The 57,671-nt window shown below is 44.1% G+C and carries 46 protein-coding genes (1 of these 46 running past the window's edge); 21 read left to right on the top strand and 25 right to left on the bottom strand.

Annotated elements, in window-relative coordinates; translation table 11 throughout:
- Window positions 1-521: 521 nt before the first annotated feature.
- Entirely contained in the window at window positions 522-1,064 is a 543-nt protein-coding gene (locus ACVA58_RS03125) for a porin family protein (RefSeq protein WP_446508998.1), read from the bottom strand.
- A gap of 470 nt (window positions 1,065-1,534) precedes the next feature.
- Here ACVA58_RS03125 and ACVA58_RS03130 point away from each other — a divergent pair, with 470 nt between their 5' ends.
- From ACVA58_RS03130 to ACVA58_RS03155, 6 genes are all read left to right on the top strand, one after another.
- Window positions 1,535-2,209, top strand: a complete 675-nt coding sequence (locus ACVA58_RS03130) for an outer membrane beta-barrel protein (RefSeq protein ID WP_446508999.1) — start codon at window positions 1,535-1,537, stop codon at window positions 2,207-2,209.
- A gap of 792 nt (window positions 2,210-3,001) precedes the next feature.
- The gene (locus ACVA58_RS03135; RefSeq protein ID WP_446509000.1) at window positions 3,002-3,349 is read left to right on the top strand and encodes an antibiotic biosynthesis monooxygenase family protein; all 348 of its coding nucleotides are present in this window, start codon (window positions 3,002-3,004) and stop codon (window positions 3,347-3,349) included.
- Between the two features lie 12 nt (window positions 3,350-3,361).
- Window positions 3,362-4,024 carry a hypothetical protein gene (locus ACVA58_RS03140; RefSeq protein WP_446509001.1) on the top strand — a complete coding sequence of 221 codons (663 nt, stop codon included), beginning with the start codon at window positions 3,362-3,364 and terminating at the stop codon, window positions 4,022-4,024.
- A gap of 136 nt (window positions 4,025-4,160) precedes the next feature.
- Window positions 4,161-4,931 carry a winged helix-turn-helix domain-containing protein gene (locus ACVA58_RS03145; RefSeq protein ID WP_446509002.1) on the top strand — a complete coding sequence of 257 codons (771 nt, stop codon included), beginning with the start codon at window positions 4,161-4,163 and terminating at the stop codon, window positions 4,929-4,931.
- A complete protein-coding gene (locus ACVA58_RS03150) occupies window positions 4,924-5,370 on the top strand; it encodes a hypothetical protein (RefSeq protein ID WP_446509003.1) in 447 nt (148 codons plus the stop codon). The genes ACVA58_RS03145 and ACVA58_RS03150 overlap by 8 nt, the downstream gene beginning before the upstream one ends.
- Before the next feature lie 304 nt (window positions 5,371-5,674).
- On the top strand, window positions 5,675-6,061 hold the full coding sequence (locus ACVA58_RS03155; RefSeq protein WP_446509004.1) for a response regulator: 387 nt from the start codon (window positions 5,675-5,677) through the stop codon (window positions 6,059-6,061).
- Window positions 6,062-6,124: 63 nt separating this feature from the next.
- Here the strand turns inward: ACVA58_RS03155 and ACVA58_RS03160 are convergent, their stop codons facing one another.
- Window positions 6,125-6,850, bottom strand: coding sequence for a flagellar brake protein (locus ACVA58_RS03160; protein WP_446509005.1), 726 nt, complete (start codon window positions 6,848-6,850; stop codon window positions 6,125-6,127).
- A 301-nt stretch (window positions 6,851-7,151) separates the two neighbouring features.
- Here ACVA58_RS03160 and ACVA58_RS03165 point away from each other — a divergent pair, with 301 nt between their 5' ends.
- Window positions 7,152-7,385: a hypothetical protein gene (locus ACVA58_RS03165; RefSeq protein WP_446509006.1), complete on the top strand. Its 234-nt coding sequence runs from the start codon at window positions 7,152-7,154 to the stop codon at window positions 7,383-7,385.
- 69 nt (window positions 7,386-7,454) lie between these two features.
- Here the strand turns inward: ACVA58_RS03165 and ACVA58_RS03170 are convergent, their stop codons facing one another.
- The 5 genes from ACVA58_RS03170 to matP all read right to left on the bottom strand — a co-directional run bounded on the left by ACVA58_RS03170 (window position 7,455) and on the right by matP (window position 11,114).
- Window positions 7,455-8,924 (bottom strand): hypothetical protein, encoded by a 1,470-nt coding sequence (locus ACVA58_RS03170; RefSeq protein ID WP_446509007.1) that lies wholly within the window; start codon window positions 8,922-8,924, stop codon window positions 7,455-7,457.
- 180 nt (window positions 8,925-9,104) lie between these two features.
- Complete coding sequence (locus ACVA58_RS03175) at window positions 9,105-9,596, bottom strand: PaaI family thioesterase (protein WP_446509008.1); 492 nt, start codon at window positions 9,594-9,596, stop codon at window positions 9,105-9,107.
- 102 nt (window positions 9,597-9,698) lie between these two features.
- Window positions 9,699-10,091 carry a PPC domain-containing DNA-binding protein gene (locus ACVA58_RS03180; protein ID WP_446509009.1) on the bottom strand — a complete coding sequence of 131 codons (393 nt, stop codon included), beginning with the start codon at window positions 10,089-10,091 and terminating at the stop codon, window positions 9,699-9,701.
- Between the two features lie 130 nt (window positions 10,092-10,221).
- Complete coding sequence (locus ACVA58_RS03185) at window positions 10,222-10,527, bottom strand: DUF3634 family protein (RefSeq protein ID WP_446509428.1); 306 nt, start codon at window positions 10,525-10,527, stop codon at window positions 10,222-10,224.
- A 134-nt stretch (window positions 10,528-10,661) separates the two neighbouring features.
- The gene (gene matP, locus ACVA58_RS03190) at window positions 10,662-11,114 is read right to left on the bottom strand and encodes a macrodomain Ter protein MatP (protein ID WP_255043966.1); all 453 of its coding nucleotides are present in this window, start codon (window positions 11,112-11,114) and stop codon (window positions 10,662-10,664) included.
- A 219-nt stretch (window positions 11,115-11,333) separates the two neighbouring features.
- On the opposite strand from matP, the gene ACVA58_RS03195 reads away from it, so the two are divergent.
- Window positions 11,334-13,022 (top strand): AAA family ATPase, encoded by a 1,689-nt coding sequence (locus ACVA58_RS03195; RefSeq protein ID WP_446509010.1) that lies wholly within the window; start codon window positions 11,334-11,336, stop codon window positions 13,020-13,022.
- 68 nt (window positions 13,023-13,090) lie between these two features.
- Entirely contained in the window at window positions 13,091-13,606 is a 516-nt protein-coding gene (gene fabA, locus ACVA58_RS03200) for a 3-hydroxyacyl-[acyl-carrier-protein] dehydratase FabA (RefSeq protein WP_446509011.1), read from the top strand.
- 303 nt (window positions 13,607-13,909) lie between these two features.
- Here the strand turns inward: fabA and rmf are convergent, their stop codons facing one another.
- The 10 genes from rmf to pepN form a co-directional block, all read right to left on the bottom strand.
- Entirely contained in the window at window positions 13,910-14,083 is a 174-nt protein-coding gene (gene rmf / locus ACVA58_RS03205; RefSeq protein ID WP_255043963.1) for a ribosome modulation factor, read from the bottom strand.
- A gap of 170 nt (window positions 14,084-14,253) precedes the next feature.
- Window positions 14,254-16,305, bottom strand: a complete 2,052-nt coding sequence (locus ACVA58_RS03210) for a DUF3466 family protein (protein ID WP_446509012.1) — start codon at window positions 16,303-16,305, stop codon at window positions 14,254-14,256.
- On the bottom strand, window positions 16,305-18,227 hold the full coding sequence (uup, locus tag ACVA58_RS03215) for an ATP-binding cassette ATPase Uup (protein ID WP_446509013.1): 1,923 nt from the start codon (window positions 18,225-18,227) through the stop codon (window positions 16,305-16,307). Before uup ends, ACVA58_RS03210 begins: the two co-directional genes overlap by 1 nt.
- Complete coding sequence (locus tag ACVA58_RS03220; protein ID WP_255043960.1) at window positions 18,214-18,471, bottom strand: glutaredoxin family protein; 258 nt, start codon at window positions 18,469-18,471, stop codon at window positions 18,214-18,216. Before ACVA58_RS03220 ends, uup begins: the two co-directional genes overlap by 14 nt.
- The gene (gene rlmKL / locus ACVA58_RS03225) at window positions 18,472-20,610 is read right to left on the bottom strand and encodes a bifunctional 23S rRNA (guanine(2069)-N(7))-methyltransferase RlmK/23S rRNA (guanine(2445)-N(2))-methyltransferase RlmL (protein ID WP_446509014.1); all 2,139 of its coding nucleotides are present in this window, start codon (window positions 20,608-20,610) and stop codon (window positions 18,472-18,474) included. It abuts the gene before it with no gap.
- Window positions 20,611-21,820: 1,210 nt separating this feature from the next.
- On the bottom strand, window positions 21,821-22,366 hold the full coding sequence (locus ACVA58_RS03230; protein ID WP_446509015.1) for a cell division protein ZapC: 546 nt from the start codon (window positions 22,364-22,366) through the stop codon (window positions 21,821-21,823).
- Window positions 22,367-22,627: 261 nt separating this feature from the next.
- Window positions 22,628-23,638, bottom strand: coding sequence for a quinone-dependent dihydroorotate dehydrogenase (gene pyrD / locus ACVA58_RS03235; RefSeq protein ID WP_446509016.1), 1,011 nt, complete (start codon window positions 23,636-23,638; stop codon window positions 22,628-22,630).
- A 293-nt stretch (window positions 23,639-23,931) separates the two neighbouring features.
- Window positions 23,932-28,761, bottom strand: coding sequence for an NAD-glutamate dehydrogenase (locus tag ACVA58_RS03240; protein ID WP_446509017.1), 4,830 nt, complete (start codon window positions 28,759-28,761; stop codon window positions 23,932-23,934).
- A 417-nt stretch (window positions 28,762-29,178) separates the two neighbouring features.
- A complete protein-coding gene (locus tag ACVA58_RS03245) occupies window positions 29,179-29,400 on the bottom strand; it encodes a DUF2835 domain-containing protein (protein WP_446509018.1) in 222 nt (73 codons plus the stop codon).
- Window positions 29,401-29,463: 63 nt separating this feature from the next.
- Window positions 29,464-32,085 (bottom strand): aminopeptidase N, encoded by a 2,622-nt coding sequence (gene pepN, locus ACVA58_RS03250; RefSeq protein ID WP_446509019.1) that lies wholly within the window; start codon window positions 32,083-32,085, stop codon window positions 29,464-29,466.
- A 434-nt stretch (window positions 32,086-32,519) separates the two neighbouring features.
- Here pepN and pncB point away from each other — a divergent pair, with 434 nt between their 5' ends.
- Entirely contained in the window at window positions 32,520-33,719 is a 1,200-nt protein-coding gene (gene pncB / locus ACVA58_RS03255) for a nicotinate phosphoribosyltransferase (RefSeq protein WP_446509020.1), read from the top strand.
- A gap of 93 nt (window positions 33,720-33,812) precedes the next feature.
- Here pncB and ACVA58_RS03260 read toward each other — a convergent pair whose 3' ends face one another.
- From ACVA58_RS03260 to ACVA58_RS03275, 4 genes are all read right to left on the bottom strand, one after another.
- A complete protein-coding gene (locus tag ACVA58_RS03260) occupies window positions 33,813-34,475 on the bottom strand; it encodes a hypothetical protein (RefSeq protein ID WP_446509021.1) in 663 nt (220 codons plus the stop codon).
- A gap of 211 nt (window positions 34,476-34,686) precedes the next feature.
- Window positions 34,687-36,687: a carboxy terminal-processing peptidase gene (gene prc, locus ACVA58_RS03265; protein ID WP_446509022.1), complete on the bottom strand. Its 2,001-nt coding sequence runs from the start codon at window positions 36,685-36,687 to the stop codon at window positions 34,687-34,689.
- A gap of 17 nt (window positions 36,688-36,704) precedes the next feature.
- Window positions 36,705-37,349, bottom strand: coding sequence for an RNA chaperone ProQ (proQ, locus tag ACVA58_RS03270; protein ID WP_255044521.1), 645 nt, complete (start codon window positions 37,347-37,349; stop codon window positions 36,705-36,707).
- A gap of 108 nt (window positions 37,350-37,457) precedes the next feature.
- Window positions 37,458-37,916 (bottom strand): GAF domain-containing protein, encoded by a 459-nt coding sequence (locus ACVA58_RS03275; RefSeq protein WP_446509023.1) that lies wholly within the window; start codon window positions 37,914-37,916, stop codon window positions 37,458-37,460.
- A gap of 82 nt (window positions 37,917-37,998) precedes the next feature.
- On the opposite strand from ACVA58_RS03275, the gene ACVA58_RS03280 reads away from it, so the two are divergent.
- The 5 genes from ACVA58_RS03280 (at window position 37,999) to ACVA58_RS03300 (ending at window position 46,334) form a co-directional block, all read left to right on the top strand.
- A complete protein-coding gene (locus tag ACVA58_RS03280) occupies window positions 37,999-39,828 on the top strand; it encodes an ABC transporter ATP-binding protein (RefSeq protein WP_446509429.1) in 1,830 nt (609 codons plus the stop codon).
- A gap of 45 nt (window positions 39,829-39,873) precedes the next feature.
- A complete protein-coding gene (locus ACVA58_RS03285) occupies window positions 39,874-41,067 on the top strand; it encodes a PqiA/YebS family transporter subunit (RefSeq protein WP_446509024.1) in 1,194 nt (397 codons plus the stop codon).
- Entirely contained in the window at window positions 41,051-43,681 is a 2,631-nt protein-coding gene (locus ACVA58_RS03290) for an MlaD family protein (protein WP_446509025.1), read from the top strand. Before ACVA58_RS03285 ends, ACVA58_RS03290 begins: the two co-directional genes overlap by 17 nt.
- 140 nt (window positions 43,682-43,821) lie before the next feature.
- Window positions 43,822-45,252, top strand: a complete 1,431-nt coding sequence (gene rsmF / locus ACVA58_RS03295) for a 16S rRNA (cytosine(1407)-C(5))-methyltransferase RsmF (RefSeq protein ID WP_446509026.1) — start codon at window positions 43,822-43,824, stop codon at window positions 45,250-45,252.
- A 494-nt stretch (window positions 45,253-45,746) separates the two neighbouring features.
- Entirely contained in the window at window positions 45,747-46,334 is a 588-nt protein-coding gene (locus ACVA58_RS03300; RefSeq protein WP_446509027.1) for an FMN-dependent NADH-azoreductase, read from the top strand.
- Window positions 46,335-46,496: 162 nt separating this feature from the next.
- On the opposite strand, the gene ACVA58_RS03305 is transcribed toward ACVA58_RS03300, so the two are convergent.
- Together ACVA58_RS03305 and ACVA58_RS03310 are read right to left on the bottom strand one after the other, a co-directional pair.
- Window positions 46,497-47,861 carry a MipA/OmpV family protein gene (locus ACVA58_RS03305; RefSeq protein ID WP_446509028.1) on the bottom strand — a complete coding sequence of 455 codons (1,365 nt, stop codon included), beginning with the start codon at window positions 47,859-47,861 and terminating at the stop codon, window positions 46,497-46,499.
- 149 nt (window positions 47,862-48,010) lie between these two features.
- Window positions 48,011-48,319 (bottom strand): DUF496 family protein, encoded by a 309-nt coding sequence (locus tag ACVA58_RS03310; protein ID WP_428652455.1) that lies wholly within the window; start codon window positions 48,317-48,319, stop codon window positions 48,011-48,013.
- Between the two features lie 628 nt (window positions 48,320-48,947).
- Here ACVA58_RS03310 and cspE (ACVA58_RS03315) point away from each other — a divergent pair.
- The 3 genes from cspE (ACVA58_RS03315) to ACVA58_RS03325 all read left to right on the top strand — a co-directional run bounded on the left by cspE (ACVA58_RS03315) (window position 48,948) and on the right by ACVA58_RS03325 (window position 52,538).
- The gene (gene cspE, locus ACVA58_RS03315; protein ID WP_446509029.1) at window positions 48,948-49,157 is read left to right on the top strand and encodes a transcription antiterminator/RNA stability regulator CspE; all 210 of its coding nucleotides are present in this window, start codon (window positions 48,948-48,950) and stop codon (window positions 49,155-49,157) included.
- 458 nt (window positions 49,158-49,615) lie between these two features.
- Window positions 49,616-49,825, top strand: coding sequence for a transcription antiterminator/RNA stability regulator CspE (cspE, locus tag ACVA58_RS03320; protein WP_036830632.1), 210 nt, complete (start codon window positions 49,616-49,618; stop codon window positions 49,823-49,825).
- Window positions 49,826-50,036: 211 nt separating this feature from the next.
- Window positions 50,037-52,538 carry an ATP-binding protein gene (locus tag ACVA58_RS03325; protein ID WP_446509030.1) on the top strand — a complete coding sequence of 834 codons (2,502 nt, stop codon included), beginning with the start codon at window positions 50,037-50,039 and terminating at the stop codon, window positions 52,536-52,538.
- 41 nt (window positions 52,539-52,579) lie between these two features.
- On the opposite strand, the gene ACVA58_RS03330 is transcribed toward ACVA58_RS03325, so the two are convergent.
- Entirely contained in the window at window positions 52,580-53,485 is a 906-nt protein-coding gene (locus ACVA58_RS03330) for a LysR substrate-binding domain-containing protein (protein ID WP_446509031.1), read from the bottom strand.
- Window positions 53,486-53,576: 91 nt separating this feature from the next.
- On the opposite strand from ACVA58_RS03330, the gene ACVA58_RS03335 reads away from it, so the two are divergent.
- The 3 genes from ACVA58_RS03335 to ACVA58_RS03345 all read left to right on the top strand — a co-directional run bounded on the left by ACVA58_RS03335 (window position 53,577) and on the right by ACVA58_RS03345 (window position 57,400).
- Entirely contained in the window at window positions 53,577-54,506 is a 930-nt protein-coding gene (locus tag ACVA58_RS03335; RefSeq protein WP_446509032.1) for an NADP-dependent oxidoreductase, read from the top strand.
- A 225-nt stretch (window positions 54,507-54,731) separates the two neighbouring features.
- Entirely contained in the window at window positions 54,732-56,837 is a 2,106-nt protein-coding gene (locus tag ACVA58_RS03340; protein ID WP_446509033.1) for a metallophosphoesterase family protein, read from the top strand.
- 41 nt (window positions 56,838-56,878) lie between these two features.
- Entirely contained in the window at window positions 56,879-57,400 is a 522-nt protein-coding gene (locus ACVA58_RS03345) for a DUF3299 domain-containing protein (protein WP_446509034.1), read from the top strand.
- Between the two features lie 107 nt (window positions 57,401-57,507).
- On the opposite strand, the gene ACVA58_RS03350 is transcribed toward ACVA58_RS03345, so the two are convergent.
- On the bottom strand, window positions 57,508-57,671 hold the 3' portion of the coding sequence (locus ACVA58_RS03350; RefSeq protein WP_446509035.1) for a short-chain fatty acid transporter. The gene runs 1,222 nt beyond the window's last position; 164 of the gene's 1,386 nt are visible here — the last part of the coding sequence; the start codon falls outside the window, past its right edge; it ends in the stop codon at window positions 57,508-57,510.

Here is a 57,671-nt window from a genome sequence, read left to right on the forward strand (position 1 = left end):
AATCGCTGACGTTTCAATATGATAAGGTTCTCTATCTCATTGACCCCACAGAAGAAAACCAGCGGCTCGTCAATCAGGTGGTCAAAGTGCTCGACCGGCCCTGACGGCACCATCGTCATCTAGTATGGGCACCGGAAGCTGGGCTTTAAAACCTTCGATAAACTGGACGCCGTAGACCAAGGCCAGATAGTCGATAACAAACGCTTGGTTGCCCAAACCAAACAGCAAGAATTCGAGCAGCAGAAACGCGTCGCAGCAAGAACGACTCGAAACAGACGGTTCAACAACGGGCAATCCGCCAACTGGAAGCCATGAATCCGGAACTGGTTTATCCGGAGCAACTCAAGGCAATTAGAAGAAAAATTGTATTACTCCCTACTTATCAAATCCCCTTAAAATTTACAAGATAACTTGTGAGGTATAGCTATGAGCCTATCCACCACACAAAGCTATGGCTTTGGAGGTTTTGCCACTGCCAGACATACTCATATAAAAAAGCTCAGCATTGCTGAGCTTTAACTTTAGAATTTATAGCCAACGGTAAATGAAAGTTGGTCGGTATCGAACCCATCTAACTCAGCAAAATGGATATTTGCATCTAGATAGATGCTATTCATTTCACCTCGAACACCTACTCCATAATATAGGGATGTTTCTGAGCCCGATGTTCGAATACAACTAGAGCCAGAACAAATCTTTCCATCTTCAGAGTAAGACATTAAACCTAAAGCAAAGTAAGGCTTTATAAAACCACTTTCAACCGCAAAAGCCTTACCTAGATCTGCACCAAATTTTAGAGATGTACCATCCCAGACAACTGAGTTGTACCAATCAGATTCTTTACCATCATTAAACGCAACAGTTGCTGAAAAGCCAACAAACTTGTTTAGGTCATAGCCATACTCAAGTTTTAAACCACTTCCGTAGTCAAAGTTTTCAAAATCGAATTGTGACCAGCCAATACCAATTCGATGTCCGCTAAAATCATCAGAGTATTGTTCAGTTGCAAAAGATGGAGCTGTAAAAAATGCTGCAAACGCCACAGCTAATAGTGTTTTTTTCATTATATAAGCATATAAATTAGTTTAATAAAAATAACTTGAATGAAGCTACCTAAGGATCTAAACGGGAAAATACCCTTCTCCATTATCGCCGTCAAAATTGATGTGTTAGCGATTATTAATCACTGCTTTTACGCAATAGAAAGCATAGCTTTATCAAAACGGTGACATCGAAATTTGTGTTATTTCCGTACCCTACCCATTTTTTTGCTCTATCGCACTGATGAGAGCTTGTTTGGTGAATATTTATACCTACTGTATATATACTGAGTTTTTAACAAAAATAAGGAAATAATGATGTTTTTAACATGGTCAAATATAAAATTATAGTGCATTAGAGGCTAAGGTTAATTCCTTTATTAATCAAGAGGATAATGTTATTAATGAATTAATTAATATGAATATTCACCGCCAAATGTATCAATTTTCACAGTCGTCACTTAATCTCCGCACCGATTCAGGAGATTAAGTTAATGAAAAACGCTTTACCCCTTTTAGCCCTTGGCTGCGCCATTACAACATCTGCAATTGCTGGTCCTGTTGAGCTTCAGCAGAACTATTCTTATGTATCGGCTGGTTACCAGTATTCGCTATACAGTGAATACCTTCGTACCGATATTACGCATGACAGCAGCTACGACAATATGTCTGGTTACTATGCGCGTGCTAGCATCAACCCTACTGACCAAGTTTTCCTAGAAGGTCGTTATGATGATGTTTCCCGTAATCGTCTAGGCTTTAGCCACTCGCTAATCGGTCTTGGTTATTACATGCCTGTTGGCAAGAACAGCTCAGTATATGCCCTGCTAGGTGCAGAAAAACTGTCCGCTGAATTCGAATTATCAACCCCCTTTTTCTCTGATATTTCGACAACCTACTCAGACACAGCATTTACAGCAGAGGTTGGCGGTAAATTCAATCTGATGAAGCGCTGGACAGTTGAGCCTGCCATCCGTGTTGCGACATTTGACGAGCCCCTGTTTGAGCTTCGCTTTGATAACCAAGTCCACCTTACGGATGCATGGAGCCTAGAAGCCAATATTGCCCACCGTGCTATGGACTTAGGCAGCACACCATTAGGTGAGCTACCGGTGCTTAAAGAAATGAACTTCCGCATCGGCGTCCGATACCAGTTCAATATATTGTAAGTCCATATTTGGAAGTGAACATTTCATGTTGGAAAGTCGTTACACCGTAAAAAAATTTGGTACACGTCAATGGTATTGCAAAAATGAATTGCTGTGACAATAAAAAGTTAATCATTAAAAAGAGAAGGATATTTGAAAAGTTCATCTATTCAGTAATTTATAAATGTACTTCATGTGATAAAACCTTCAAGATAAGAAAATAATGCACAATTCAAATACAAAGCACATCATAAAAAATAAATTTTTAGAAATATTACATAAGAATAAAGAGAAACACCTGCAAAATAAAAAATCGACATCATAATACAGAATAATATTAAAGCTCAGCATAACTGAGCTTTAAATCTAAACTTTATAACCAATAGTGATTACAGATTTTATCTGTATCAAACCCAAGTCAGTACCACATTTGAGTAAATGTACCACCTCAGTAACCTGAAAGCTTGCCATCACCATCGTAGGATGCTGCTGATACCGCCGACAGACCAACGAATTGATCAAGTTTTAAACTACGCCTTATACAACCAACATGATATTTGTATAGTTAAGAACGACACAGAGAGTGACAATGTCACCCTTCCTGCTTTTATGTCTCATCGCGCCATTGCTCTACGCAACATACAGTTTATTTATCTACCAATGCTAAAAGGAATGAATATCCGCACCGACGCCCCACACTAGTTCAAGGTATTGAAATTCAACGTTAATTAATATTAATTAACTTACGATTTGGGTTTTCTGATTATGGTATGTGCTAAATTTCGAACGCCATACAATAACAAGGAGATCCAAATGTTAGGTAAAGTCATCCCCGCTCTACTTCTCTCGCTCACTGTTGCTCCAGTCAGTGCCGAAGTCACCCTTATTAATCCTTTTCATGTGCCTGAATTTCATGAGCAGGCGGTACTCGATCATTGGGAGCAAGCCAGGGACTTTCTAGAAACACAGCCGGGCTATATTTCTACAACACTACACCGCTCACTCCAACCGAACAGTCAATTCCACTACATCAATGTCGCGAAATGGGAATCGACAGCCGACTTTAAAACCGCCATATCCGCAATGAACAAGACATTGTCGCCACTGAGTCTTCCCGGCGTTGAACTTTACCCTGCTCTTTATGAAGTTATCAGAAACTAAAAGGAATTTTGTATGAAAAAGCTTAAGTTAATCCCTCTTGCTCTTGGGTTGGCATTGTCAGCAACACAAGCGCACAGCGCAGCCTTTGGTGTTAGCCTCGAGTGGAAAACAGATAATGCATTAATTGTATTAGATGGAATGAATGAGCAGCGCGATGCTTTTTCTGAATTAGTACAACAAGGCATCATTCATGATTTATTTGTTCGTCATTCAACAATAGACGGCAAGCAATTCCCAATCATTAACTTTGTCATGGAAGCCGGCTCTGCGGATCAAGTGCTCAAGCGCCTTGAACCGCTTCCTTTCTTCAAAGACGACGTAGTAAAAATCAGTGATATCAGAGAGATTGGTACAAAGTGGCTGGACAAAGAAATGATCCAGAATAACTACTCATTGGAATTAACCTGGCTAGAGCCTCAACAGAATCTATTAGTCGATCAAATCCTGGGGAAGGATCTCCAGAAAGTCGTCAATTGGAATGCACAAGGTGTCGTCACTTCGGCCTACCTCAGTATCCAAGAGTTCGATGGCAACCTTAAGCAACCAACCTATTCCATAGCGGTTCAAGCTCGTGATGAAAATCATGTTCAGGAAATGGCCAAAGAACTAGAAGCCGTTAAAACAGAAAGTGCATCGTACAACATCATGTATCTTGGCTACAAAGTGAATATTTAGTAAGCCCGTAGGCCGAACTTAACCAATAGTTCGGCCATACAACCACGGTTACCCATTCTTATTCTAGTTTTTTACCCTTAACGACATTGTTTTGAGCTATGTGTTCCCCTAAAATCCCCTGCTCAAAGTGGTGAATATGAGGAAAATTATGCGTGACATGACAACACCGGTTTTACTTGGGGATTTTAAGATAGACCCTGTAACACAAGTGCTGATCCGCACCACTGATAATGAAAGCGTGAAACTTTCTCGCTCTGAGTCACTTATCATTTGTATGCTGGCAGAAAAACCTAACGTTGCCGTTAGCCGCGATGCATTACTGGAAGCCTGCTGGACTGGTAAGGTAGTCACCAACAGTTCTTTGACAGTTGCAATAAAACACATTCGGTCAGCTTTTATTGAGCTTGGCGCTGAAGATGTGATTGTTACCGAACCTAAAAAAGGCTACCTCATTCGCCTTCATGCCGCCGAAAATATTGCACTAGAGACAGATGATCAGCCACCAGCAACGGGAGAATTGGTCAATAAAGAGCATATTGAAAGCGTCAATAATTCTGTATTTACAGAGATTAAACACGCGAATGTTAACTATATACCGTTACTGACTAAATTAACTAAACGTTACCTCGTAACGGCGATTGCTTTCATTCTAACGGTTGTAACACTTGCGCAGATGACGCTATTTGTCGAAGGCACGCATATTGATAAGCACCATATACTCTATGATGGCCAGCCAATGCCACCAGCAGTAATCAATGCAATCAAGGATCACCCAGAGCCAAACTCTAGGATGATAGTTTACCCTCTTGGGGGGATTTGTAACCGTTACCAATTGATTGCCGTCGATAAGCAAAATGGCTTTACCGATCTAACGTCATACATTGAACAAGGTGATTGCCATGGGTAAATTCATTACTAAAGCAATGTTCGGTATTGTACTCGGCTTATTTTTCACGGTCAGCGTAGGCATTGTCTCGGCCTTAACCACAAATGAACGTTATCAATTTGACTCCAATTACCCTGATATTGGACACGAGCGCCTCTCGACGGTGCTCACCCATGGCCGAATCAAGATACAATTTTTAGGCTATAACGTAGCCAATAGGATCACTATTTCAAAACAGTTCTACGGACTGTTCTTGCGCTACGGGTCTCATTATCTTGTGCTAGCTAAAGAGCAGGACACTGCAGATAACAGACAGTCACTCACAGCTCGTAGTTTTTACATTATCGAGTCTGCAGATAAAGCCGCCTATATTTCTGACCAACGTGGCTTGTTTATCACAAGAGATAACCAACCGCTTCACCTAAATAGTGTGTTACTCGGAAAGTCACTAGCTATCTAAACCAACGAGGCTGTGCGCTATGTACAGCCTCTTAAGAACATAAAAAAACCTATTTTTTATACCATTAAAAGGTGATTAAATTTAGCACAGATACAAAATTATAGTGCGTTAGAGTATGTAATCTACAGATAGAGATCACAATATGGTTCACCTTCAGACAAGTTGATCGTTTATTATCCCTATCATAATATATACCAATGCCATTCACGCTGAACTAAACAACTTAACGCTACATGAGTATATAAATATAAAAGCTTTGTTGTTGTACTTAGCAAAAACACGATGAGTTTAAGGAAAAACCAATATGAATAAGTTTCTCATCATTGAAGATAATAAGATGATGGCCAAAATTATGGCCGAGCTGCTAAGAAAAAGCGTCCCTATCCAAAAACTGCATTATGCGCCTACTGCACAGCAAGCCTATACCGCTTTGCTTAAAAATACGGTTGATTGCGTGTTTCTCGATCTGAATCTGTGCAAGCCTTTAGATGGCATTGAAGTATTACAGTATATAAAAACACAATACCCTTCTTTGCCTGTGGTTATTGTCACCGGTGACAGCGAAATTGAAACCGTGAAACGAGTGATTTCCCATAACCCTAACGACTATTTAGTCAAGCCGCTTTCAATGCAAAAAGTTCAGCGCTGCCTTGAAAAGCTGGAGATACTACAACTCAGTGATGACGATTAGTTCAATCTAAAAGTGACAACGTAATAGGCAGAGCAATCTATTTTACCGCACCTTGCCCTGTCTCTACTTCTTGAATGAGAGTTTTGCACCGTCAAAGATTAGCTTATTCATTAAGTCCCTCACGGCTTGCTGACCAAGATCGTCAAACTCGATACCAAGCTGTTTATTTACCCCTAGAGACTGATGATTACAGACCTTACCCGACAAGGGATAAATCACTTCAGTTCTAGGATGAACCACTTCAACCGACACCACCTTATTGATCTCAATCGTTGGTCCATTAGCTTCAATATAGAAACTACAACCTGAAGGCGACAAATCTTTTAGCATCACTTTTAGTGTGCGGGAAGGCAGTACTATTTTACCCTCGATATTCACGTCGTAACGGGGTTCTTTACGTAACTGAACAACCTCTATCTGAGGTGGAATATCAACCACCAGCAGCGGAACCGGATCCGTAATAATATGGCTGATCTTGGTCCTTACATTAACCAAGGCCCCTTCGCCTTTTTCAGAGACAGCCTTAATGGTCATCCGATAGCCAAGCTGGAAGAATTCCTCCCTTTCAATCTTGGTCACTTTTGGCAATTCTATATAGAGTTTATCTTTACCATTAGTACCAATAAATACTGAGCTGACCTGATAAAGCCGCCCTACCGGTGTTTTAACACTAAGGGTTATTTCACTTCCATGGGTGATTTCCATTAAACCAGGTAGTGAAGGTTTTGATAGTTCCCTCATACGATTTTCCATCGCTCGTCGTTTAATCTGACTTAATTGCTGGCTCACCACTTTTCCTTACAACTACATTTTTGCTTTATTCATGAATTCTAATCTTTGTCGAATAGTATCTACAATAGTTTCCAGCAGCAAATTATCGTTAATTGGTATTAGCGCAATACGCACGACTATTTCTACCTTCGGTTTTACATGCGAAAGTGATAGCAAAATGAACATTCAACGAATATACAGCCTCGGAAGAAAGGCATCAAAAACATTGACGCAAACATTAATTACCCCATAATGCTATCTTTTACATATTATTCTGCACATGGCTATTACAATAAGAGATATCGACCAGCACTATTATATGATCGAAGAGCTAAAATCGATTACTGAGAGTAACGTCACAACAAAAGCCTTAATTAAAGGTGGCTATATGGCCGTTGAGCTTGGAAAACAATTGGAACAAGAGAAGGAAAACAGAATAAAAGCCGAGCAAGCCTTATGTGACCTCCAGCAGAAGATACAGCATTATCTAGCCAGTCATCAGGCTTTGATTGATATCGCAAATTCCAAACCTAAAAATACCCAGAAGAAATAAAGCGTCCCGCAACCGACTAATTAACAGCCGTAGACTCGATGATCCACGGCTGTTTTGCAAGGCATCGCTTTACTTTTGCGCCGCCAGAGCAGCCTGCCACATTGGAATCGCTTTAAACGCCGTCACCATGTCATAGTCAAGCGCAATAGGCTTGTTGCCTTTACTATCATTAGGACCCATAGGGGTTAAACCATTATGGCTTTGGAACCATCTCATCCAGCCTTCACTCCCTGGCATCGTTAGTACAAGCGAGCTGGTACTACTATCACTGGATAAAGGTGCTTGCTTGGTTTGTGGCGGATAAGTGGTTGTCGGAAGCAAAAACGACGTCATAGGATATTGAGCTGAGCTGTGGCAACCTAAGCAACCCGCAGATGCAAGCCCTTGATGATAGTATTTATCCGCTGTCCATGCAGGAGTCACGACAGCACCATCATTCGGTCCTGATAGCCGACCATCCCAAGCTAATGTCGAACGTGAATATTCGGGGGCTTCTAAGTTAATCCAATTCTGCTTTAATGATGTATTAACTGTAACTGGAGGTATAAGCGCCTCATCTTTGACATTAACAATATCAGTATCGCCTCCCCATGTTGCCCCTAGAGGGATCATTTTATCCCACACATCTTTACCTGGGGCGCTTTGATCATAAACAAGCGTCGAGAAAACCCATCCCGTTTCAGGTGCTGCTTTTGTGTCTTTAACGATGATATCAAACTGCATCAAATACACATTCGTTAAAACAGGGGTCGTATTGCTTCCTTTTCCTTCAGTAACATCACACTTAGATTGAGTCGATTTTGCAGTGCCATTACTGCTGTTTATTGGCGCATATATTTGCCATATGGCTGTTCCTTTCATTGGGCTCCAATCCGCCCCACAAGCCGTTACAAAAGCAAACTTAACAATTACGCTACCTTCACTGTATTGCGTTGTCTGGTCAGAAATTGTTGGCTTGAGCGCCGAATCCAACGTCCTACCCCATATATCACCTAGTGTTTTGGCTGCTCGATTATCATATAGCGTATAAACATAGGTTGTTATATCTACCCCTTGATCGGTCAAGGTTCCAGCAGGAAAGCCCGAGCCTACATACACCCCATGAACAGGCTCTCGTTCCGTCCCCAACCAAATCGACTGATACCAATTTTCATTATTCGGTTTATCGGGGTTGTTTATAAGTTCACGCATATCCTTGGAAACATATTCTTTTAACGCGAGTACATAATCCATTGCATTTGTCGTGGTAATTTTTCCTGAGTGAGAGACCTTCGTCCAAGGGTATGGTTTAGCGGGTTGCTCAAGTTGAGTAGGATAATCATGGTTAATTTCAAAAAACTCACCGGTGTAATTTTTCGGACGAGGAATTGAAGAGTTTAGAAATGGGTGAGCATTTATCTTTGATTCGTAATTATTGAGCGCACCTACAGTGACAAACGATGCTTTACCTTCAACCTCTTTAAGATCGGTTACAGCTTTAGTAGTTGATGGAATAACGAGTATTATAGCTGTGCTTATTTGTATCAACGGATGTATCATCTTGCTATCTCCAAGCTGAAAATCAGGTGATTTATACCAACTTGGACTGGCACAACAACATACAACTATAACAATGCAAGTTAGCTTTTAAAAAATAGACAAGCAGATAGAATGACTCACACATTGTTCAGAAGTAGAACGAATCGCTGAGAGCAATATCACAATACCGACATAAATAAGCTAAGTTGATTCTTTCATCCACGAATCAGGTACCCTCACAGCCGTTAGCTTAGCCTCTACGGCTATTTTACCATTCGCCAATAACTTACACCTTAATTCAGCTTTGCGCTCATCAGCAGCCATTACACGCGCTTTTAATACAAGCTTCGCATTTATCGACACTGGGCGCAGATATTGTAACGACAAACCACCGGTAGCAAACCATATTGGCTCCCCTTCACCAATCTCTCGACCAGAGCGCCTGTATGCATCGGCCATTGCCGTACAAATACAATGACAATCAATCACAGTGGCAATAATGCCGCCATTGAGAAAGTGCGTAGGCGCCGCACAATGATAAGGCTCAGGAGTAAACCGACACAGCGCGGTGTCATCTGCCCCCCAATAACTGTGTATTTTCAACCCTTGGGGATTCTCTGAACCGCAACCAAAGCAATGATTCCCTTTGATTTGAGCCTGAAATGACACACCGGTCTTTACAGCCTTATCCATACTTTCATCACCTGTATTTACGTATTATCAATACTAACAAGTATATACAGCTTAATTAGGCTCAACCGGGTTATAACCAAGATAAGGTTTTAGAGGGAATAACTACTTCACCACCAGCTCAGTGAAGCCTGTCGTCGTGTCAAGCTCACGGGAAAAAGACAAATTGGTATATTCTGCCAGGCACACCTCAGCGGTATAAGACACTATCGAACCGTCTTGCAGGTGACCGCCATATACACGTCCTGATTTATCCGCCACGGAAACATGCAGATGAGCATGCTCTGGGGTTAAGGTGCCACTTAGGGTGAGAATTTCTAGCGGCCCTGCTAGTTCGAGGCTCTCTGATTCATTGGCAAGCCGAATAGAGGCGTGGGAAAGGCAACCAACACAACTTAACAGCGAGCCTGCTTTAATGTCTTGTTGTTGCACATACGCCAAAATGGACCACTTCAGATCGGTACCAAGAGTTAAACGAAACGCGTGTGGTGTAAGCATATAAATAACCTCTATTCATGCTTTTAGTTTGAGGTGACCGTTATGATACAAAATTGCATTAGAGACAGAAAAGTGTCAGATACAAAAAAGCTCCCCGGACCGGAGAGCTTATTGACGGCTAATCTAAAAGTTAAGCGCGTCTTCCACGCTTCTTCGAGCCACCATTATGCGGAAAAACATTGTGAATACGCTGCTTCACCTTAGCTGGCACCGATTTTGAAAAAACCAGTTTGGTCGCAAAGCGGTTCTTATAAACTTTGATCTGGCCAGAAAACGGCTGCTTATGAGCAATATCTTTGCAGCCAGCCAAAAAACCATTTGGGATCTGGCCTTTCTGCTTGGTGAGTTTTCCCTCTTCAAAGATCAGCACCATGATTGGTCGATCTTTGAACACCAGAATAAATACAACAATGGCAAGGACAATCACAAATCCCATAAATTCCATGCTTGGCTCCTCTCTAAGTTCCTTTTCATGCCTAGACCTACAAAATGCTATATCAAAGGGTTTTGAGTAGATCTTCGTATTAGCTAGAGGCTATATCTAGATTCTAGTTCTTTTCTTTACTTAGCCTATTCAAAATCAAGTAGTTCATGAAGGTCATGTTTGAGATCCAGTACCTGTTTACTGGCCACTTCCGTCTTATTGGATTCACTCAACAAATACTCAATCGTGTCAGATAAGGTACAATCCAGCTCTTTGGATTTCTCCGCCAGTCTTTCCCAAACACGGTAATCGAGATCAATGGATTTTTTTCGGGTATGAACTTGCTCGGCGTTGAAATGACGCTTCCTCTTGGCGCGGATAGCTTGTTTAAGCTTCTTATCAAGCTCCGGTGACATATGGCTATCAATCCACTTTAACACCTTGGTTGGCTCATGCTCGATAGATAGGAGGCCGTCAACCGCTGCTTTCGCTTCACTGGTATCAATGTACCCGGTGATCGCTTCACCTTCTTTCCATTTTTTTACTAGATAATTCCATTTCCAACCGGCTTCAAGGTTTTCAAGCTGCTGATATTTCATAGTCGTCAGAGGTTCTCGATAAGTCTAAACTTAAGTGGTGACAGTGTAACTGTAAGGCATCTAAAGCTCAATTCCATTTTGAACTTTAAGCATTTGTTTTTAAGTCGATCTCAATCAAACTGCAAATGAAGTCAACAACATTACACACTAAGCTATTATGCGGCCATTGATTCATTTATACTGCTGACCTTTTCACATTACGAAATAAAGCACACGCCCATGCATGAACAAAACTGGCGCTCGATGACTCCAGACTACTCTCAGTACCAAGCCATCCTTGAACAGTATGACGATCTTCTTCCCGCAAATACCGGAACCTTGCAAGATCGCCTATCAGATGCTGTGCGCCGGTTTACTGCTGTCGAACTTCAACCTCGGGTATTGCGTATTACCGCACCTGACAACAAGGTTTACCGTGATTATGTCATTGAGCTGATTTCACAACAAGCTGCAGCCCACAATGAATCACCCGTCATCGTCGCTGGCGAAAACGTAACAGAACAAAACCTTTTTGGTGCAGTGTATCCACCAATTGAAGAAAACAACATCAGCAAACAGCAAGTTAAACATGGGCTTGTACACCAGGCTAATAATGGCTACTTGGTACTTTCTGTCACTGCTATCCTAGCAAACCCAAGCTTATGGCCTCGTCTTAAAAGCATTTTGATGAACGGGACACTGGACTGGCAAGCTGCCTCAAACAAATCTTTGTATCCTCTGCCACCAGCAGAGCAGCTCAATATCAAATTGGTGCTAATTGGCGACCGTTACCTGATGGCTGAGCTGGAGAATGCCGAACCGGATATCTCTTCAGGCTTTACCATGTATGGTGAGTTCGAGCAGGATTTGATCATTGATAAAGATAACCTTCCGCTTTACCTCGCTTACCTCAAAGCCATCATCAAGAAAGCCAAGCTGCCAGAACTTGCGGATTCTCAAGCACTAGAGATGGTGCTAAAGACCGGTGCCCGTTACGCCGAAGACCAAACCCGCGTGCCACTTTGCCCTATCTGGCACCAGAGCCTACTGTGTGAAGCCGCCCTTGATTCGCAAGGTCAGAAAATAACCGCCCAGCACTTGAAAGATTCAATCCAAGCACGTGAATACCGTGAGTCTTACCTGCCAGAGCGTGCGATTGAAGATATTCATCACGGTCAGGTCCTGATCAATTGCCAAGGTGAAGAAGTCGGTCAGGTCAACGGATTAACCGTAGTTGAAGTTCCGGGCCACCCTCGCGCCTATGGCGAGCCTGCCCGTATTTCATGTGTAGTACACTTTGGTGACGGTGATATCTCGGATGTTGAGCGCAAAGCAGAGCTCGGCGGTAATATCCATGCCAAGGGCATGATGATCATGCAGGCATTTATCAGTACCGCATTGGATTTAGACCAACCTTTACCTTTCTCTGCCTCTATTGTATTCGAACAGTCGTATTCCGAAGTGGATGGCGACAGTGCCTCTTTGGCAGAGCTATGCGCGTTAGTTTCAGCGCTATCCATGCAGCCGATTAATCAACAAATCGCCGTGACCGGTGCCGTTGACCAGTTTGGCCGTGTACAGGCTGTAGGTGGTATTAACGAAAAGATCGAAGGTTTCTATCAGGTTTGTGCGTTCCGTGGCCTAACGGGTAACCAAGGTGTCATACTACCGAAAACAAACATGACTAACCTATGTCTCAATGATGAGATCCTAGATGCCATCAAAAACGGGAAATTCCACTTGTGGAGCGCAGAAAGTGTCGATGATGCTTTACCTCTACTTACCGGCCAAGCCTTCCGTAGCGATGATCAGGATGCAGAGACCTTGTTGGCAAAGATTGCAGAACGCATTGATATCTTCCATAACGGTGAAATGGTGAAGCACATCGGTTTGTTAGCGCGCATCCGTAACTGGTTGGTCCAGAACTGATCCGAGTTGTTTGGCGTACATGTGTAAGCTAAATTGCCTCCATACTTTTTAAGGAGTTTTAAAGTCTGATGAAACGCCAGCAATCTTATAATTACGACGAACTTGTTGCATGTGGTAAAGGCGAACTTTACGGTCCAGCTTTCCCTTCCTTGCCATCTGACAACATGCTGATGATTGACCGTATTGTAAACATCTCCGATGAAGGTGGTGATCACGGTAAAGGTTTCATCCATGCTGAACTAGATATCCGCCCTGACCTGTGGTTCTTTGATTGCCACTTCAAAGGTGACCCTGTAATGCCTGGTTGCCTTGGCCTAGATGCTATGTGGCAGCTAGTTGGTTTCTTCCTTGGCTGGGCTGGCGGCGAAGGTCGAGGTCGTGCTCTGGGTGTTGGTGAAGTGAAGTTTACTGGTCAAATCCTGCCAGAAGCGAAAAAAGTAACCTATGAAATCCAGCTTAAGCGCGTTATCAACCGTAAGCTCATCATGGGTGTTGCCGATGGTCGAGTCTTGGTTGATGGTAAAGAAATTTACGTCGCTAAAGACTTGAAGGTTGGCCTATTCAAAGATACGTCAAGCTTCTAAGCAATAGTTAACAAGCTATCCAAAGGTCGCCTATGGCGGCCTTTTTTGTATCTGGCTAGTGGCTAGTGGCTAGTGGCTAGTGGCTAGTGGCTAGTGGCACTATGCGCTACTGAAAGATGTAATCAAGGTTACATTGTCACTGAAATAATGGACGTAATAATAGGAACGCTTTGGACAGTTTAGAATCAAGCCTTAGCCTTTCATAGCCCCTATAGCCTCTTGCCAAGCGCCTCTTGCCGCCTAAATAGAAAGAGCCCCTGTTCCTAATAGGGGCTCAATAAGGGAGATATGAAGGGAGATTTATTATTTAAACAGGCCAGATTGCAGATCTTCTCGTGCTTCTCGCCAGCCACCTAGCCAATTAGTACGGGCATCTGTCGCTTGATACGGACAGTCTTCACTGGAACGTCCATTTATGCCAGCTCTATAGCCTTGAGATTGTGCGCGTTCCAGACGATCCCGCTTTTGTCTCTTCATAAGTTCGATCCTCATCCTTATCATTTACATTCATTACTATTGCATAATGATGGAGATGTTGTGTCTCCACTATTAAGAATTAGCGAAACAGAAGCAGAGATCAACTATGAAAACAAAACAGGCTCACATATTGTGAGCCTGAGTGCAATTTAACCAATTTTGACAAAAAATTACTTTCTTCGACGGAACCCTAAGAAGCCAAGGAATACCATTGCCAACATACCTAACGATGCACCACTACGTTCAATATTAGATTCCTCTGCAGGACGCTCCTGAACTGTCGGCTCATCTGCAGCAGAAATTGGGATCAACTTAACAGCGACTGTACGCTCAACATCTGGCTCACCACCTTTACAGAATGATTCCGTTGTTAGGTCGTCATAACCACCTTCACACTTGTAGGCCGTTGCAGATATAACACCTGCATCATTAACGCCTGTAGCTTCGAAAATACGGTAGTTGTTTGCAATTCCGTTGATGTCACCATCATTGGTCAAATCATCAAGGAAATACACATCACCTTTCTTCAACGCTGCTGAACCTTCAATATCACCCATTGCATAGGTGAAAGCACGCTGACGACGGAAACGACCATCTACTTGGTTCACCGACTCACTATCCAATCGACCAACAATCTGGTTATGGTTGTTGATTGCCGCCGGGTAACCATTCGCACCACTAAAGAACAATTCAGAGACCGAGGTATCCAAGAATTTAGGCGGCGTGTCATCTGTATTATTGTTATCATAAACAAACATACGTTCTACGTAAGAACGGTTATCCGCATTCCAGTTCTTGGTATAACCAATGACTTGGTTTTTGGTATTTACACCAGTTGCTAGCGTGTAAGTAAATACGCGGTCACTGCCACTCTCTAGCTGAATACCAGGAATGAGGGTTCGTGTGAAGTTCTCAGCTTTAGCTTCACTACCTGCAGGCAGTTCCCAAATCGCCGCTTGCATTGCGTAGTAGTCTTTGTCGTAACGGCTCGTTGTGAAACCAACTATCACCGGCTGATCATTGACTAACTCAACAGCTCGAGCACCCGCTTGGAATGAACGGTCCTTGTTGTCAGGGTCTAAAGTGGCTAGGTCGTTCTTGGTAAGCAACTGAGCATCGACACTTGATGAGGTTCCGTCCACCGTCCAGAACACACCGTCGTTAGCAAATACTGAAAGCTGACATTCTTTGGTGCCGTAGAAGCTATCTAGACCTTCATCAAATCTCGTCGGGCAATTTCTGAAAGTCGACTCATTAAAAGTAGGATCATCTCGGTCGCTACGGTTGTTTGGCACCTTGTTGTCACTATCACTAAAATCACTTCGATCGTATGACGCACTACCCACAACTAACAGCTGACCGTTATATTCAACCGCATCCCACGCCAAAGATTGACCGGCAGTTTTGGTTAGCGGATCCGTACCAGCAGGAGCAAGACCTACCTTGTTATCGCCAAGGTTTACAAAACCACGCTTATTAAACTGACGAGCAAACCTTTGGTTATCACTGAAGTAGGCACCACTGGTTACACCCAAAGTATATTTGCCAACGTTAGCGGCTGTGCCTTGAGCATTGATCACACTGTTGGTGGTTTTATGATTGCCTGAATCAACGATTGACCCCAATGCAGCTACTGCATCGGGATCATACTTGGTTTGATCATCTGCAAAGGTATCAACTGCCGTAAAGGCATCAGAACCACTGATAGCCGTCGCATTGGAATAGAAATTTTCACTCCATGCTTCTTGCTCACGGATCAAGCCGCCAAAGCCACTACGATCACGAATATCATTGGTGTTGTAGCCTTTACCATAGAACTGCGTACGCGCCCATTCGCGGCACGTATTCGGTCCTAAGTTACGGTCACAGTAGCTATATAGACGATCTTCGTCGTTAACACGCTGAAGATTATCGAGGATAAATGGCACTTCATCGCGATAGTTTATGCCATCGGAACCAAAGCGACTTTCACCGAATACAGAATAGTTAGCCTCGTCACAGCTACCCGCAAAGCAGTTATCACTAGCTTCAGATGCGGTAATGCCCTGACCGTAGAATTCTACTTTCTGATTAATTTGCGACTCTAAGTTACTATAATAACTTTGAGTCGTTACATCGGAGTTGTCCGTAACTTCAACCACACGGTAAACCGCGGCGTTAGCGCCTGTCGCACCGGCCACCAATACGGCCAGTGCAGACAATTTTAATGTCTTATGTTGCATTAAGCTTCCTTCTGCATTGCCTCAAGCTCTTCCCAACGTTCAAATGCTTGCTCAAATTCAGCTTCTGCTTCCGCCAAGCGGTTCAGCGTACCTTCAGTGTCATTTTTCACGTCTTGGAAGAAAGCAGGATCGTTAATCAATTCCTGCAACTGCGCAATTTCATTTTCCAGTTCTTCAATTTTTAGCGGCAGGTCTTGCAATTCCTTTTGCAGTTTATAAGAAAGCTTCTTACCTGCTTTAGGACGTTCAGCCTGACGCTGCTTGTTCTCGTCTTTTTTCTTTTCTGCCTCAATATCGGCAGCGTGTGCTTTCGCTTTTTGGCTTAGCGAGTTTGTACGTTGTTCTTGGGCCTCGTGGTAACCACCAACGTATTCATCGATGACACCGTTCCCTTCGAAAATCCAGCTTGTCATCACAGTATTATCAACAAACTGACGATCGTGACTGACTAACAGCAAAGTACCCTGATAGTTGGCAAGAATATCTTCCAAAAGTTCCAATGTTTCGATATCTAAATCATTGGTTGGTTCATCTAGCACCAATAAATTATTAGGCTTAAGGAAAAGTTTCGCCAACAACAGACGGTTTTTCTCACCACCTGATAGCGCTTTAACCGGAGTACGAGCGCGGCGTGGATGGAACAAAAAGTCCTGAAGGTAGCCAAGAGCATGGCGGGTTCGACCGTTTACCGTCACTTCCTGCTTACCGTCAGCCAGGTTGTCCATGACGGTCTTTTCAGGGTCCAAAACTTCGCGATACTGATCAAAGTACGCTACATCTAGTTTTGTACCGCAATGAAAGTGACCCTGTGACTGAAGATCACCCAGCATGATTTTTAATAGCGTACTCTTACCACAACCGTTTGGACCGATTAGGGCAATACGATCACCACGCATGACGTTGAAGCTGAAATCTTTGATGATTGGTTTGTCGCCATAGCTATAACTAATATGTTCAGCCTCAAACACAATTTTACCTGAGCGCTGCGCATCTTGAAGCTGCATGTCGGCCTTGCCCACGACTTCACGGCGCTCGCTGCGTTCACGACGCAACTGCTTCAGTGCTCTCACACGTCCTTCGTTACGAGTACGACGAGCTTTGATCCCCTGACGGATCCATACTTCTTCTTGCGCTAGCTTTTTATCGAACTCAGCATTCTGCTCTGCTTCTACCCGTAACATCTCTTCTTTATCTTCGAGGTACTGGTCATAGTCACCCGGGAAAGACGCTAGCTGGCCACGGTCAAGGTCAACGATTCGGGTTGCCATTGAGCGAATAAATGCACGGTCGTGCGAGATAAAGATGATCGAACCTCTAAACTCTTTTAGGAAGCCTTCTAGCCATTCAATAGTAGAAACATCCAAGTGGTTAGTAGGCTCATCAAGTAGCAAGATATCCGGGTCACAAACCAATGCGCGCGCTAATGCGGCCTTGCGCTGCCAACCACCGGATAAATCTTTAAGCAATGTATTTGGCTCTAACTGGAGATGCTCCAAAACCGATGAGATCTTGTTGTCGAATTGCCAGGCATCAGCATGATCAATCTTTTCTTGCGCTCGGCCTAATTTTGCGAAATTTGACTCAGAAGGATCATGGGTGATCAAATCCAACAGACGGTGGTACTCTTTCAGTACCTGCCCTATTTCTGCTAGACCTTCTGAAACATAATCAAAGACTGTTCCTTCAGCATTACGAGGAGGATCCTGCTCTAAACGCGAAACAACCAACTCGGACTCACGCTGAATACTGCCATCATCAAGCAATACATCACCGGCAATCACTTTCATCAAAGTAGATTTACCAGCGCCGTTACGGCCGACCAGGCAAACACGCTCCTTCGGCTGTAGAAGAAATTCTGCTTTATCAAGCAGCGCGTGATCACCGTACGCCAATTGGGCGTTACTAATATTAATTAATGCCATTGTTGTTTAACCATAGTGCCAACTCATTAGCGTCAAAGGGCCAACCGAGTTCTGGGCTGTTTGAGTCTGAATCAGGATTAAGAATAGAAAGCACAGGAATTGTGACGCCGTAACGAGAAAAAAGCACGTCATCAAAGGCGATATCCACCACTTGAACGTGCTCTTTTACACCGGCTTGTACGAGCAGGCTATAAGCCTGCTCGCAAAGATGACACCCTTCTGTGCTATAAAGCGTGATTAGCACTTAACCTTCCTTGTGGGTAATGATCCAGCAGTTATGAATCTGTTTGTTGCGGCTAAAATCCATTGGCAACGTTTTATCAGAAATGTTCTTCGCTTGTAAGCCAAGTTCTTCAAGTTTCTCGATGTCCATCTTGAACTGACGCTTATTATTCGAGAAAACTACCTGACCATTCGGTCTTAGCATACGTTTTAGGTTCTCAAGTAGCATGATGTGATCACGCTGAACATCAAAGCTTTGCTTCATACGCTTCGAGTTTGAGAACGTTGGTGGGTCAACAAAGATAAGATCAAAGTCACCATCCGCTTCTTGCAGCCATTGCAGACAATCAGCTTGAACAAACTGGTGCTGAGAACCCACTTGGCCATTCAGCTCCATGTTTTCTTGTGCCCAACGTAAATACGTGTTGGACATATCAACAGTTGTTGTTGACTTCGCACCGCCACAAGCAGCATGACACGTTGCCGAACCTGTGTAAGCGAACAAGTTAAGGAAATCTTTACCTGCTGCCATTTTTCCAAGCTGCTTACGCGTCACCTTGTGATCAAGGAACAAACCAGTATCAAGGTAATCGTACAGATTAACCTTCAGGTCAACGCCGTATTCATTCACAATCATGTGGCGCTCTGCACTAGAAAGCTTCTGATACTGGCTCTTACCCTTCTGGCGCTCACGCACTTTCAGGATGACCTTGTTGTTTTCAACACCGGTTACCTGAATCGTTGCACGCATGATATCCATCAAACGGCGACGTGCTGTCTCTTCTGGAACCGTTTTTGGTGCCGCGTATTCCTGAATAATCAGGAAGTCTTTATATTTGTCGATCGCTGCATTGTAGTTAGGCAAATCGGCATCGTAGAGGCGGTAGCACTCAAGCCCTTCTTTCTTTGCCCACTTGCTTAGCTTGGTAATATTCTTCTTCAGACGGTTTGCAAAATCTGGTGCGACTTCTTTCTCTTCGATACGACCTTCTGCTTCACCATCAACATGCTTAACACCACCTGCTGTGATTAGGTACGTTTTCAGTACACAATCCAGTGCACCATTGCTCAATTTGAACTGCTTGTCTGCCCGCATACGCAAACAACTTAGCAATTCATTTGAAGATGAATACATAGAAGCAGTAGAGCCCGCAAAAGCAAGCTTCAAACGGTTACCCAGTTCGCTGTATAGGGAAACCAACTCAGGCGTTGTCCCCATACGCTCACCATACGGAGGGTTACACAGGATCACACCTTCAGAGAAACCTTCAGGGCATGTAAGCTGAGTTGCATCACCATATTCAAAGTCAATCAGATCTTTAACACCGGCACGACCTGCGTTATCGCGCGCAATAGAAAGAACACGACGATCCATTTCACGACCAAAGAACTTAGTCGTCACGTTAGCAGGACCACGTCGGGCTTTTACCTTCGCTTCTGCGTGAATTTCGAGCCAACCTTCACGATCAAAGTCTTTAATCGCCTCAAAGCCCCAACGTTGACGTTTGATACCCGGCGCAATATTTGCCGCAATCAGCGCAGCTTCAATAAGCAAAGTACCCGAACCACACATAGGGTCTAGCAGTGGCTTCTCTGGCGTCCAACCTGACTTCATCACCAATGCCGCAGCATGGGTCTCACGCAGTGGAGCTTTACCTGCTTCGCTACGGTAACCACGCTGATGAAGACCGCTACCTGCCATATCAAGGCCCAGTACACCTTTCTCACCAGATAGGCGCATGTGGATACGTAGTTCTGGACGCTCACGATCGATACTTGGACGACGTAAATCAGCCTTGGTAAAGCGATCAACAATGGCGTCTTTCACTTTCATTGCACCGTACTGGCTGTTGCGGATTTCACGGTTGGTACCGTTGAAGTCAACAATGATACGGGTGTCGCTACCAAAGTAGTTCGGCCAGTTAATCGCAGCCGCACCTAAATACAAATCCATGTCATCACGAACGTTAAATTCGCTCAGTACCAAGATGATGCGCGATGCAACTCGCGTCCATAGACAGCATCGGTAAGCCGTTGCTTGTTCGGCCTTAAAACGGACGCCAGCGTGGACAACCTGAACACTGTCAGCGCCAAGTTTCGTAAGTTCTTCTGCAAGGAGGTTTTCAAGACCTCGTGAAGTGATAGCTAAATATTGATTCATGGATTTCTTTTCACACTTATGTTGCGGTGAATTATAACTGAAAACCCAGTAAATACCTTGTCATAAAAGGTGCTAACTCGGTTATTTAGCTAAAAAAACAGCAATCAAATGCAACTACACGTCACATTACTCTTCACTTCTAGATTCTGTTGTGGATTAACGCATGCCAACTAGCAAAACCAAGCACAAGCATTCGTTTCCATACGTGCACAATGATAGAAAAAGCATTGTCCACACCTGTAAACAACTGATCAGAAATGACATCATATGATATAAATACCATTGTTCACAATGAGAAACAGCGTCAGCCATCCCATCCATATCAACAAGTTACATCGAATCTCTTTATATAATCAAGCAATGACAAGTCGGTACTGACTAACCTCACAACCATTTAACTTCATACAACTCTCCCTTAGCACTATTAATATTTCCAGATAGGAATTAATACTCTTAAGGACATAATTCAAACCTACTACAGCTTGTTGCTGCTTGGTAACTTTATTACATGAATGAGGAAAATGAGGAAGGTGACTACCGTTCTTTGTGTTTTAAGGTGCAAAATTACGGTGGTTTTTTGCCCATAGTCAATAAAATGAGGCAGAAAAAAAATGATAAAAAGATAAAAATTTTAGACTTGCATCACCAATAATGACGCTTTATTAAACAGCTAAAATAAGAAAAGACGTGTTCTGGGTGCGTGATATTCTTCACATTCCTTATTGCTAAGCCCTTCCTGGTAATAGTTTTATCGATAAATAACCGGCAGAAAAGCCAAACCCCTGTCTATATATACCGAGATTTCCTCACAAAGCCTCCCTGTTGTCATACTGGGTAAATCTACTCTTACACGACACGATTTAAACCGCTCATCACATACCTGTATTAAGAGAGCGTGGTCATTCTTCAGTAGCGAGGGAAAGCAGTAATGACTCGCTTCGCACGATCAACGTTCGCTTTAATTGGTTCGAAATAATTGGTTTGAAATGAGAGAAATAAGGACGGAGGAGTTAGACCTTGACGGACAAGATATGAAGAGTCAATTTGAGGGGGAATTATTATTGATGTTTTCGTCATACGAATTAACGAACAAGGTAGATGCACTTAAGATCGGACAAAGGCTAAGATGAATTCGTATATATCTGTATTCTACGCTGGGTATACCGAAAAAAGACTGAAATCACCCACGGCATCTGATTAGTGATATCTGTTATCCAACCAGAGCAAGCGTTATTGGCGCTTCTAAAGGCCCTTCATAGGCCGTCATACGGTCATTCATTACCTTTATCGTCTCACAGAAAGCCATTTCTTTCGCAGGATTAAGCGCTAAAGAGGTTGTATCAGCCATCATACATAAGCTCGCAGAGCCACTGTTTTCGATGATGAGGAACTGCCCTTCACTAAGGTCGGTTGAAAGTGTGACAATATCCCCCTGCAGGGGCTGCTGCCCTTTTGAGCGCTGATGAAAAAACCAGCTTTTTGGCATAAGAGGCTTATGGAAACGGCTTGCTGCGACAGCATTCAATGCAAGCTCTGCTTTTCGCGGTGCTGATAGGTCGAGGATAGACATCCCTTCGAGAAAGGTTTGGTAGACAGATGCATCGTCAACCGTAAAAGTTGTGCGTGCAAAAGCACAAGGAACTAAGTTTTTGGTCGGAATAGCCACGCGGAAAATCATGTTATCGCCAAGATCCAGCATAAGAGCGTCGTACTTCTGGTCGTAATACCACATCCATGAATTATTGGGTTTCAACATAAGCACCGCTCCATATCCGCATCCGTTACAAAGCTTATCCACTACAACAAACAAAACTTTAGAGCAAATTCTACTGCCCTCTTGGTAAATAAAAAGAGGAAGAAAACACAAAGTATTCCTCATGAAACTCTGTACTTTTGACAAAATTTCTATTGATAAGACACTCGTCATAATATCGACATAAAAAAAGTACCTGCAAAATTTCTCCTGCAGGTACCTTGATGTCTGACTCTCTCTCGAGAGCATTCTATGTACTGTTAATTAGATATTTGTGACGATATCTTTAACCAATTTAGGGCCGTGGTAGATAAAACCAGAGTAAATCTGTACCAGGCTCGCACCTGCTGCCATTTTTTCACGAGCAGAGACTGCTGAATCAATGCCACCAACACCAATAATAGGTAGTGCACCATCAAGTTCTTGCGCCAACATACGGATCACTTCAGTACTGCGGTTCTGAAGTGGACGACCACTTAGGCCACCAGCCTCATCACAATGCGGCATGTCTTTGACCAACGAGCGATCTAGTGTGGTATTGGTTGCAATAACACCGTCGATTTTTGTTTTGATCAATGACTCTGCAATTTGCTTGATCTCATGATCTTCAAGATCCGGCGCGATCTTCAGCGTTAGAGGTACGTATTTACCGTGTTTTTCAGCCAACTCCTTCTGCTTCTCTTTCAATTGAGTAAGCAGATCGTCAAGCATTTCACCATACTGAAGTGAACGTAGACCTGGAGTATTAGGCGAAGAGATATTTACCGTAATATAACCAGCGTGCTGATATACCTTTTCCATACAGATCAGGTAATCTTCTGCGCCCTTTTCAATCGGCGTATCTTTATTCTTACCAATGTTGATGCCAATAACACCGTCATACTTGGCTTTCTTCACATTCTCAATCAGGTTATCAACGCCAAGGTTATTAAACCCAAAGCGATTAATAATACCTTCAGCAGGAATGACACGGAACAAACGAGGCTTATCGTTACCCGACTGCGGACGTGGAGTAACGGTTCCAACTTCGACAAAGCCAAAACCCATTGCGCCAAATGCTTCAATGCATTCGCCATTTTTATCAAGGCCAGCAGCCAAGCCAACAGGATTTTTGAATTTGATACCCATCACTTCAACAGGACGATCAGGAACGTGTTGACGATAGAAAAGATCAAGAGGAGTGCCAGTAAAGCGAGAAAAGTTCTGAATAGCCAGATCGTGCGCTTTTTCTGCATCAAGCTTGAAAATAGCGGATCGAGCGAGGCGGTAAATCATTGTACCTCCTAATAAAAGCCCCGTGTAAACGGGAGAACATTATTCACACTTTGGCCTCTAAATTCAATGACTAATTTATGTTTATGCCAAAAAAAATGGCCTACCCCATCAAAAATGCGGTTAGACCCTTGAAAAGGATACTTTTATTTTTTCAAACATAAAGCAAACGTTTATATCTCTGCCTTTTAAATCAAAAAAAGCCACCATGGACATCACGGTGGCTTTTTGTACAATTAACACATCAAATATATAAGCTTCAGTTAAATATTAAATCAAAAAGCTTATTTACATCACTATGCTACTGTTTGACAGTTTAAATTCAACAACATAAGTTCACGAAGTGCTACTGAGAACTTAGCAAATTCATGCGTTGTACCCACTTTGAACTCTGCAAGGACAGTATTCCAACGCTGAATTGCAGATGTATGCTCGTCCATCCAGTTCTCTATCAAGCTTTCTGCATCTGGAGCCTCTAATCCACTGCTTATTACCGCTAACGTCAACTGACGTTGCTGCCAATCGAGATCTTCGCGGAATGATGCTCGTGCCAATGCCTGCCAATGGTTTTCTACAGGCTGGTTGTGAACCTGCTTGAGGAACCAGTGCAATGACAAATCAGCACCAACAACAAAGTAAACGCGAGAAATGAAATCAAGATCTTTTTCTGAGTTAGTGGCAATTTGAGCAATATCCATTGCCGAGTACAAACTGCTCAAACGCGCGATATTATGCGCTAAATCTTCAGGGATTCCCTGCTTCATCATCGCATCAGCTTGCTCGTTATGCTCCTGGACCTCTTCCGTGACAAGGTAACGCTCTAGGTTTTCTCGAAGCTTGTTTACAATCGGCTGGTAGAACGCAATCATTTGTTCGATACCCAGCTTTCTATCGCGATTACGGAGGATCCATCGAGTCGCACGACGCAACATGCGGCGACAGCGATAAAGCACTTCGTACTGCACCTCTGCTGGGATCACATTATCTAGCGACCGAACCTGATCAAAATACAGCTGAAAATTAAACACTTCACGACCAACCGAGTATGCTGAGGAGATTTCAGCCACCGTCGCCCCTGTTTCTTCCTGAAGGCGGGTAACGAAGTTACAGCCCATCTCATTAGACATTTGGTTTGCCAGCGAGGTCGCGATCAACTCTTTACGCAACGGGTGGTGTTCCATATGGCTGCGGTATTTTTCTTGCAGCTCTTTCGGGAAGTATGCCGGCAGTAAACGGGCATGGTAAGGATCATTGGCTATCTCTTCCGTCACCAATTCTTCTTTCAATACCATCTTTCCGTATGCTACAAGTACAGCGAGCTCCGGACGGGTTAGTCCTACTCCTGACTTCTCACGCTCTGCCAGAGTATCGTCATCTGGCAAGTATTCCAGCGCACGATCCAACTTACCTTCTTTCTCAAGATGGTGAATAAAACGGATCTGCTCTTTGAGCAACTGAACTTGCTGCTGTTGAGTCACAGAAATCGACTCGCTCTGACAATAAGCATCATCAAGAACGATATCACCAACTTCATCTTCCATACGCTCAAGCAACTCGTTACGCTGCTTGTACGTTAGGTCTCCGCTAGCAACCAGTGAGTTAAGCAAGATTTTGATGTTAACTTCGTTATCCGAACAATCAACCCCACCGACGTTATCGATAAAGTCGGTATTGACCAAACCACCTTTTTTAGAAATCTCTACCCGGCCTAGTTGGGTTAAACCAAGGTTACCACCTTCACCCACAACACGGGCGCGAAGCTCACTGCCGTTGATACGCAGCGCATCATTAGCACGGTCGCCGACATCAGTATGGGTTTCCGATTCTGATTTCACGTAGGTACCGATCCCCCCATTCCACAACAGATCCACTTCCATCTTCAGGATCAACTTGATCACTTCGTTTGGCGGCAGGCTCTGCTTGCGTGTACCCAGTAGTTTCTGGATCTGCGGGGTGAGTTTAATCGACTTACTGCGACGGGAGAAAATACCGCCACCTTCCGAAATCAGTTTTAAATCGTAATCTTCCCAGCTAGAACGAGGCAGGTTAAATAAGCGATCACGCTCTTTCCAGCCACTTGCTGCATCTGGATTCGGATCCAGGAAAATGTGCATGTGGTTAAAGGCGGCAACCAAACGAATATGCTTTGATAACAGCATACCGTTACCAAACACGTCACCTGCCATATCGCCGATACCGGCACAGGTGAAGTCCGTTGTTTGACAGTTGATGCCCAACTCGCGGAAGTGACGTTTTACCGATTCCCAGCCACCTTTAGCTGTGATCCCCATCTGCTTGTGGTCATAACCATTAGAGCCACCAGAAGCAAACGCATCACCCAACCAGAAGTTGTAATCTTCAGACACTGAGTTTGCCAAATCGGAGAAGGTTGCTGTCCCTTTGTCAGCAGCAACAACCAAATACGGATCATTTTCATCATGTCGAACCACGTTTAGGGGTGGATTCAGTTCTCCGTCAATGATGTTATCTGTGACATCCAGCAAGGCACGAATGAAGCGCTTATAACAACGCTGCCCTTCAGCCCAAATCTCCTCACGGGTGGATAGCTGAGGCTGACGTTTACAGACAAAGCCCCCTTTTGCCCCAACCGGTACAATCACGGTGTTTTTCACCTGCTGTGCTTTTACAAGGCCCAAGATCTCAGTACGGAAATCTTCCTGACGATCCGACCAGCGTAATCCACCTCGGGCAACTTTTCCGCCTCGAAGGTGCACACCTTCAATATCAGGTGCGTAGACAAAGATCTCAAAGAAAGGAACCGGAGCCGGAATTTCAGGGATCTCCGATGGACGAAGCTTCAGAGACAACCATGGTTTTGGTTGACCGTTGGTATCAAGTTGATAATAGTTCGTACGTTGCGTTGCTAGGATCATCTCCATATAGCGACGAATAATCCTATCATCGTCCAAGCTCTCAACATGCTCGAGCTTTTCGTTGAGTTTAGTAATAAGTGTAGTTTCAGCATTTTCGGAATGTTTACGGCTAGGATCGAAACGCAGCGAAAACAATTCAACCAAGGATCGAGCAAGATCATTATGGCTTGAAAGCGTTTCTTCAATGTAGTGCTGGCTAAATGGGAAACCGACCTGGCGCATGTAACGCGCAAAGCTACGTAAAATGGTAATTTCTCGTCCGGTTAAACCTGCGCACAGTACCAATCGGTTAAAGCCATCACTTTCAAGTTCACCATGCCAAATGGCAGAGAAGGCTTCTTGGAAGCGATCACGCGCTTCACCCAAATCAATCCCAGTACAAGCATTGTGCAGCATTGCAAAATCAAGGATCCAATATACCGTGCCGCTTTTGGTGATCACCTGATACGGCGACTCACCAATGACCCGCAAGCCTAAGTTTTCCAGCATAGGCATGACATCCGAAAGGTGGATAGGCTCATTGCGATGAAACAGTTTCAGTTTGACAAAGTGTGAATCACTAGCCTCTTCTTGCGGGCGGTAGAAAAGCATTCCCAGTTTGTTGTCTTCGCTGAGACTTTCTAACTGCTCAATATCGGCAACCGCCGAACCCGGTAGCATCTGCTCTTTATAAGAACGCGGGAAAGCACTGCCATAGTTTTTCGCCAATGACGTACCGTTACTTTCGCCAAAGTTCGCGATCAGCGATGCGCTTAAACGATCATCCCAAGAAGCTGCCGCTTCAACTAGGTTATGTTCGATGGCTTTGATATCGACATCGAAATTATTATTTTCTACTCGCACAATATAATGCGTCCTTGCCAATGGGCTTTCCGAAAAGAAAGTTGTGAATTCCACATCCTGTTGTGAGGCAAAGTAGTCTTTCAAAACGTCTTGTGTCTTACTGCGTAACTCGGTGTTGTATCGTTCTTTGGTTACATACACCATGCAAGAGAAGAAGCGGCCAAAAGGATCACGGCGAACAAACAAGCGCAGTAGATCCCTATCCTGCATACGAACGACACCGCAACCGACATCCAACATCTCTTTTTCATTGGCTTGGATAAGCTCATCACGCGGATACGTTTCGAGTAAATTGTTCAATGCCTTCCACGAGTGTGATCCTGCCGGATAACGACTCTCTTCCAAGATACGCGTGACTTTGTTACTGATCAGCGGAATGTTCATGGTTGATTGATGGTAAGCAGTAGAAGCATACAAGCCAGTAAAGCGATGTTCACCAATGACATTGCCATCTTTATCAAAACGCTTAATGCCAATGTAATCGGTATAAGCTGGACGGTGAATTTTCGACTTGCCATTGCTTTTCGTTAAGATTAACAAGTCAGGCTTGCGGGCTTCAATTCGGGCAGACTCGGGAAGCTGTGACAGGCGAAGCGTTCTGACTTTATTGCTATCGCTTAGAAGCCCTAATCCTTGTTCATCACAAGGGCGCAATTCATAGTCACCTTCAATCGGTACAAGATCATACTTGTGATATCCCATGAAGGTAAAATTGTGATGTGTCACCCAGTCCAAGAAGGCAATGGCTTCTTCACGGTGCTCTTTATTGACAGGTAGGTCGGCTTTCTTGAGATCTTTTACAATCATCTGCATCTTTGTTTGCAGCGACTGCCAATCATTAACGACCAAATCTACATCTTGAAGGACTTGTTCTAGTTCTTGTTTTAATGCTTCAAGCTCTTTCTTATCGTTAAGGCGATCAACCTCAATATGGAAAAGTGTCTGTAGGTCACCATCTTTACCACACGCTTCAATAATGGCGCCCTCTGCATTTCGCTTAAAGAAATACGGGCCATTAAGCATCATGTGGCTGGTGATACCCAAACGGGTCAAAGTCATACGAACAGAATCAACTAAGAAAGGACGATCTGGAGTTACAATTTCAACTACGGTATGAGGTGACTGCCAACCATAACGGCTAAGTGTCGGATTATAGACACGAACAGATATTTGGTCTGGCTTATTTTTTACAAGGTGATGCCATAAACTCAGTACAGCACCATAAAGGTCAGATTCATTCCTTTGAAGCAGATCATCATCTGCCAGTTGTCCTAACAATCGCTGAGCAAACACTTCTACTAATGACTGCTGGGGTGTCTCAATCTTATCCTGGATTAAGTCATACACTTTCTCAAGCAGTACCGGCACTATAGGGTCAGGTGCGGTCATAGCAATGCTCCATCGTTATATATTATCAATCAAGTATAGAGTTTTTATAAAGTATCCAACGGTTGGTTATTGGTGAACAGACCGTTGGAATACGCTCTCCTTCGAGACTGCTATTGTAGGGTGTTTTGTTGCGAGGTAGTTACGTTAATTACACTGGCTAAGCAGGAAAAAATCGAATATGTGACTAAGGTAGATATTTTGGCTAAGAAGATTATCTGGCATTGATGAAATTAGCATCATGCCACTGAAATCAGGATGTAAATTGGTATAACCATTTATTTTTAAGGTTATTTTTCTTAGTACCCATGATTATTAAATCTAATGATAATCCATTCAAATAAATATGCTATTGATTGAAACTCAATAAACATTAATCAAGTTTAGCCTTGTGACATGTTAAAAAATATTAGTAAAAAATCACATGATCTGCTCGAGAGCTTGAAGTTTGTTTTCCTCTGAAACTGTCACTCGGAACCGACCGCGGATCCCTATCTGAGTTAGAAATGGTCGTAACCGTGCAGCGGGTAACTGCAGGCGCAAACCATTGTCAGTCATTACTAATACATTACTGGCAGCACCTGAATAGTGCTGGAGGAATTGCTGATAAGTAATGTGCATGGAGAAGGTATAAGCTTTCATAAACTAAAAAATCTAGTGACGGAAAAATAAGGGGCAAGATAACTTGCCCCTTCTATATTGTATTTACAGCTCTAGTGCTTTTTGAACTTTCTCAAACAAATCTTTAGCTAGTTTATCTAGCTGTGACAGTTTCTCAAGCTCTGCACGCATCAAGCTTTGACGCTGTTCATCGTACTGACGGTACTTGAGGAACGGTTCAATCAAGCGAGAAGCGACCTGTGGGTTGCTGGTATTCAAGACAGTCAGAATTTCCGTCAGAAACTGGTAACCAGAGCCATCTTTGGCATGGAAGCGTACTGGGTTGTTACCGCAGAAACTAGCAACCAAACTACGGGTACGGTTCGGGTTCTTCAGATCAAACGCTTTGTGCTTCATGGTTTCACGTACATTATCCAATGCATTTTCCGCCGGGTTCTTGCCCTGCAGAATAAACCATTTGTCCATAACCAAGCCGTCTTGGGTCCACTTGTCACTAAAGTCAGCCATTTGATTTGCACGGCAAGCCAATTCTGCGCTATTCGCGACTGCCATTGCCGCCATCGTATCTGTCATATTGTCTGATGCTTGATACTGCTTAGCCACAAGGCTATTGCCTTGCTCAGTATGTGCTAGATACGCCAAACATGTATTGCGAAGCGACCGCTTTGCCATCGCTTCATGCTCAATGGTATACGCCGCTTGAGTAAGCGAGTGATAAATAGCACTGAATTCATCTTCCATCGCAACGGCTAGTACTTTTTCAAACTCACCCATCACGGTATTGATCGCATCAACATCAACGGTTTTATACCAACCAGCCACTTCATTTTCGCTTGGTAGTGCTAGCATTTCGGCAATAAACGCTGGGTCTAGTTTCTCATCAAGTAGCACACCACGGAACGCGTCTATAACAGTTTCCGGCAATTCGAAAGACTCACCGTTCTGGCAGCGAGTAACATTCTGCTTGATGTGTTTTGCCAGCAAAATTTGACCAGCATCCCAACGGGCAAACTCGTTGCGAGCATGAACCATCAAGAAGGTCAATTCTGCATCTGAGTAATCATACTCCAAGATCACCGGCGCTGAGAATTCACGCAGCATGGAAATAACTGGCTGCTGTTCAATGCCGTCAAATACGAACTCTTGTTCTGCTTCAGTTACATCGAGCACATTGTGGACTGGCTGGCCATTACACTGTAACGGAATAACCTTACCCTGCGCATCATACAGTTCAACATCAAACGGGATATGTAGCGGTTGTTTCTCTTCTTGTCCCGGCGTTGGCGCTGTATGCTGCTTAACAGTGACACGGTAACGGTTTTCTTTTTCTAAAAACTCGGTCTCAACCTGTACCACAGGCGTACCCGATTGACTGTACCAGCGACGGAATTTTTCCAGGCTGATGCCAGATGCATCTTCCATCGCCTGAACGAAATCATCACAGGTTGCAGCGGTGCCATCATGACGTTCGAAGTACAGCTTCATGCCGGCTTGGAAGTTCTCTTCACCAAGCAAAGTGTGCATCATGCGAATAACTTCACTGCCCTTTTCATATACTGTCAAGGTGTAGAAGTTATTCATCTCAATGACTTTATCAGGACGAATTGGGTGTGACATCGGGCCGCGATCTTCAGAGAACTGTGGACCGCGCATGATACGTACATTGTTAATACGGTTTACAGGACGGGAGCCCAAATCAGAAGAAAACTCTTGATCACGGAAAACAGTTAAACCCTCTTTCAGACTTAGCTGAAACCAGTCACGGCAAGTAACTCGGTTACCTGTCCAGTTATGGAAATATTCGTGGCCGATCACCGCTTCAATACCTTGGTAGTCGGTATCTGTCGCCGTTTTCGCATTTGCCAGTACATATTTGGAATTAAAGACATTCAGTCCTTTGTTTTCCATTGCGCCCATGTTGAAGAAATCCACCGCTACGATCATGTAAATGTCGAGATCGTACTCTAGGCCGAAGCGCTCCTCGTCCCACTTCATCGAGTTAATCAATGAAGTCATGGCGTATTCAGCGCGATCCAAGTTGCCTTTATCAACAAAGATTTCTAGCGCTACATCACGACCACTGACTGTGGTGTACTTATCTCGCAGAACATCAAAATCACCGGCAACCAAGGCAAACAGATAACTCGGTTTCGGGAATGGGTCTTGCCACTGTACCCAGTGACGACCATTATCCAAATCGCCACCGTCAACACGGTTACCATTACTCATTAGGTATGGGTACTGTGCTTTGTCTGCAATCACCTTTGTGGTAAAGCGAGCCAATACATCAGGGCGGTCTAGGTAATAGGTAATGCGACGGAAACCTTCTGCCTCACACTGAGTACAATATGCCCCGCCTGACTTATATAAACCTTCAAGCAGCGTGTTTGCTTCAGGGTTAACTTCAGTTTCAATCAGCATGTCGAACGATGCTGGTAGCCCGTTAACTGTCAGCTTCCCTTCACTTTCTGCATAATCTGTCCAGCTTTCGCCATTGATTTCAATGCGAACAAGAGTCAGCGCATCACCATCAAGCTCCATTGAAGAGGCACCTTCCACCTGCTGTTCAACCTTACTGATCGCTACTACACGAGTTGCAGTGTCATGCAAGTCGAACTCTAACGCGAGATCGGTAATTGTGAATTCTGGTGCTTGATAATCTGAACGGTACTTTGCCGTTGGCTGGATAGTTGGTTGTTCGGCCATGTTTATTCCTTATATTTCCGCCTGTTAGTGTCGCGGTATGTGTCCATTATTCTGCGTTAAACCAGTACAGACAAGCTTATTACCCTGATTTGGCGATATGTTTCTCAATTGCCCACTCACTCGGTCAATTAATGCACACCCAACCACTTATTTTGCTGGTTGCGCTTTGAAGACTAGCTTATCATCTTTACTATACTTAGCTTACGAGCAGTAATGTTTACCCAAATTCCGCTTTACAGCAAGATCACCGTACAAACAAAGTGTTAACAGTGTATCGACAGTAACGGCAAATAAGCCTCTACAGGCTTGTCGCTAGCAGCATTTACGCGTATCTTACTGCCCCTACTTTTTTCATCAATCTGAAACATTTTGAGACAACCAAGCCTCAAAATAGGGTAAAATTACCGGATTGCAAAAAAACAGCCAAATTAGTTATGAATCATTTTGGACACACTGGGATTATCGACTCCCTGCTTGACACTGATGCATACAAGTTGCATATGCAGCAAGCCATTTTTCATCAATACCCCAATGTTGAAGCTGTTGCCGAGTTTCACTGCCGGAGCGACGAAGATCTCCGTCCATATAGCCAAGAGATTCAAGAGCATATCAATCGGCTAGGTGGCCTCTCTTTTTCGCAGGAAGAAATTGATTACCTGTCGACTCTGACTTTCTTCAAGGCCGATTACCTTGAGTACCTTGCGTCGTTTAAAATCGATAGTAAGCAAGTTAGCATTGACACGTCAGGTGATCAGCTGGCTATTACCATTACAGGTAAGTGGCTAGATATTATTCTTTGGGAAGTGCCTCTTCTGGCAATTATCTGCGAAGTTCGATGCAAGCATTGCTACCCTGCATCTTCAACGGATGACGCACTAACCTCACTCAAGAAAAAAATGGCTGACTTTTATCAGAAAGCCAATGATGAAGGTATCAATCTTGATGCGTTCTCGCTAGTTGACTTTGGTACACGTCGCCGTTTCTCCCGAGATGTTCACCACGAGGTGGTTGACTATCTAAGAAACAATATGCCTGAGTTCAAAGGGACGTCTAACTACCACTTGGCTCGTACCCGTCATCTTACTCCTGTTGGCACTCAAGCCCATGAGTGGTTCCAAGCGCATCAGCAACTGGCAGGCGATCTGGCTGACTCACAGCAGCTAGCGTTAAATCGCTGGCTTCAGGCATACCCGGATTCATTGGGTATCGCCCTTACTGATTGCATTAACATGGATGCTTTCCTGCGTGATTTCGATCTTCGTTTGTCAGAGCGCTTCATTGGCCTTCGCCATGACAGTGGTGATCCGATTACCTGGGGCGAAAAAGCTATCGCACACTACCAGTCCTTGGGTATTGATCCAAAAACCAAATCTTTGGTTTTCTCCGATAGCCTTACATTGGATAAAGCGCTAAATATCTATAAGCACTTTGCCCACCGTATCAATACCAGCTTTGGTATTGGCACCCAGCTCACTTGCGATCTGCCTGGTGTCAAAACATTAAACGTGGTTTTGAAACTAACTGAATGTGAAGGCCGGCCAGTCGCTAAGATTTCAGACGAGCCAGGCAAGAGTATCTGTCGTGATGAGAATTACCTGACGCAACTTCGACAAGCTTTTAAAATCGTCAGCTAGTCGTTCGTATCTGTCAATTAAAAACAAAAAAAGCGAGGCATTCACACCTCGCTTTTCTTTTTACGTGTTAGTGGGATCGTAGGCTGCTACACGCTACTCCCTTCTCATTACCGCTTCCATACCAAACTGTTGATTACTGAGTGTCAGGGTATTACTGCCTAAGCTGTACTGGCTATCTTGTTGGCCATCTTCATAAATCAACACTATGCGGTCGTCTTCAATAAAGTAGATGCCTTTGTGCTCTTTTCTCTTACCGTTCTTACCTGACACCTCAGCCGAGAATAAGAAGTCTGGGCGAAGGGATAAAGCAATTTCCGACACACCATCACCAACATCCTTCCCTGTAATTTGTGAAGAACGCCAGTTACCCGGCAAATTTTCTGGTGCCAATTTAGTAAAACGAGCACCATCGAGCAAAAATTGGTTGTAGCTTAACATGTAGCTATGCTGCTGCTCGGGTTGGCCATGAGAAAGAAAAGTGACCGTGGTTTCATCGATATCGTATATCCCATCCCACTCTTCCACGTTGCCATCTATCTTAAGAAGTCGAATAACAAAACGATAGTTTGATTTGAATTTTATGTTCATTGCGCGGTAGTTTGCACCTTCGCTTTCAACACCGGTATCGGTATTACTAAACCAGTACCAATCACCAAGAAGCAGTGGATAATCAAATTCCGTCAAGTCTGTTGATCGTGCACTGATAGAAAATGTTGAAAATAACAGCGTTACAGCAATAATTACATGTTTCAGCATAGCATTCCCCTAACACCAGAATTGATCGCCTACTTTTAACCCTAGTCGGCAATTACTACCTAGAGAACAAAAGTTGAGACTTATCAGTATTAATCTTCCAGCTGTCTCAGGGGTGAAACACCACTTTTCCTCTCTAGTTAACTGATTTTATCCATAAAAAAACGGCACCTTAAAAGGTGCCGTTTATAGAGGTCTTGCCTATTCTCACAGGCTAGCTTTGCGATCTCGATAAATCAGACGTGATAGCAACCGCTTCTTCTAGATAGGCATCAGGTGCTTCGTAATCCTTTGGCACATCATCCAATGTGGCAAACGCTTTTTCACCATTCGCTTTCTGACGCTGATTCAACCGTGCTAGGCGATCCGCATCATCTTTGTCTTGCTCAGCAATACGCTTGTTCTTGTTCAGAGAAATCGTGTTGATATCTTTCTCTTCACGGTACTTGGCGATGTCATCTTGGATAAAACCAAACTCCATGTCCTTGCTAATCCGCTGGTCATGCTTCGTTTTGAGTGAAGGCAATACCGCCGAGAAGTTGTAGAGTTTCTGATAGTCCGCCGCCTTGATACTATCCCAAGGCAGTGCATTATCTTCTACACTTTCACCGGTTTCAGATGGATCAACAGCCGTTGGGAATGCCAAGTCAGGAACAACACCTAGATTCTGGGTACTACCACCATTTATGCGGTAGAACTTTTGAATGGTGTACTGAACATGGCCCAATGGCTTATCGAACAAGTCATAAATATGGTTCAGTGAACGGTGTTGTTGTACCGTACCTTTACCAAATGATTGCTCACCAAGAATGACAGCACGCCCGTAGTCCTGCATAGCGGCAGCAAAAATCTCAGATGCTGACGCACTGTAGCGGTTAACCAACACAGTTAGAGCTCCGTCAAAGTAAACGCGATCATCTGAGTCGCCATTCACTTTAACTCGTCCATAACTATCACGAACCTGAACAACCGGTCCACTATTGATAAACAACCCGGTCAAGGCTGTTGCTTCAGTCAATGCCCCACCACCGTTGTTTCGCAAGTCGATAACCACGCCATCAACCTGCTGGTCGTTCAACTTCGCCAGTTCTTTCTTGGTATCTTCCGACAAACCGACATAGAAGCTTGGAATTTCAATCACCCCAATTTTCTTGCCATTTGACGTCTCTACCGACGATTTTGCTGCGCGATCTTCTAGGCGGATTTTGTCACGAACAATCGTGACATCGTAACTTTTTGCGTTGTTCCCCTCAGGAAGGACTTCCAGAACAACTTTGCTGCCTTTAGGCCCTTTTATGAGCTGAACAACATCATCTAGACGCCAGCCGATCACATCGACCATATCTTTGCCGTCTTGAGCGACACCGATGATTCTGTCACCTGCAGCCAATTTCTTCGAGGAAGAAGCAGGACCACCCGCAACCAAAGAACGAATGACTGTATAGTCATCAACCACTTGGAGAACTGCACCAATCCCCTCTAATGAAAGATTCATTTCAGACTGGAACTGTTCAGCGTTACGCGGTGACAAATAACTGGTATGAGGGTCAACTTCACGTGCAAAGGCATTCATGTAAATTTGGAATACATCTTCGCTGTGAGTTTGAGTTAGACGCTTAAGCGCGTTGTTATAACGCTTGCCTAATGTCTCTTTGGTTTCATCCCAGTCTTTACCCGCAAGCTCTAAGTTAAGCGCATCGTATTTTACCCGTTTGCGCCAAATTTCATTGAGCTCATTGCGATCTTTAGCCCACTCCATTTCGGAACGGTCTAACACTATATCTTCATCAGCATCAAAGGTAATTTCGCGATCAAGCAAAGTCAGTGCGTATTGATAACGGTCATATCGACGCTTCAGCAGGGTATTGAAAATATCGAAAGCTGCTGATGTATCTCCTCTTTTGAGTTGATCATCTAGCTGCTCTTCCCATTTTTCAAATTGCCGAATATCGGAAGCAGTAAGGAAGCTTTTGTTGAAGTCCAGCATCTCGATATATCGAGTAAAGACACTGGAAGAAAATTCGTCATCAAGTGAAAACTGCTTGTAATGTGAACGAGTAAAGCGCGAAGCTACTCGCTTACTGGCAGTCGCATGCTGTTTTTCTGGAACCAGCTGCGGAAGATCACTTAACGTGTATGTCGCCTCTAGGGCTTGCGCTGACGCTGCTAGCATCATGCCAGCAGCGATCAGTGAGAAACGGAATCGACCTTTCATGCGTCGAGCATTCTCCTTTACGAACGCAGGTGCTCCGCTTTAACTACCATGGTCAAACCATTTGATAGGCGAACACGCACATCGTCCTTATTAATTTCAACGATAGTTGCCGGCATGTTTCCGTTGCCCAGATTAACACTAACGTTCTTGCCAACGACGACTTCATCAGCAGTCAGTGCACGGGTCGTTTCTGCAGGCTTTTTATTTAGCTTAGTCGTTTTTTGTTGTGTGTTCTTTGGTTTAGCAGTTTTTGGACGAATTTTTTTCGCTTTTGCTTCACCATCCTTGCTAGCAGCTGCTTTAGCTTCTGCTTGTTCTTTACGACGAGCACGGACTTTAGCCTTGCTTTCTTCAAGCGCTTGCTTAGCGTGATCAACATGTTCTTGTTCTAACACACCACAATCGTTGCCATCAAGGTCAACGCGGTTTGCACCCGCTTTCACACCGTGAAGATAACGCCAGGAAGAAGTGTATTGACGCAGAGCGGTACGCAACTGAGTTTTACTTACTTTCGGGTCATCAGTTAGACGCTCTGCTAGATCTTGAAAGATACCGATCTTTAGAGGCTTCGCTTCACCTTCAACAGTAAAACATTTTGGGAAACGCTCAGCAATGTAGGCAATGACTTCTTTACTGTTCGTTAGCTTTTCAGAGTTTTCCATGGACTTTCCTGACAAAAGCGAGTTTCCTCGCCGTTAGTACTTTAATCAAAAAGAAATTGTTCCGCTATTATAGTTACCTAACGCTGAAAAACCACCGAAAGCATTCAATTAAAGTCTTTTTTGTACCTCATTCATCAAAGAAACCAGTCCATCTTCATCAAATTGACTAAATCTTGATAAGATTGGACTATCAATATCCAGCACACCGTACAATTCACCGTTTACAGAAAACGGGATCACGATTTCTGAATTGCTGGCCGCATCACAGGCGATATGCCCTTCGAACTGATGGACATCTTCAACCCGTTGAACACTATTTTCAGCTATCGATGTACCGCATACACCACGCCCTACAGGAATCCTCACACAAGCGGGTTTACCTTGAAATGGCCCCAATACCAATTGGTCATCTTTAAGCAGATAAAACCCTACCCAGTTAATCTCTTCTAACTCCATGGCCAGTAACGCACTAATATTAGACATATTAGCAATGAGATCAGGCTCATCTTCAATCAACGCGATAGCTTGTTTCGTCAGCGTTTGATAGTTCACTGATCTAATTTCCATGGCTTACTCCTTTTATAGCCGCTAGAATGGCTTTTTATTAATAATGGGAATCATTATCATTGTGAAAAACAATTCAAACCAAATGATTAACTGGTCTTGGCTACTAAAGCAAGCAAAACATCACCGTCCCCGCTTGATAACGGCGAATATTATCGCGCTCATCGCGACCCTTATCAGTGTCCCTATCCCACTGCTAATGCCTTTAATGGTTGATGAGATCCTCCTCGACAAGCCGGCTGGTGGTATTGCCTTCCTTAATCATTTTTTGCCGGATTCCCTGCACCAACCAACCGCTTATATCCTGCTGGTTCTGTTATTCGTCGTCTTAATGCGCGTGGGTAGCCAAGCACTTAATATCTTGCAAAGTCGTCAATTTACCTTGGTGGCCAAAGATATTACTTTCAACATGCGACAGCATCTTATCGACAAGCTTGGCCGTATCAGCATGCGTCAGTATGAAGAGCGCGGTAGCGGTGGTATCACTTCCCACCTAATTACAGACGTTGAAACCATCGATAAATTTGTGGGTGATACCCTCAGCCGTTTCCTTATTGGCTTTCTTACCGTTATCGGTACTGCTGCCATTTTGCTATGGCTTAATTGGCAGCTGGGGCTTTTTATCTTACTGGTTAACCCTATTGTGGTTTATGCCTCCAAACTGATGGGCAACCGAGTAAAGACTCTGAAGAAAAAAGAAAACCAGGCGTTTGAGCGCTTTCAGCAACGTTTAGTTGAAACCCTCGATGGCATTTACCAATTGCGTGCGGCTAACCGCGAGCGAGATTTTCTTAACCAGCTAAAGTCCAATGCTAACGACATTCGTCATGATGCCGACAAATATGCATGGCAGTCAGAAGCCGCTGGCCGCATCTCTTTCTTGCTGTTCTTAGTCGGTTTTGAGTTATTCCGAGCCATGGCCATGATCATGGTGTTATTTAGCGACCTTAGCATCGGCCAGATGTTCGCTGTCTTTGGTTACTTATGGTTTATGCTTGGCCCGGTACAGGAACTACTAGGGATCCAATTTGCTTGGTTCAGTGCATCTGCTGCCATGCAACGATTAAATAGCCTCATTGCCATTGAAGAAGAAGTTCGTCCTATACAAAAGGTGAATCCGTTTACTGATGACCATCACCTCGACATTGAAGTTAATAACATCCATTTTGCTTACGATGAAGATAAAGAAGTACTACGCGGCATGAGCCTTACTATCCCTACGGGCAAGCGAGTGGCATTAGTCGGTTCTTCAGGTGGCGGGAAATCAACACTGATACAGTTGCTGTTGGGTATCTACCAAAAAGACGCCGGTGACATCTTAATTAATGGATATCCCATTGAAGATGTTAGTTATGAAGCGCTACGTAACAAAATGGCAGTGGTCTTACAACACCCTGTATTATTTAATGATACTATGCGCCACAACCTCACATTAGGGGGGGAGTACAGTGATCAGCAACTATGGCAGGCACTTGAGATTGCTCAGATGACTGATGTTACTCTGCGCCTGACGGAAGGATTGGATACAGAGATAGGTCGCCAAGGGATTAAATTATCAGGTGGCCAGCGTCAGCGGCTCGCTATTGCTCGTATGGTTCTGACCAACCCTGAGTTCGTTATTCTAGATGAAGCCACATCGGCACTAGATACCGCGACAGAGGCAGCATTGCATACTGCGCTTAACCAATTTTTGGCCAATCGTACCACGCTAATTGTTGCTCACCGTTTATCTGCGGTTAAACAAGCTGATGTAATCTACGTGCTTGAAGATGGGCAAGTAAGCCAAAGCGGTACCCATTACGAACTCGTGAACGAAGAAGGCCTGTACCAAACGCTTTATGGCTCTGTACAATCAGCGGAAAATCAAAATGATGCAATAGCACAAGTACCTGTAGCCAGAGTGAACCTAAAATAATAATATAGCGTTCATTTAAAGCCATTTTTAAAGGAATAAACGTTAATGACCACAGCGAGACTATGCCCCGGTTGCGATTTACCTTTGCTGCCGCAAGTCGCTGAACAGGGACAAAGTGCGTACTGCCCACGTTGCAACACCCGCTTGTACCGTGGTGGTCATTTTCGCTTTTCCAGTGAACTGGCTATTGCTCTAGCCTGCTTAATTCTCTTTATTCCGGCACATTTTTTTCCAATGATCACCATTCGTTTGTTTGGTGTCATGATCCCGGCAACCATAACCTCAGGTACTGTATCACTTGCACCGACGTTTCCGGTGGTTGCCGCCCTCATATTGTTTTGTAGCTCTATCGCGCCACTATTGGTTTGTGGCTCTATTTTGGGTGCACAGGCTGGGTTAAAATTCCGGCGTATCAAGCTTTTCCGTCGTTCGCTATGGATGATTGAACACCTCAAGCATTGGGCAATGTTTGATGTGTTTCTTGTAAGCCTTGGGATTTCTTGTTTCAAAATACAAGACTATGCCGATATTTTCGTAGGCCCAGGATTATACTCCCTGGTTATGCTGCAACTACTAATGGCGCTTCTGCTTACACGTATCAGCATTAACCGATACTGGGAAGCCTGGCAGCCTGAAACTGAGCATAAAAAATATAGCCATGCCCGTCACTGTCATCGCTGCCACATGACACAAGATGACCACGAGGAATGTGTACGTTGTAACAGCCCACTTCATAAGCGCATGCCTCACTCAATCCAGAAAACCTGGGCATACCTTATAGCAGCAACGGTATTTATATTTCCTGCTAACCTATATCCAATTTCTATCTTTTTGAATAATGGTAAACGCGTCGAAGATACTATCTTCTCGGGTGTCGCCTCATTGGTGAATTCCGATATGCTAGGCATTGCCATCATTATTTTTGTCGCCAGTATTGTCGTACCCGTGGCCAAAATTCTTGGCTTAGCCTTTCTCTTGCTGACCATCCAATTCAAACGCAGTGTAAAGCACCTGCAACGCATGAAGCTTTATCGATTCATTCAGTGGATTGGCAAGTGGTCCATGATGGATTTATTCGTTATTTCAATCATGGTCGCCTTGATAGACCGTGATCAAATACTCTATTTTACCCCCGGCCCAGGCGCTATTGCCTTTGGTGTCGTTGTGGTGCTGACAATGCTTGCCGCAGAAAGTTTGGATTCTCGTCTGATATGGGACAACTATGAACAACGGACCTAATAACCAACAACCTAAACCGGTCAATATTAAGCGCGATCGCGGGATCTCCCCTCTCTGGTTCCTGCCCGTGCTAGCCTTGATTCTCGCTGGGTGGCTTGTCTTCAAAGCCGTCAATGAAGCCGGAGAACGGATAAAAATTCACTTCAATGACGCTGCCGGTTTGGTTGCCGGAAGGACGACTATCCGTTATCAGGGACTTGAGGTGGGTATTGTTCGTGACGTCAACCTATCAAACGATTTGAAAAGCATTTATGTTGAAGCCGACATTTACCCAGAAGCAGTACAAACCCTGCGCTCAGGTACCCGATTTTGGTTGGTAAAACCTAAAGCTTCTATTACAGGTATTTCTGGTCTCGACGCCCTCGTCTCGGGTAACTATATCGCTTTACAGCCAGGCGAAGGCAAATTTGCCAACGAGTTCGATGCACTTGACGGCCAACCAGCCGATACCCCTGTCGGTGAGGGGTTGAAAATCCAACTACGTGCCCCTCATTTAGGTTCAATCAATATTGGCTCGCAGCTGCTGTATAAGAAAATTCCGGTCGGAGAAGTGTACAACCACACTCTTAGCCAGAACAACAAGCAAGTGATCATTGATGTGTTAATCAAACCGCAATATGCCGACCTGATCACCAACAAGAGTCGATTCTGGAACGTCAGCGGTATGAGTGCCAACATTGGCTTCAATGGTGTCGACGTGCAATTCGAGAGCCTGTCCGCAATGATCAGCGGCGCCATCGCGTTCGACTCGCCGGATAAAGGGCTGCCAATTGAACCTGATCACCTCTTCCGGCTTTACCCAGATTTAAATACAGCAGGTCGTGGTATCGCTATTACTGTTGACTTGCCTGAAAACAGTAACATCAGTGCGAGTGGTGCTCCCATTGTGTATCGGAGCCTCCAGATAGGTCAGATTTCCGATATCCGCCTTGATAAAGAACGCGGAACCATCGTCGCTCATGCCGCTATCGAGCCGATGATGAGTGACCTGCTGACCACTGGCTCTAAAATGCTGTTGGAAGAAGCCGAGTTGTCTTTAAATGGGGTTAAAAACATCGGCAATCTGCTTCGCGGCAACTTCCTTACCTTAATCCCGGGCCCCGGGGAAACCAGCCGCCAGTTTGTCGCCATCAACCAAGACGAACTGCAAGAACAACAACCCGGTATTGCTTCTTTCTCTCTTTATGCTGATGACAGTTACGGCATCAAACGTGGTACCAAACTTAAACACCGTGGTTTAGAGGTCGGCCGAGTTAAGTCCGTAAAGTTAGATGGCACTAAGGTCCGCTTTAGCGTCATTGTCCAGCCTGAGTACACCAAATTGGTGCGTTCAGGCAGCCGCTTTTATATCGATGGTGGTATTCAGGCGAATTTGAGTAGCCAAGGGCTAGATGTTTCTGTACCGCCCGCCGATCAATTGATCAGTCAAAGCATTAGTTTTAGCAGCGGGGGCAGCAACAAAGTCCACAGCCAGTACCCGCTCTATAAGAGCCGCCAACTTGCCACATTGGCAGCAGAAAAAGCACAAGGGTTTGCTGTCATTCAGCTCTATGCCGATGAGCTACCACCAATATCAGAAGGCAGTCCAGTGTTATACCGAAACATGGCTGTGGGTGAGGTCACTAGCTATGCCTTGTCGCGTGACGGCGTCACAATCAAGCTTAAGGTTGACAATAAATACCGCCATTTGATTTCAGCTAACACCGTATTCTGGAACCGCTCTGGAGTTGAAGTAGAAGCAGGTCTTGACGGTGTACAAATTAAAGCTGACCCAATCAGTACCCTGATCAAAGGGGGAATTGCATTTGATGAGCTTGAAGGTGTCACCAACCGCAGCGGAAGCCGCTATAAGCTTTATAATAGCTACAAAGAAGCCAAAGACTTCGGTTTGCTGGTTACTATGATTGCCGCTGATGCCAAAACGATAAAGGTAAATACCGATATCCGTTACCAAGGGGTAAACGTGGGTAAAGTGGTCGAAACCGAGCCTGATTTCAATACCGGTAAGGTCATCGTAAAGGCCCGCCTATTCCCTAAATATGCCGAACTACTGGCCAAAACCGATAGCCAATTTTGGATTGTCAGCCCGAAAATTAGCATCACTGGTGCCAAAAACCTTGATACCCTACTCAGCAGCTATATTGCCGTGACACCGGGTAAAGAAGGCCACTATTCTCAAAGCTTCACCTTGGGCAATGCCCAACTGCAGAATAAAGGACTGAGTTTAATTTTGGAGACAGAAGAGCGCAACTCAATCAGTGCAGGAACACCGCTATTGTACCGTGACATCCAGGTTGGCGAAGTGGTTAAAGTTAGCCTTGGTGAACTGGCAGACAGAGTCATTGTCGAAGCCCAAGTAGAACAAGGTTTCAGTCACCTCGTACGTACCGACAGCGTATTTTGGAATGTCTCGGGTATTGATGTCACCATCGGCCTGACAGGTGCCTCAGTACAAAGTGGTACGGTGGATAGCTTGATCCGTGGTGGTATCGCCTTTGCCACTCCAGAAACCCAGCCACTCTCACCTATTGCCAAAAGTGACAGTCACTTCCTGCTACACGATACCGCCAAGCCTGAATGGAAAACATGGCGCACGGCAATTCCAAAACACTAAAATATCGACAAGCTAATAGCTAAACGAAAAGGAGCAGTAATGCTCCTTTTTTGTTTTCGTCAGCCGGCCCGAATATTACTGATATAAGTAACCACAAATGATAAACTTCCGCCCCACTGCTAGATAATCGAGACATTCCCTTGCATCCTAAAATCCATATCCCAGACGCATTCATTGAACAAATTCGTCAGATCATGCCAGATCACCTGAGCTTAGATGAGTTCATTGCCATTTGTAAAACCCCTCTGCGTCGTAGTATTCGTGTTAACACCTTGAAAATCAGTGTGGAAGACTTTCTTGACCGTGTTTCCGATAAAGGTTGGACCCTCACACCGGTACCTTGGTGCGATACTGGATTCTGGATTGAGCGGGAAGATGAAGAGTCCGTCTCTTTAGGCAATACTGCCGAGCACATGGCTGGCCTTTTTTACATTCAAGAAGCCAGTTCAATGATGCCTGTCGTGGCGCTATTAAAAGATAACGACAAACTAGATTGCGTATTGGATATGGCCTCCGCTCCGGGCTCTAAGACAACCCAAATTGCTTGTGCAATGAATAACCACGGCGCTTTGGTTGCCAATGAACTTGCCGCAAGCCGTATTAAAGTACTGCACGCCAACTTGCAGCGCTGTGGCGTATTCAACGCAGCACTCACCCACTTTGACGGCTGTGTTTTCGGTGGTTGGGCACCCGAGTCATTCGACTCAATCTTGCTTGATGCACCATGCTCAGGCGAGGGGGCTATCCGTAAAGACGACGATGCGATGGCAAACTGGAGCCTTCAGTCTGTAGAAGATATTGCAGCAGTACAACGCAACCTCATCATCAGCGGTTTCCAAGCCCTTAAGCCAGGAGGCGTGATGGTTTACTCAACATGCACCCTGAACCTGAGCGAGAACCAAAAGGTATGTCAGCACCTTAAAGAGACCTTCGGTGATGCGGTAGAATTTGAGCCTCTCGCTGACTTATTCGATGGTGCAGAAAAAGCCGTAACTGAAGAAGGCTTCCTTCACGTCTACCCGCAAATCTTCGACAGTGAAGGTTTCTTTGTCGCTCGTATCCGTAAACTTGCAGCGGTCGAGTCGCCAGAAGTGAAAAAACGCAAAGGTAAATTCCCATTCAGTCCTGCTAGCAGCAAAGACAGTCAAGCCATTACCCTAGCATTCAAGCAAGACTTAGACTTAACTATTCCTGCTGATAGCGAAATTTGGCTTCGCGATAAAGAAGTATGGTTGTTCCCGTCAAAGCTACATGATCTCCTTAGTGAAATTCGTTTCCAGCGTATTGGTATCAAGTTGGCCGAACAACACAAAAAAGGTTACCGCTGGCAGCATGAGGCGATCATGACTATTGCTACCGGTCAGGAGAAAACTGCCGTTGCGCTTGATGCGGCACAAGCCAAAGAGTGGTTTATGGGTAGGGATATCCGTCCTGAAAATCTATCAGGAAAAGGCGAAATCATCGTGACTTACCGTGACTACCCTATCGGCATTGGTAAATGGGTCAGCAATCGTATCAAAAATGGCTTGCCTCGTGAACTGGTGAGAGATACCAACTTATTTGACATCTAATTCCACTTTTTGAGCAAGTAAATTATCGCTGGAACAACTAGCATTAAGTAACTGCAACAGATTCACTCAAATAACAGGATATTTTTGTTAAGTATCAGAGATGAATAACATTCTTAGTGGTAAAACTGGCAAATCATACTGCTTGAACTAACATTGAAAGTGTAATTGATCTCCATTTACTAACCAGTTAGCGCAAGGCTCTCACGAGCCATTCCCCTAAGCCCGAAACAGGAGTCGTTTCGGGCTATTTTTTGTCTTCAGACTTCCCCACACGCCATTGGTACAAGCATTGATTTTTTCGTTCATACCCTAAGCATTTTTTTTTGCTAACTTTCAAAGAAAAAACAAAAAACATTAAAAACATGTATTTACAACACAAAAAGCCTATTCGATTTTTTCGAATAACTTAACCGATTTTTTCCGCTATCTTCAAAACGCCTCCCTTCGTATAGTTAGTTCCAAGCCAAACGGCAATGCACTTCAAGGAGCACACTATGTCAAACGTTCTAGTACTAAAATCAAGCATTCTCGGTGACTACTCGCAGTCAAACGGTCTTATCGATCATCTCGTTAATTCCCTGAACACCACTGCCGTCATAGAGCGTGACCTAGCCGCTCAGCCATTACCTGTTTTAGATGGAGAAATTGCGGGTGGTTTACGTGGTGGTGATAATCTCAGCGATAAACAACAAGCAGCACTTACGCTTTCTGATCAATTAATTAATGAAATTAATGTCAGTGACACAATTGTTATTGGTGCCCCGATGTATAACTTTTCTATCCCGACGCAGCTTAAAAACTGGTTTGATTTGATTGCCCGTGCCGGTGTTACCTTCAGTTATACAGAAAACGGGCCTGTCGGTCTGCTAACAGGTAAAAAAGTGATTGTGGTTACCACTCGCGGTGGGATGCACAAAGGCGGCGATACCGACATCATGGTACCTTATTTGAAAACATTCTTGGGCTTTGTCGGTATGACAGATGTTGACGTAGTTTATAGCGAAGCACTGGCGATGGGCGATGAAATGGCTGCAAAAGGGATTGCCCAAGCGAAACAAGAGCTAGAAAGCCTCGTTCAATAATTGATTAAGTTTTGAAAATAAGCAGTGCCTTCTCGCGGCACTGCTCATACTGACGCACTACAAGGTGCTTGGGTATACAATTATCGCCTTATCCATTCTCGCTACTGTGATTTCACTGATGGGTAAGGCTTTTTTGTGATCTATTTTCGTGCTGTAACAGCCCTAAAAATCAAACTGCACATACACTGTGTTGTAGTTACTCCCGCCTTTAATACGACCAAACTGAGAAGCGCTTTCAAAAATCGCTGAACGGTGGTGCAAACTGTAACCTAGCCACACACCATCTAGCGGTTTATGGTTGAAAACATCACCAAGGTTGACATCAAAAGAGAAATCTAAATAGTTAAGCAACTTACTCGGTTCATAGCCTTTTCGATCCATCTCTGACTGCTCAATGTAAGTAATACGATTGACATAAGACAAGCCCTCGGCAACACCAAAGCGCCACTGCACCGGCCACGTAAAGGTGTAAAACGCTTTAATTGCCATCACATATTCTTGTGTTGAACTTTGAACATCAGAACTCCAATGCCATACAAAGCCGGGAGTAAGATAGATGTCCAGCGGTAAACCAAACAACTCATCGGTCAAAGGGTGACCATAGAATACAGAGGTCAACTGATTGTTGAATTCATCTTTTTCTGCATTGCCAGAGAAAATTTCACCGATATTCGATGGTGTCGCCCACCCATGGGCAACGCGCAAATATGGCTTATTACTGATACTCGATTTTCTCGATTTCTTGGTGTCATTAAAGAAACCGAAGCCAAGGTATGCTTCACCTTGCCAGTTGTCACTGATCAAATCAGCATCACGAGTGTTACTATCAAAATAACGAGCATAAGCCCCACCTACAACGTACAAGTTTGACGTGACGTGGTAACTAAAAGCAGAGCCCATTTTGAAGTCGACCCCTGAATCAATATCCTCAAAATTCAACCCGTAGTAGTAACTATTGTAATCACTGTCTTTCCAAATCAAAGATGCCTTGGGAAGGAAACGCCAGTCATTATATTGGTAGTCTCCACCGATAGAGAACTGAGAACTAAGCCGGCCATCAGGATCCGTCAGCAACTCTAGATCGGTATAATAATTATCATCCCAAAAATATTTGTACTGGAACCCATAATCCGCCGTATCGCCCCCTATCTCATTCTGAAAAGAAGAAGGTATATCGATAAAGTGCATTCGGATGAGGGCATTCACTTCCCAATCTTGCTCACGGTAGAGATTTAGGCCACCTTCTGTGCCGTTAATAAACAAGCGCTCCCCCTGATAGAACATCATAGGAACAAAGGTTGCTACCGTTGAATCTTCTACCACAGATTCTGTTGCATAAGGAATTGAGGCTCCACGCATAACCGCAGCGATACCCCACTTTTGTTCACCGTCTCTTTTCTGCCGTAAATCATCTACGGATATAAAGCCTAATGGCTTCTCGTTATCTATCGACACAGCAGGACTTTCTGTATCAGCAGCCAAAGCTACAAATGGCAAACAAGCGATGAACCCAAGTTGTTTAGACAATCAAAACCCCTCAATAATAACCGTGAATTAATAATAGCTTTTATAGGCTTATATATACCTGAATTTAAGTACATTATTGTCGAGATGAGGTAAAAAAAGCATAAAAAAAGCCCGATCACGATCGGGCTTTTAGAAATCAAGTATCGCAATTACTGCTGAGAAGCAATCTCTGCTTTTTTCAGATCTTTAACGTTCTTGCTGACTTCACGACGCTCTTTAGAAAGCTCAGCGCTGATGATGATGTGGTCATCAACACGATCTTCATAATCACCTTTCATGTTTTCAACGATTTCTACAATCTGATCATGAGTCATATCAGCTTTGATATAATCAAGTAGGTTTTCTAGCAATTCAACACGTTTACGGTTATCGCGAACTTTACGGTCGTTGTCTAGAATCTCACGCTTTAACTTATTCTTGCGACGAGTCTGACGAACTAACTCTAAGATAGTGTTCATTATTTGTCCTTTTATGAATCTACAAAACCTAACTGCCTCCGTTATAGCAGAAAGTTGTATTGCCACTCAAGTCACATTTTGAGCAGTTAAACCAAAACTGCCCGCTTCATTGACTTATTTCATCAAACGGAGCGATACACTTCCTGCAAAACGAATATCCTGTAACTACCTCAAGGCACTCAATTCGCCTTCATATGCTCATCCATCCAGTACCTGAAGCAACAGGGGGTGTACTTATACAGCCTCGACATAGACTCGCTAATCCATGTGAATCTTTTTCTTAAACTGAGTCCATTGATGATGACTCAGAACCCCGCAACTTGAAGTCACTAGCGTATAAAGCTAAAAGTAAGATTTCGTTAAATTTGTGAGATTACTTAAGGGTTAGTTCAGATTCTACAAAATCCTGTGAAAGCCCCCACAAATTTCTTATTTTTTTATTTGCAATTAGCCCAATGCTGCCTAATCTTTGAAGTGAGCAATACTGTTTGGCACTGATACAACAATGGCTTCTGAATCGCTTCGTCTAGCAATTATTTTTGCAAGTCCAACAGGTGTTTAAGAGTTCAATTGTTACAGATAAGATAGTATTGGCATATGTACAGATGTAAGTTATTCAGGAGACAACATGTCTAAAGCAACAGGTACCGTTAAGTGGTTCAATGAAGAAAAGGGTTTCGGTTTCATCACACAGGACAACGGCGGTGCTGACGTATTCGTTCATTTCCGTGCAATCACTGGCGATGGCTTCAAGACCTTGGCTGAAGGTCAAAAAGTAAGCTATGAAACAGAACAAGGGCCAAAAGGTTTACAAGCTGCGAACGTAGAAAAAGCTTAATTTTCTCTGTTCTCACTTGGATAAAAGGGCTTTTTAAAGCCCTTTTTTACGTTCTACATTAGGCGCTTACCTGTACAGTTATTATTCACCTATAAATTAACTGCTTAAACTTCGACCTTTCGCTCTAATCTGCCGTGAAATCAATCAAAACAGTGATAACATCTTGTATACCATCATTAAAACAACAGCTTCAGTACAATCCAAATCACACTTTTCCATATAAACATCTTAATTTCACAGTATTTGCTTGCCACCCTCCGTCCCGTATGGCCTAATGTGCTTGGCCTGAAATGCAGACCTATTTATGCAACAAATTGAAATAGAAAACTTCGTTACACCGCTTCACCGAGCGACGTTGTCCTGAAGAGCTCAACATTCTTTTGTCCATAAGTAATTCATTATGATGGCTTAAGTACGCAACATAGCGTTTTTTAATTTTTTGATTCAGGAGACATTACATGTCTAAAGCAACTGGTATCGTTAAGTGGTTTAACGACGAGAAAGGTTTTGGTTTCATCACTCAAGACAACGGCGGTGCTGACGTATTCGTTCACTTCCGTGCTATCGCTGGCGAAGGTTTCAAATCTCTAGCTGAAGGCCAGAAAGTATCTTTCGACATCGAACAAGGTCAGAAAGGTCCTCAAGCTGCTAACGTTGAGCGCATCTAATTCGCGTTAACGTACAGAATTCTAAAAGGGTGCCTTCTGGCGCCCTTTTTTCTTTCCCCCCTCTTGTAAAATGCCTTCCTTCCGAGAGTGAAACCCACCCAATGTAACATTTTTGAAATAAAATAAATATCGACACTCTGAAAGTGCCTTTTTACTTCCCTTTCGCCATAGACTGGGAATAAATGCTTTTGTTTTCAGGGAACTCATCGACATGGCAGTACATCGCACTCTTCACACACAATCTATTCACCGCCTTCTTATAGCTGGGGCTACGGTTATTTTCTCGCTTTTATTTATTTTCTTCATCACCGACCATTTACTCCATAAAAAATATACCCAACTTCAGTCATTGCAGAACACGATACTAGAAGCCTCTAATGGCATGCTCATGATGCGTCGCCATGAAAAAGACTATCTTGCGAGAGTCGATGAAAAGTACCTAGTAAGAATGGAAGACGCCTACTTAAACCTCAAAGCACAATTATCTGAAATCAATCAGGCTATAAATAAGCATGGCATTCAAACCAGTTATGATGAACAGCAAGTATTAGCCAACATCGATAACTATTACCAACAATTTAATACTATGAGCCAAGCCATTCTGGCTATTTTCGGTGAGAAAGGAACAACGAGCTTAATTGATCAACTAAAAGATAACGCTCTCGATTTCGAACAAAAGCTAATTACTGCAAATTCACCAGAAGTCGATACGCTCACACTCACAACAAAAGATTTGATGTATCAGTTTTTCACCGATTTTGACTCTCAGTTACTGCCTCTCATTGATCAAAATCTAGATGAAATAGCAAAAGCTATTACCTTATCTCCCTACTTGAGCTCATCATCCACCAGCTTTAATAATTTCAAGCACGCGTTTTATCAATTACAGCGTAACTATAAAACGTTTGGCTATTCACATAACGATGGAATGCACGGCCAACTTCGCAGCACTATCCATTCATTGGAGTTAACTCTCAACACCCTGTTTATCGAAACGCCAATACAAATCAATCACGTTATGGGGAAATATGAAAGCTATAAGAAATCCGTGGCGTTAGGGTTATGCCTCGCTGTTATTCTTGTTCTACTGTACGTGATAAAACAAACCAATAAGCTTGAACAAGCCCTAATAGCAGCACGAGAGCAAGAGAAACAAGCCAACAAGGCCAAAAGTGCTTTCCTTGCCAACATGTCTCATGAAATCCGCACTCCGCTAAACGGCATATTGGGGATGACAGAAATTCTATCGGACTCCAAACTTAGTGCCGTACAAAGTGACTACCTATCGACCATCAACGCATCTTCCCAAACACTACTGATGCTCATCAACGATATTCTCGACTTATCCAAAATTGAATCAGGCCACCTTGAAATTGCTCCCCACACATGTGCACTCAAAGAAGTCATCTTTGATACGGCTGCGCTTATTGCCCCGAAAGCCCAACAAAAGAAAATAGATTTGGTGGTCGACTTAGATTCAGCCCTTCCCGACTATATCAAAGCCGATGAGCAAAAAATTCGCCAAGTGCTGATGAACCTTGCGTCTAATTCTATTAAGTTCACAGAGTCAGGCTCGATTACTTTTACAGTAAAACTGCTTAACCACTCTTCAACACAAATACAGATTTTCTTTTCAGTCCGTGATACAGGGATCGGCATAGATAGCGATAAGCAAGCACACATCTTTGAAGAATTTCGACAAGAGACAAGCCATACTTCCTCGCAATATGGAGGAACCGGTCTAGGCTTAGCGATCTCTGCAAAAATTATTGAAATGATGGGTGGTGAAATCCAGCTAGACTCCCAAAAGCAGATAGGCAGTACATTTTCTTTTACCCTGACTTTTCAAAATGATGACCAAACCACGAGCCCAGTACCAAGCTGGCAGGTATTTTACTTGGCATCAGACCACAACGATTTGTTGGTCACAGAAATAAAGCGATTCGGATATCAGCTAACGCTTTGTCACAGTGTCGATGATGTACTCAATGCAGACAACTCCTCTGCTGTTGTTATCATTGACGAGCCCAGTTTACTGCCGATAACAGCAAACACACTCAGCACTTATAAAACCCTCTATGTCCGTCACAACCATGAGATCATTGATGGCATTGCCAACAATATTGTTGCCTTGGCGACGGCTCCACTGTTTGGTATGCGTCTTAATAATAAATTGAAGAGTGCTTTTTCCACGAATACACAAGATAACAATAAACAGCCTAAGCCTTCCGACGTTGAAACACCTTCAAATACTGACATAGCAACCAGTAAACAAACCATCCTGGTTGTCGAAGACAATAAGATTAACCAGCAAGTTGTGTGTATCAACCTAAAACGTGCAGGTTATGAATACTTGATTGCCAATAACGGTCAAGAAGCTGTTACCCTCTACAAGCAACATCATCAACACATCGACCTTATATTGATGGACTGCATGATGCCCATACTAAACGGGTTCGAAGCGACTCAGACTATCAGAGCTTGGGAACAACAGCAGACCCTGCACCGTTCACACATTATTGCGCTAACCGCTTCCATTCTTGATGACGATATACAGCAATGTTTCGACAGCGGCATGGACGATTACCTGCCAAAGCCTTTTAAACGAGATGTATTAATTGAAAAACTACAAAAACAAACCAACGAACCTATTGGTCTAGGCTCCTGTTTCCATAAACCGTCCCCCCTTGAATCCAAGTCCCCCATTGGTTAACGCGCTAATTTGGCAAGCAGGCAGCAAGCCTGTTTGCCTACCTACAGAGCTTGATCAAGAAACTGTCGAAACCACTCATCAAAGAAAGAAATAAAGGCCGTGGTCTTACTCGGGGTGAAAAGACGATCAGGATACATGGCACAAATATCAAGTGTCGATGACGGGTAATCGGAAAACAGCACCGTAAGCTCTGGGAAGCCCTGGCTCATATATTCAGGCAGAAAAGCTATGCCATGGCCCTCTTTGACAAGGTGCCTGACAAAAAACGTATTATTTACCCGTGCCTTTTGAGGTACTGACACCCTCTCTATACCATCTTTTCCCTTGAACGAAAGTAAATTGCAATTAGCAAAAGCATGGGCGATAAACTTATGGCTTGCTAACTCCCCAACGGTTTCTGGGTAACCGTATTTCTCTACATATCTTTTTGAAGCATACAAACGAATGGGCAATGTCCCCATCTTTTTCATGATTAAGTTCGAGTCCGGGTGGCTAAAGCTGGCTCGAATACAAACATCGAACCCTTCCTCAATCAAATCAACCTTACGGTCATCGAGATGAACATCCACATCGATATTCGGGTATGCAGACATGAATTGACTGCATAGCGCCATGAGCTCCTGTTCACCGAAAACAGAAGGCATACTTACTCTAAGTCTTCCTGAAGGCGACAATCCTCTATCTTGAATTTGTAACTCTGCCAATGCTAACTGCTGAATAACAGACTGGCACTCATCAAGATACCGTATCCCGATATCCGTCAAATGTAGTGACCGTGTGGTTCGGTGTATTAGCTTAACCTGCAGTTGATTTTCTAAAAAAGATATCTGCTTACTGACGAAAGATGGCGAACAACCTCGGTCGTGTGCCGCTTTAGAAAAACTTCCTGACTCAGCCACTCTAATAAACATTTCCATGGCATCTAGCTTATCCATCATCTTTTCCATATCAGAATAACTGTCTGCACATTGTGCCGCTTTATCATCGTGTCTGGAAAAAATACTATCACCGGGATGCTAAAAGAAGGAACTGACTCGCATGAAAGCACTTCAACTCAATGAAAGTAATGAAATAAGCCTCCAAGACATTGCCATTCCAAGTATTGCCGACGACGAAGTTTTAGTTAAGGTAGCTGGTGCTGGTATTAACCCTGTAGATTGGAAAATTGCGAACGGGACGCTCGCTTTTCTTATCAAGAAACCACATCCCTTGACTCTGGGTACCGATCTATCTGGCACAATTACGCATGTAGGAAGCAGCGTAAAGCAATTCAACGTAGGCGATAGGGTTTACGCGATGGCAGAGATTGGCTTTGACGGCACCTTTGCTGAATATTGCAGAGTCAACATTTCAGCGCTATCTCTTGCACCGAAAAGTGAATATCTTGCGCAAGCAGCAGCCTATCCACTGACGAGCCTGACAGCATGGCAGTCTCTCTTCTCTATCGGCCAACTACAAGCAGATCAGCGTATTCTGATCCATGCCGGAGCCGGTGGCGTGGGTCATATTGCTGTACAGTTGGCTAAAGCCAAAGGTGCATATGTTATTGCAACAGCCTCAGCACATAATGAGAGTTACTTGTATGAACTCGGTGCTGACGTTGTTCTTGATTACAATAATCAAGACATCATAACGACCTTACAAACCAATCCCGTAGATATGGTGTTCGATACACTGGGTGGCCAAGTACAAATAGACTCATTGAAGGTTATTCGCAATGGTGGCCGTTTGGTTTCTATCACGGGCTTATCCGAAGAGACGGAAGCGCTGGCTACACAGAAAAATATTAACGCTCTTTTCCATTTTGTTCAAAATAACGGCGAACAGCTAACACACATTGCCGAATTAATTGATTCTGGCAAGCTTAAGGCCAATATCCAGCAGTCTTTTAATATTGAAAGTCATAAAGCCGCTTTTAGTCTAAGCGAAGATGGCCATGTCAGAGGCAAGCTCATTTTTACGCTGTAAGGTAGGTTCTAAGCTACATATTGAAAGGGTGCGCTATGGCACCCTAAACTCAGTTAAAATCTATTCTATTCGACAAAAACTTGCACTAAACATATGAATAATTCATGAACACCATCCTGCAATCATTGCAGACGACAATTCAAAATAATATCACCTACATCGCATCTATTTATAAGACGCAATTAGTACCCTCTTTGGCACTTAAATCATATGTCAGGGAAAACAATGCAACCTTTCTACAAAGCGCTCTGTGCCATTGCTGTCTCCGCAGCATTACTTTCAGGCTGTAATAGCAGCAGTTCAGAATCGGGGAAAACGGATCCCAAGCCAGATCTTGATAATACCCGTGTAGGGATTCTTACCGATACCCAAGGTGGCGGTGACGCTGTTGCAGTCAACCAAATGGAAGCCATTCTCGATTTGTACCGTGACAATGGGGTGAATATCGTTATTGCGGTAGGTGACCTAACCAATAGCAATACCGAACATGAATACGAACAATGGAAAGAACTAGCGAGCCAATATTCACACCAAATTACGTTTCTTCCACTGATGGGTAACCATGACCGTAAGCCGGGTGATAACTACACCTGGAAACGGATCATGGAAGAGTTCATTCCTAAAGAAAACATCAATCATATGCCTGGCCGCCAGTACCAAACTTATGCTTATACCCATAATAATGTACTCATGGTACAAATCTCTGACCAAGACATGCCTTACGCTTACGACTGGGCTGAGCAAGTAATTGAAAATAAGGCTGTTGGGATAGATCATGTGTTTGTCTCCACTCACAGCCCGTTTGTGGGGCCGTACCGTGGCGGCGTGATGATGGAGCGTGTTGTTGCACGTTGGAATGATCAACGCGAAAATGACATGTACACCCGTGACCAAGAAAAATGGCGTCAGTTATTCACCAACAATGATGTTGTCTTCGTATCGGGTCACGATCACCAGTACAGCCGTTCAGTGATTTGGGACAACGGCGCAGGCCCTGATACACAAAATCTACATAGTGACACGGCAGTAGAGCCAAACCATCGCTTCTTCCACCATATCGTAACAGGCAATGCATCAGAGAAAGGCTACTACAACCGCGTTGGTGAGTTCGAACGTATCCAAAGTATGTTGATGTACAAAACCCGCTATGTCAGCCCGAAAATTCCAGATGAGGATGATCGTGCAGAGTGGGATCAGGAAATGATCGACCGCGATAGTGTGGCAACAGGCGATTTGATGGTCAACGCGTCGTGGTTTGATATCAATGGCAAAGAGATTCAATACTCCGCCTTCTACGATACGTTCACGCAATCTTCAGAACTACTAACAAGTGCAGACTGGAAACTATTCGACCGCTTTGTCCGCACCCCGCAGCGTTGTGACAAAGTTGTCTATCCTGCCAGTGCTCCTTTCTCTGCCACTTATTACAGTGCTGTAGATACCAACTATCGCACCGTGAACTGTTATTCAGAAAATGGACACCGGGCTCGCTTACTTGATGGCAATAACCAAGTATTTAACCGTGTTGATCAGGCTCTTGAAGGTGCGCTTTGGATGGGGTGGACTGATTCGGACGCCATGGATCGCATGTGGGATCTCATGCTAACCAAGCCCAGTATCCGTAGCTCGCAGGCTGGTCCTGATGGTAAACCATCTGACCGCGATTTCGTTGTTGATGGCCGTTCTGGCTTGAACTACAACCATGCCAAGCGTTTCGAAGTCGACGAAGGCCGTATGCGTTGGTATCCCGCCACCTATGACATGAAGAAACTCGTCAGTCTAAGTTGGCTTGAAGGTGAAGAATCAACTGAATCCGACATTCTTATTGTCAGCGGCATCCAGAGTCAAACCGGCACCTATACCAACGCCTTCGGTGCAGAGAAAGACATCACCACTGAGCCCGGCTGGCCAGGTACCTCAGCCGAAGATATCGAAGCTGATGGCGACCACAAAAACCTCAATGCCATTGAAAAGCAACCTTTGGCCTATGATGGTTTACTCGCCGAAAAATCACCGAATCGCCTGAGCGAATCACACAGTTGGATACTTGATGACTCAGTACGCGCCGACGACTTCGTACTTGAAATGGCTATACCTGGAGGCTTAGAAACATCTGAAGTGACTCTCGCGGTAGAAGTGAATGGTCAATGGCAGCCGCTGGTAGAAAACCAGTGTATTAGCCAGGAGGCCTACAGCAGCCAATTCCTCGTCGAACAACCGGAAGATATTGCGGATCTAGGCTGTGACGACCAATGGACAGTCGGTCAGTATAACAATACATTCTGGGCCAAAGTGGACCAAGACGGTCGTTTTGCCATTATCAAAAAATAACAGAGTACAGGAGAGGCTCAGCCTCTCCTCTATAACGAAATATGAAAAAAGCACTATTTACCACATTACTGGTTAGCCTGCTTTCCGGTTGTTTACAACAAATAACGGAAAGCCAACAAGAGCCGACTGACTGGACTGAATTGATCCCGCATGAACAGCGAGAGACTATCCTTGCGCTTATCGAGGAAGAGCGGGCCTTTGCCAATGAATATCATGACGACCTTATCGGTCCGCAAGAACAATCAATGGGAATCGGGTTTGCCAACATTAACCATAATGTCATTTCGCAAGACGTGAAGTTAGCGGGATTTGTCGTACCGCTTGAATGGAATGACTATGCGGTAACCGAGTTCTTGCTTGTGCCCTATTTCGGTGCCTGTATCCATATGCCCCCGCCACCAGCGAACCAAATGGTGCACGTGAAATACCCTCAAGGGGTTGAGAATTTATTACTGCGCGATGCTATTTGGCTGGAAGGGACATTAGAAGCGCAGGCAAAAGGCTTCGATACATTAGGTGAGGTGGCCTATACCATTTCGAACCCGACCGTTAGCGCCTATTAGTTTCTCGAGGTGAATAACCTGTGATAACCTGGCTCGAGGCCCCACACGTGAGAACATTTGTTCTCTCGTAATTCGGCCTCGAACAAGGAAAAGCGGCGCGGTTTACTTTAAAAAATTAAAAGTCCAAGCCCAATAATTACACCGGAGGCGAAAAGCGAGATAATACAGAACCCCATAATATCTTTCGCATTAAGCCCTGCAATACTCAACGCAGGCAACGCCCAAAACGGTTGTATCATATTCGTCCAAGCATCCCCCCACGCGATAGCCA

Source organism: Photobacterium sp. DNB22_13_2, assembly GCF_052873915.1.

Bases quoted from the DNA above. Each gene is read 5' to 3' on its own strand.
- proQ (WP_255044521.1), bottom strand. From the start codon at position 37,349: ATGGAAAACTCTGAAAAGCTAACGAACAGTAAAGAAGTCATTGCCTAC.
- ACVA58_RS03245 (WP_446509018.1), bottom strand. From the start codon at position 29,400: ATGAAAGCTTATACCTTCTCCATGCACATTACTTATCAGCAATTCCTC.
- ACVA58_RS03145 (WP_446509002.1), top strand. From the start codon at position 4,161: ATGAGGAAAATTATGCGTGACATGACAACACCGGTTTTACTTGGGGAT.
- ACVA58_RS03340 (WP_446509033.1), top strand. From the start codon at position 54,732: ATGCAACCTTTCTACAAAGCGCTCTGTGCCATTGCTGTCTCCGCAGCA.
- ACVA58_RS03275 (WP_446509023.1), bottom strand. From the start codon at position 37,916: ATGGAAATTAGATCAGTGAACTATCAAACGCTGACGAAACAAGCTATC.
- ACVA58_RS03310 (WP_428652455.1), bottom strand. From the start codon at position 48,319: ATGAACACTATCTTAGAGTTAGTTCGTCAGACTCGTCGCAAGAATAAG.
- ACVA58_RS03280 (WP_446509429.1), top strand. From the start codon at position 37,999: ATGATTAACTGGTCTTGGCTACTAAAGCAAGCAAAACATCACCGTCCC.
- ACVA58_RS03210 (WP_446509012.1), bottom strand. From the start codon at position 16,305: ATGCAACATAAGACATTAAAATTGTCTGCACTGGCCGTATTGGTGGCC.
- ACVA58_RS03335 (WP_446509032.1), top strand. From the start codon at position 53,577: ATGAAAGCACTTCAACTCAATGAAAGTAATGAAATAAGCCTCCAAGAC.
- ACVA58_RS03155 (WP_446509004.1), top strand. From the start codon at position 5,675: ATGAATAAGTTTCTCATCATTGAAGATAATAAGATGATGGCCAAAATT.
- prc (WP_446509022.1), bottom strand. From the start codon at position 36,687: ATGAAAGGTCGATTCCGTTTCTCACTGATCGCTGCTGGCATGATGCTA.
- cspE (WP_446509029.1), top strand. From the start codon at position 48,948: ATGTCTAAAGCAACAGGTACCGTTAAGTGGTTCAATGAAGAAAAGGGT.
- ACVA58_RS03125 (WP_446508998.1), bottom strand. From the start codon at position 1,064: ATGAAAAAAACACTATTAGCTGTGGCGTTTGCAGCATTTTTTACAGCT.
- ACVA58_RS03170 (WP_446509007.1), bottom strand. From the start codon at position 8,924: ATGATACATCCGTTGATACAAATAAGCACAGCTATAATACTCGTTATT.
- ACVA58_RS03195 (WP_446509010.1), top strand. From the start codon at position 11,334: ATGCATGAACAAAACTGGCGCTCGATGACTCCAGACTACTCTCAGTAC.
- ACVA58_RS03260 (WP_446509021.1), bottom strand. From the start codon at position 34,475: ATGCTGAAACATGTAATTATTGCTGTAACGCTGTTATTTTCAACATTT.
- pyrD (WP_446509016.1), bottom strand. From the start codon at position 23,638: ATGATTTACCGCCTCGCTCGATCCGCTATTTTCAAGCTTGATGCAGAA.
- cspE (WP_036830632.1), top strand. From the start codon at position 49,616: ATGTCTAAAGCAACTGGTATCGTTAAGTGGTTTAACGACGAGAAAGGT.
- ACVA58_RS03165 (WP_446509006.1), top strand. From the start codon at position 7,152: ATGATCGAAGAGCTAAAATCGATTACTGAGAGTAACGTCACAACAAAA.
- ACVA58_RS03325 (WP_446509030.1), top strand. From the start codon at position 50,037: ATGGCAGTACATCGCACTCTTCACACACAATCTATTCACCGCCTTCTT.
- ACVA58_RS03285 (WP_446509024.1), top strand. From the start codon at position 39,874: ATGACCACAGCGAGACTATGCCCCGGTTGCGATTTACCTTTGCTGCCG.
- ACVA58_RS03150 (WP_446509003.1), top strand. From the start codon at position 4,924: ATGGGTAAATTCATTACTAAAGCAATGTTCGGTATTGTACTCGGCTTA.
- rmf (WP_255043963.1), bottom strand. From the start codon at position 14,083: ATGAAGAGACAAAAGCGGGATCGTCTGGAACGCGCACAATCTCAAGGC.
- ACVA58_RS03180 (WP_446509009.1), bottom strand. From the start codon at position 10,091: ATGCTTACACCACACGCGTTTCGTTTAACTCTTGGTACCGATCTGAAG.
- ACVA58_RS03345 (WP_446509034.1), top strand. From the start codon at position 56,879: ATGAAAAAAGCACTATTTACCACATTACTGGTTAGCCTGCTTTCCGGT.
- ACVA58_RS03240 (WP_446509017.1), bottom strand. From the start codon at position 28,761: ATGACCGCACCTGACCCTATAGTGCCGGTACTGCTTGAGAAAGTGTAT.
- uup (WP_446509013.1), bottom strand. From the start codon at position 18,227: ATGGCATTAATTAATATTAGTAACGCCCAATTGGCGTACGGTGATCAC.
- ACVA58_RS03175 (WP_446509008.1), bottom strand. From the start codon at position 9,596: ATGGATAAGGCTGTAAAGACCGGTGTGTCATTTCAGGCTCAAATCAAA.
- ACVA58_RS03290 (WP_446509025.1), top strand. From the start codon at position 41,051: ATGAACAACGGACCTAATAACCAACAACCTAAACCGGTCAATATTAAG.
- ACVA58_RS03230 (WP_446509015.1), bottom strand. From the start codon at position 22,366: ATGTTGAAACCCAATAATTCATGGATGTGGTATTACGACCAGAAGTAC.
- matP (WP_255043966.1), bottom strand. From the start codon at position 11,114: ATGAAATATCAGCAGCTTGAAAACCTTGAAGCCGGTTGGAAATGGAAT.
- ACVA58_RS03140 (WP_446509001.1), top strand. From the start codon at position 3,362: ATGAAAAAGCTTAAGTTAATCCCTCTTGCTCTTGGGTTGGCATTGTCA.
- ACVA58_RS03330 (WP_446509031.1), bottom strand. From the start codon at position 53,485: ATGGAAAAGATGATGGATAAGCTAGATGCCATGGAAATGTTTATTAGA.
- ACVA58_RS03185 (WP_446509428.1), bottom strand. From the start codon at position 10,527: ATGGGATTTGTGATTGTCCTTGCCATTGTTGTATTTATTCTGGTGTTC.
- ACVA58_RS03300 (WP_446509027.1), top strand. From the start codon at position 45,747: ATGTCAAACGTTCTAGTACTAAAATCAAGCATTCTCGGTGACTACTCG.
- fabA (WP_446509011.1), top strand. From the start codon at position 13,091: ATGAAACGCCAGCAATCTTATAATTACGACGAACTTGTTGCATGTGGT.
- ACVA58_RS03130 (WP_446508999.1), top strand. From the start codon at position 1,535: ATGAAAAACGCTTTACCCCTTTTAGCCCTTGGCTGCGCCATTACAACA.
- ACVA58_RS03135 (WP_446509000.1), top strand. From the start codon at position 3,002: ATGTTAGGTAAAGTCATCCCCGCTCTACTTCTCTCGCTCACTGTTGCT.
- rlmKL (WP_446509014.1), bottom strand. From the start codon at position 20,610: ATGAATCAATATTTAGCTATCACTTCACGAGGTCTTGAAAACCTCCTT.
- pepN (WP_446509019.1), bottom strand. From the start codon at position 32,085: ATGGCCGAACAACCAACTATCCAGCCAACGGCAAAGTACCGTTCAGAT.
- pncB (WP_446509020.1), top strand. From the start codon at position 32,520: ATGAATCATTTTGGACACACTGGGATTATCGACTCCCTGCTTGACACT.